The sequence below is a fragment of the Streptosporangium sp. NPDC087985 genome (assembly GCF_044741965.1).
Classification (GTDB): domain Bacteria; phylum Actinomycetota; class Actinomycetes; order Streptosporangiales; family Streptosporangiaceae; genus Streptosporangium.
The window spans coordinates 1-57671 of sequence record NZ_JBIUTQ010000023.1; the positions used below are offsets into that span (position 1 = coordinate 1).

Consider the following 57671-nt stretch of genomic DNA (forward strand, 5'->3'; position numbering starts at 1 on the left):
CACGGATTCCAGAGCGGCAGGCTGAGGAAGCACCTGCCGGTGGGTCTGCGATCTTGTGTTCAACGTGGCCATCAAAATGCACCTCCTTGAGCTGATGGCTAGGGCTGGTCAACGCGGGGCTTCAAGGCGCATTACCGCGCCTCAAGCCCCCTCCCTCAGGAGGGGGTCGTTGACCTTCAAGGACTTCTACGACAGCAACGAGGCCGCGTGGCGGCCGGCGGCGGCCGAGGTCAGGAAGTAGGCCAGATCCTCGTCCAGGCCCCTGCCCATCGTCGACAGCCGCACCGGGGAGCCCAGGAGCGCCTCATAGAGCCCCTCCACCGCCACCTCGACCAGCTCGTGCCGTACGGCCAGCGGCTCCGACTGCTCGGCCACCCGCCTGCCGAAGTCGCCTGGCAGTTCCGGCACGACGACCTGGGCCGGGGCCAGGGCGACCCGGCCGTAGGCCGTCAGCGAGTGGTGGGAGACGCCGACGTGGCGCTCGCGCCGGTCGCCCTCGCTGACCCGCAGCGCCGCGACCGGGCGTCCCTGGAGGACGGCGGCGGCGTTGATCGCCTCCCCCGCCGAGACACCCGAGAAGCCCCAGCGGGTGCCGGTGCCCAGGTTGCCCGGCCCCTGGGTGACGATCGTCACATCGGCGCCCAGAACGTGCCGGGCCGCGAGCAGACCCGTGTGCGGTGTCACGGCCTCCACATCGCCGCCGAAGGCCTGGCCGACCGTGACCACCCCGCACAGCCAGCCGGCCTCCTTGAGCTGGGCGCACGACATGGAGAACCAGGCGGGTAGCGCGCCGCCGTCGAGCATCACATAGGCGACCCGGGGAATCCCGGGCTCCCGGCTCTCCCGCTCGGTCTCTTCCGGTCGGCCTGGGGGGTGCGAGCCGTACAGGCCGCAGAGGATCGCCGGAAGCGCCGAGTGCAGGTCGGCGACGATCACCGGCATCCCGTCCAGGGAGTCGGCCTCGCGCAGCACCTCGTGGAAGGGGGAATCCTGCTCGTCGGCGCCGAGCACGGTCGTCTGCAGCGGGGTGTAACGTGCCTTCACCAGGTGTCCGGGGCCTTGCGGATCTTCCGGTAAACGGTCGGGGAGTGCCACCACCATGGCGTAACCTCCCGTACCGAGGCCCATCGCGAGCGCGGTCGTGTTGAGCAGCACCACGTCGCCGGGCTCCGGGCGTCCCACCAGGGCGGGATAGGCCAGTGCGCGCGCACTGCCATCCTCGGTGGTGACGTCGAGTTCCACCGCCCCCGGCCACTCGCGCCGGATCCGTACGACCTCGCCCCTGCGCCATCTGATCACGCGGGGAAGAGTAGCGTCACCTGAACGTAGCGTCATTCGAACGGGGAGGGAGGCCGGATGTCGCGCCGGAAGACCGAGCGGTTGCTGAACCTTGTGATCTGCCTGCTCGCCACGCGGCGGCCGCTCAGCGCCGAGCACATCCGCCAGGCGGTGCCCGGTTACGACGCCGCCAACGACGAGGCCTTCCAGCGGATGTTCGAGCGCGACAAGAACGAGCTGCGCGAGATCGGCATTCCGATCGAGGTCCACAAGGACCCGTGGGAGGAGGATCCGGGCTACCGGATCGTCCCACAGGCCTACGAGCTGCCAGAGATCACCCTGGAGCCCGACGAGGTGGCCGTGGTGGGTCTGGCGGCCCAGGTGTGGCAGCGGGCCAGCCTCGCCGAGGCGGCCAGCGGAGCGCTGCTGAAGCTGCGCGCCGGGGGAGTGGAGACCGACGAGGCGGGCGGGATGCTCGGCGGCGCGCTGGAGCTGCGGGTGGACACCAGGGACCCGGCCTTTCCCGCGCTCTGGGAGGCCGTGCGCGACCGGCGCGCGGTCCGCTTCGCCTACCGGGCGGCGGCCAGCGAGAGCGTGCTGACCCGCACGGTGGAGCCGTGGGGCGTGGTCAGCCGCCGTGGCCGGTGGTACGTGGTGGGCCACGACCGCGACCGCGACGCGGCCCGGGCGTTCCGGCTCAGCCGGATCAGCGGCCAGGTCACCCCGGTGGGCCGCCCCGGGACGGTGGTGGTGCCCGAGGGAGTCGACATAAAGTCGCTGGTCGGCTACCGCGACGACCTGACGGCCTCCGAACGTGTCGCGCTCATCCGGGTCCGCGAGGGCACCTGCCAGGGGCTGCGCCAGGTGGCGAAGGTCGTACGGCCCGGAACCGACGGGTGGGACGAGCTGGACGTCGACTTCGCCGACCCCGAGCGGCTGGCCGGGTGGGTCGTCGGCTTCGCCGCCGACGCCGAGGTGGTCGGACCGCCGGACGCCCGCGACGCCGTGGTCCGCCGCCTGAGGGGGGCTCTGGCATGACGGGCGTCCTCACACGGAGAAGTGGCCAGTGAACGATCGGGGCGTCGCCGACGCGGAGTGGAGCGGAACATGAGCACGGCCGACCGGTTGCCCAGGCTGCTGGCGCTGGTTCCCTACCTGATGTCGCACCCCGGAGCCCAGGTGCCCGAGGTGGCGAAGATCTTCGGTCTGAGCGAGAAGCAGCTCATCGACGATCTGCAGCTGGTGTGGATGTGCGGGCTGCCCGGCCACACCCCCGGCGACCTGATCGACGTGTCATGGGACGGCGGCGAGATCGTCATCGACAACGCCGACACCATCGCCCGCCCGCTGCGGCTGGGCGTCGACGAGGCCAGTGCGCTGCTGGTGGCCCTGCGGATGCTCGCCGAGATGCCCGAGTTCGGCGAACGCGACGCGCTGGCCCGGGTCATCGCCAAGTTCGAGCAGGCCTCCGTGGAGGGCGCGGCGGCGGTCAGCAGCCAGGTCGCGGTCGAGGTGGACGCCACGCCTGACGCGCTGCCCACCGTGAACGAGGCGCTGCGGCGCGGCAGACGGCTGTCGCTGCGCTACTACGTGCCGGGCCGCGACGAGATCACGCCGCGCGAGGTCGATCCGATGCGCCTGGTCGTGGTGGACGGCCGCTCCTACCTGTCCGGCTGGTGCTACCGGGCCGAGGCGGTGCGGCTGTTCAGGCTCGACCGGATGCTCACCGTGGAGATGCTCGAGGTGGCCGCCGCCCCGCCCGCCGACGCCGTGCCCGAGGAGGTCACCTCGGGGGTGTTCCGGCCCTCTCCGACCGACGAGCTGGTAGAGCTGGAGCTGACCCCGGCCGGCCGCTGGGTCGCCGAGTACTATCCGTGCGAGCAGGTGGAGGAGCTCGGTGAGGGCCGCCTGCGGGTGACGCTACGGGCGCGTGACCAGGGCTGGCTGGTACGGCTGGCGCTGCGCCTGGGCGACACCGGGCGGGTGCTCTCCCCGGACTCGCTGGCCACGAGCGTGCGGGAGGCCGCGACGTCGGCGTTGAATCGTTACGAGTCGGTGTCCTGACCGACGTCCTTGCGTGTCGGCTCTCCGGTGACCAGGTAAAATCTCACGCCATGGTCTGGATCTTCGCCGCCGTCGCGCTGGCTTTCGCGGGACTGGTCGTCCTCGGTTTCCTGGGGCTCCGGGTGCTGCTGGCGGCCCGGGACCTGGGCAGGGAGGTTGACAGGACGCGGCGGAGGCTGGAGCCCGCGCGGGTCCTGTCCGGCCAGGGGGCTGAGACGATATAGGGCTCGAAGGGATGAGTCTGTGTCCCGGGGAGCGTACGATCGGGATCAGAGATTACATGTCGCTCGGCTTAAGGATGTGTCATGCCCAATCTGGGACCTGGCGAGCTGATCATCATCGGGCTCATCTTGGTGCTGCTGTTCGGTGCCAAGAAGCTGCCGGAGACCGCTCGCGGACTGGGCCGGTCGCTCCGTATTTTCAAGGCGGAGACCGCCAAGCTCCGTGATGAGGACGAGGCCGACGCGCCGGCGGCCACGGTCGTCCAGCCCCAGCCCCAGCCCGCCCCGGCTCCGCAGCCGATCACCCCGGCGGCGCCCGCGCTGTCGGTGGAGGAGCAGGCCCGCGCCCTGGAGGAGCAGGCCGCCCGGCTACGCGCTCAGGCGGGCGGGCCGAAGCCCCAGTAGGCTTCAGCCGACCCCTGACCACCTCACCTCTCGGACCGGGATTCGCGAATGGCGCTGCTGAAATGGCCCAGGCCGGGCCGCAAAGGATCGGTACCGTCCGGGGACTTGGCCGAGGGCCGCATGCCCCTCATGGAGCATCTCCGGGAGCTGCGCAACCGGCTGATCATCGCCCTCCTCGGCGTGACCGTGGGCATCATCGTCGGATTCATCTACTTCGGTCCGATCTGGAGGTTCCTCGAAGAGCCCTACTGTGGCCTCCAGCAGGCTCAGCAGCTGCGTCCCGGGCAGTGCACGATGCTGATCCTTGGCGTCTTCGACTCCTTCTTCGTGAACCTGAAGGTCGCGGCGATGTTCGGCCTGGTCGTGTCGTCGCCGATCTGGCTCTGGCAGATCTGGAGGTTCGTCACCCCGGGCCTGTACCGCAACGAGAAGCGCTACTCGCTCCTGTTCATGGTGCTGGCCGTGCCGTTGTTCCTCGCGGGGGCGGCTCTGGCCTACTTCGTGATGGACACCGGCCTGTCGATCCTGCTGGGGTTCGCCCCGCCCGGCACGCTGACCAGCCTCACGATCGACGAGTATCTCAGCTACGCGCTGATCATGATCGTCATTTTCGGCATCTCCTTCGAGCTGCCGCTGCTGATGGTCTTCCTCAACATCATCGGGGTCCTGCCGCACGCGATGGTGGCCAAGCACCGGCGCATGGTCATCTTCCTGATGTTCGTCTTCAGCGCGGTCGCGACCCCGGGCGGCGACCCGTTCACGATGATCGCGCTGGCCCTGCCCATGGTCGGTCTCTTCGCACTCGCCGAGGGGTTCATGTACCTGCGGGAGAAGAGGGCATCGAAGGACGGGGACTTCTCTCACCTGTCCGACGACGAGGCCTCTGCTCTTGATGACGGCTCTCCTCTCGATTTGAACACGACGGATACTGATCCGATCAAATAGGCGATAAGTTCCGGTCTGTGCCAGGAGAGATCGCTGTCCTCGTCAACCCCGCCGCCCGTGGTGGCCGTTCACGCGGCCTGCTCGCCCCGGTGCTCAACCGGCTCGGGCAGGGAGGTGCCGAGGTCTCGGTGATCGTCGGGGAGTCCGCGGACGACGCCCTGGAACGAGCCTGTACGGCGGTCTCCGAGGGGCCGGACGCGCTGGTGGCCTTCGGCGGGGACGGTCTGGTCCATCTGGCGGTCCAGGCGGTCGCCGGTACCGACGTTCCGCTGGGCATCATCCCCGCCGGGACCGGTAACGACATCGCCGACGCGCTCGGCCTGCCGAAGAAGGACCCCCTCTCCGCCGCCGACACCGTGCTCAGGGCCGCGCCCCGCACGATCGACGCCGCGAAGGTCGGCAGGGACGAGTGGTTCGCCGGGGTGGTCTGCTGCGGCTTCGACTCCCGCGTCAACGAGCGGGCCAACCGGATGACCTGGCCACCCGGCATGGCGAAATACCTGGTCGCGCTGGCCGAGGAACTCCGGTCCTTCCAGCCGATCCCGTTCCGGCTGGACCTCGACGGAGAGGTGATCGAGCACGAGGCCATGCTGGTCGCGGTCGGCAACACCCGCTCCTACGGCGCCGGAATGCGGGTCTGCCCGGATGCCGTCCCCGACGACGGCCTGCTGGACGTGACGATCCTCGGCGCCATGCCCAGGGGAGAGTTCCTGCGCACGTTCCCCCGCGTCTACCGGGGCACCCATGTCACCCACCCTGCCGTCACGCTCCGGCGTGCCCGCCGGGTCACGCTGGAGGCGCCCGGCGTGGTCGCCTACGCCGACGGCGAGCGTGTCGGCCCGACCCCGCTGACCTGTGAGATCGTCCCCGGATCCCTGCGTGTGCTCACATAGGCGGCGGCGCGCGGGCCCGGGCCCGGGCCGCCGCGCACGCGCCGGACAGACCGGAATCCCGATATCGGTAGGGTGGAGGCTATGACGACCCCAGCGGAACGTTACGCTGCCTTCCGTCAGAGCCAGGCTGACAGCGGGCCGGCGCTGACCTCGTTCCGTGGTCTGTACGACTTCGAGCTGGACGAGTTCCAGCTCGACGCCTGCCGGGCGCTGGAGGCGGGCGACGGAGTTCTGGTGGCGGCCCCGACCGGGTCGGGCAAGACCGTGGTGGGTGAGTTCGCGGTGCACCTGGCTCTGGAAGAGGGCCGCAAGTGCTTCTACACCACCCCGATCAAGGCGCTGTCCAACCAGAAGTACAACGACCTGGTCAGAAGATACGGCGCGGCGAAAGTCGGCCTGCTCACCGGCGACAACAGCGTCAACGGCGACGCCCCGATCGTCGTCATGACGACCGAGGTGCTGCGCAACATGCTTTATGCCGGCTCCGGCACCCTGGCGGGGCTCGGTTTCGTCGTCATGGACGAAGTGCACTACCTGGCCGACCGGTTCCGCGGCGCGGTCTGGGAAGAAGTGATCATCCACCTGCCCGAGTCGGTGCGGCTGGTCGCCCTGTCCGCCACGGTCAGCAACGCCGAGGAGTTCGGCGAGTGGATGGGTGAGGTCCGCGGTGACACCAGCGTCATCGTCGACGAGCACCGCCCCGTCCCGCTCTGGCAGCACATGCTCGCCGGTAACCGCCTCTACGACCTGTTCGTGGCGGACGAGGACGGCCAGCGACCGCAGGTCAATCCCCACCTGATGCGGATCGCCAAGGAGGAGGAGCGCCAGTCATACAGCCGAGGCCGGCGTGGCTACTCCCGCCCGCGCAGGACCGCCCCGCCCGACAGGGCCATGACCATCGAGCGTCTCGACGCCGACGGCCTGCTGCCGGCGATCACCTTCATCTTCTCCCGTGCCGGGTGCGACGCCGCCGTCATGCAGTGCCTGCAGGCCGGCATCCGGCTCACCACCGACGCCGAACGCCACCAGATCCGGCAGATCGTCGACGAGCGCACCGCGCACCTGCCGGACGAGGATCTGGGCGTGCTCGGCTACCTCGAATGGCGCGACGCCCTGGAGCGTGGCCTGGCCGCCCACCACGCGGGCATGCTCCCGGCCTTCAAGGAGGTCGTCGAGGAGCTGTTCACCCGCAACCTGGTCAAGGCCGTTTTCGCCACCGAGACCCTCGCTCTGGGTATCAACATGCCCGCCCGCTCCGTGGTGATCGAGAAGCTCGACAAGTGGAACGGCGAGACCCACGCCGACCTCACGCCCGGCGAATACACCCAGCTCACCGGCCGTGCCGGTCGGCGGGGGATCGACGTGGAGGGCCACGCGGTGGTCCAGTGGCAGCCGGGCATGGACCCGCTGCAGGTCGCCGGTCTGGCCAGCACCCGCACCTACCCCCTGCGCTCCAGCTTCCGCCCCTCCTACAACATGGCGGTCAACCTGGTCGGCCAGGTGGGCAGGGAGCGTGCCAGGACCCTCCTGGAGTCCTCCTTCGCGCAGTTCCAGGCCGACCGTGCCGTGGTGGGCATCGCCAAACAGGTCCGCCGCGCGGAGGAGGCGCTGGAGGGCTACCGCGAGGCGATGACCTGCCATCTGGGCGACTTCGAGGAGTACGCCGCGATGCGCAGGGCACTGTCCGACCGGGAGGCCGAGCTGTCGCGCCAGCGCGGCGCGGCCCGCAGGGCGCAGGCGCTGCGCTCGCTGGAGGCGCTCAAGCCCGGTGACATCATCCGCGTGCCCGGAGGTCGCCGCGCGGGCCTGGCCGTCGTCCTTGATCCCGGGCTCAACTCCCGGGGCGAGGGTCCCTCACCGCTGGTGCTGACCATCGGCAAGCAGGTCAAGAAGCTGTCGTCGGCCGACTTTCCCGTCCCCGTGGAGCCGGTCGAGCGTCTGCGGATCCCGAAGAACTTCAACGCCCGCTCGCCGAAGGAGCGGGCCAATCTGATCGCCTCCGTCCACGCCAAGATCGGCGACCGTGACTTCGGCAAACCCGTCAGGGCGCGCGACCACGCGGCCGAGGACGAAGAGATCAACCGCCTGCGCAAGGGGATCCGGCAGCACCCCTGCCACGGCTGTGACGAGCGCGAGGACCACGCCCGCTGGGCCGAGCGCTACTACAAGCTGCTGCGCGAGACCGAGGGGTTGCGCCACCGGGTCGAGGGCCGCTCCCACGTCATCGCCCGCACCTTCGACAGGGTCTGCGGTGTTCTCGACCAGCTCGGCTATCTCGACGGCGAGAGCGTCACCGCCGAGGGCCGCCGCCTGGCCCAGATCTACACCGAGCTTGACCTGCTCACCTCCGAGTGCCTGCGTTCCGGGCTCTGGGAGGACCTGGACCCGGCCGAGCTGGCAGCCGTCGTGTCCTCGCTGGTCTTCGAGTCCAGGCAGGCCGACGACGCTCGCCAGCCGAGGATCCCCGCGGGCGGCGCGCAGAAGGCCCTGGGGGACATGGTCCGCCTCTGGGGCGAGCTGGAGTCGATCGAGAGCGACCACGGCCTGTCCTTCATCAGGGAGCCCGACCTCGGGTTCACCTGGCCGGCTTTCCGCTGGGCCAGGGGCAGCAGCCTGGACGCCGTGCTGATGGAAGGGGTCAACGGGTCGGAGCTGGCCGCCGGTGACTTCGTCCGCTGGGTCAAGCAGCTGCTCGACCTGCTCGGCCAGATCGCCGACGCCGCCCCCAGAAACAGCAAGGTCAAGCAGAACGCGGGCAAGGCGATGGAGGCGCTCCGGCGCGGGGTGGTCGCCTACTCCTCCCTCGCCTGAGGCCGGTGCCCCCGCCGATTCCCCGGCCCGGGGTCCGGTGCCCGGGGCCGGCGGGTTCATGGTGCAGGCCCAACTGACCGCCCGGTCAATACCTTGTGACGATTGGTGCGCGTAACGTCACCTTGTGGGGCGTTTCGGGGGTGTCGGCCATGGACATCCCCTGGGCAGAAGTTTATGGACCCCTGCCCAGGGAGGTAGGAATGCTCGCTCTCGTCGCTGCACTTCTGTTCGTACTCGCACTGATCTTCCAGCTCGCCGGCGTGGCCATCGGCAGCGTCGTGACCGTCACCACCCTCACTCTCGTCGGGCTGATCGCGGTCGCACTGCACCTGGCGGGTGTCGGCGCGGGCTGGAGCCTGAAGAAGTAGGCCCCGTCCGTCCCCGTGGCTGAGGTCGCGTCCGAGCCCCCCGGGCGCGGCCTCTGGGCGTTCTCCGGCGCCCCCGCGGGGTCAGCCCGTGGACAGCTGTGAGAACGCCTCCGACAGGCGGCCCAGGGGGCCGCCCAGACCGTAGCGCTCGGCCAGGGCCGCCAGTGCCTGCGGATCGCGTGCCCTGACAGGAAGGGTGCGATCCAGCTCCGGGACCGGCACGTCACGGGCGACCTGGACCACCGTGGGGGCGACCCGGAGGTAGTCGCGGGCCGCGCTCAGCTTGGCGCGCTGGCCCGCGGTCAGGTCACCGCCCTCGTCCACGGCCCTGAGCAAGGCCTCCAGCGAGCCGAACCGGGTGATCAGCGCGGCCGCGGTCTTGTCACCGACCCCGGGAACGCCCGGCAGTCCGTCACTGGGGTCGCCGCGCAGGGTGGCGAAGTCGGCGTAGGAACGGCCGGGGACGCCGTACTTGGCGGCCACGGCTCCCTCGTCGACGAGTTCGAGGTTCTTGACCCCCCTTGCCGTGTAGAGGACGCGGATGGGCTGGGTGTCGTCCACCATCTGGAACATGTCCCGATCGCCGGTGACGATGTCGACCTGCCCCTTGGCCCGGACGGCGAGCGTGCCCATCACGTCGTCGGCCTCGTAGCCGGGCACGCCGACGCGGGCGATGCCCGCCGCGTCGAGCACCTGCTCGATCACCGGCACCTGAGGGGCGAGCGTGTCGGGGATCTCCTCGGCGTCGCCTTCGGCGACCCGGTGCGCCTTGTAGGTCGGGATCGCCGCGACACGGAAGGCCGGGCGCCAGTCGGCGTCCATGCAGGCCACCAGTCCGTTGGGGGAATGCTGCCGGACCAGCATGGCGATCATGTCGATGAGACCGCGGATCGCGTTGACCGGCATCCCGTCGGGGGCGGTGACTGACTCCGGCACCCCGTAGAAGGCGCGGAAGTAGAGAGAGGGGGTGTCGAGAAGCATCAGCCCGGGCATGGCGACCATTTAACCAAGCACTTCGATCGCGAGCACGCAGGTATCGTCTTCGGGGTTCGGTCCGCCGACCGCCTGGATCAGCCGGTCCAGTCCCGCCTCCAGATCGTCTCCGCTGAGGTCCGCCGCCGCGGCCAGCGCCAGCGCGAGCCCCTCGTCGATGTCGCGGGATCGACGTTCGACCAGCCCGTCGGTGAACAGCAGCAGCAGATCGCCCGCCAGGAGTCTCACGCCGGCCGGTTCGTACGGCACGGTGAGAGTGGCGCCCAGCAGCACCCCGCTGGGCGGATCGAGCTGGGTGGCCACCCCGTCACGGATCAGAATCGGCGCGGGATGGCCGGCCTGGCTCCAGGTGAACATGCCGGTGGCGGGATCGAAGTGGCCGATCATCGCGGTCGCGGTGGTCTCCGCCAGCCGGTGCATCACCAGGGCGTTGAGCCAGGTCAGAAGCTTGTCGGCGGGCTCACCGGTCATCGCCAGGCCGACCAGCGCGTGCCGGAGCCGGGACATCCGCGCGATCGCGGGCAGACTGTGCCCGGACACGTCGCCGATGGCCAGCACCACCCGGCCGTCGGGCAGTGCGGTGGCGTCGTACCAGTCACCGCCGAGCCCGGTCTTCCTGCCCGCCGGAACGTAACGGACCTTGACCCGCACGCTGGGCAGGTCGACGGGGGCCCCGAGATCAGGCATGATCGCGTCGCGTAGCGCTCCGCTGAGGTGGCGCTCCTCGGCCGCCTGCTCGCGGACCTCCCTGAGCTGGCGCCGGGACTCGGACATGATCCGCTCGGCGCGGCGGCGGCCGGTGATGTCCTGAATCACTCCGTGCACGGCGCTGTGGCCGCCGGTCGTCACGAGGTTGAGGTCCGCGCGCAGGTTGCGGACCTCTCCATGCCGGCGGATGCGGAACTCGGTCTGCCCGGACGTGGCGCCGTGCACGACGGCTCGCAGCAGCCGGTCCAGTCCCGCCCGGTCGGCAGCCTCAACATGCCCGCCCAGGTCGGGCAGGTGAATGGGGCCCTCGCCGGGATCACGTCCGAAGATGGCATAGGTCTGGTCGGACCAGGTGGACTCTCCGGTCTGGAGGTTCCACTCGGCCCAGCCGAGGTTGCCGAGTCGCTCGGCGTGTGCCAGCCGCGCGGTGAGGAGTTGTTGTTCCACGGCCATGTGATCGTCCAGCTCTCCACGCAACCGCTGCACCATCTCTGCCGCGGTCAGCGGGGCGGAACCGGTCACGTGGTCGTTTCGTGGGTGGAGGGGGGGCTGGTGGCCGCCCACTACGCCGACCATGTAGCTCGCTCTCAAAATGTGGGGTCTTACGGACATCCTGTTGACAAAATGTGATCGTCCTTTAACAGAGTGTAGTGAAATCGTGGGCGCTCTGGCTACTTTTCCAGGACTTTCTCTCGGCCGCCGGGACCGTGCGTGATGGTGACGCGTCCGGGATTAGATTGGTTGACGTGACAATGGAGTCCTCTGATCTATATCCCGTTGCCCGTCTGGCCGCCGCCCGGGAGGCGACCGCCTCCGCCGGTCTCGACGCGCTGTTGCTGACGCCGAGCCCTGACCTCCGTTATGTGACCGGTTACGAGGCGTTGCCGCTGGAGCGGCTCACCTGCCTGGTGCTGCCGGCCAGGGGCGACGCCTTCCTTATGGTGCCTCGCCTGGAGCTGCCCGCCGCCGAACACTCACCGGCGTCGAGGCTTGGCATCGAGTTCGTGCCCTGGGACGAGACCGACGACCCCTACGCCGTCGTCGGGGCGCGCCTGGGCAAAGTCGGCAGGGTGGGGCTGGCCGACCGCATGTGGGCGATGCAGTCGCTGCGCTTCCGCGAGGCGATCCCCGGCGCGGAGCAGGTGCTCGCCGGGACCGTCCTGCGTGGGCTGCGCATGCGCAAGAGCCCGGCCGAGGTGGCCGCGCTGCGCGAGGCGGGCGCCGCGATCGACGCCGTGCACGCCCAGGTGCCCGGCTTCCTGCGGGCCGGCCGCACGGAGCGTGAGGTCGGCAGGGACATCGCCGAGGCGATCATCGCGGCCGGGCACTCGACCGTCGACTTCGTGATCGTCGCCTCCGGGCCCAACGGCGCCAGCCCGCACCACGAGCTGTCCGACCGGGTCATCCAGGCGGGTGAGCCGGTCGTGGTCGACATCGGTGGCCAGATGCCCAGCGGCTACTGCTCCGACTCCACCCGGGTCTACTCCGTCGGAGCGCCCCCCGCCGACTTCGTGAAGTACTACGAGGTGCTCCAGCGTGCCCAGGAGGCCGCCTGCGAGGCCGTACGGCCCGGCGTCTCGTGCGAGTCGATCGACGCCGCCGCGCGTGAGGTGATCGCCGCCGAGGGTTACGGGGAGCACTTCATCCACCGCACCGGCCACGGCATCGGCCTGGAGACCCACGAGGAGCCCTACATCGTCGCGGGCAACGCCGAGCCGCTCGCGCCGGGCTTCGCCTTCTCCGTCGAGCCCGGCATCTACCTGCGCGGGGCCCACGGCGCCCGCATCGAGGACATCCTCATCTGTACCGAGGAGGGGGGCGAGCGGGTCAACCACCGGCCTCGCGAACTCGTCATCGTGTAACAAGTGCCACAATCGGGGTGACCGGTGATCCCGGCCACCCCGTTTGTCGTCCACGTCCACGATCTGGAGTGTGCAGAGTTGACCGTTGAACGCGTTCTGCCGACCGCCGAAGCTCACGACCTGCTGGAGCTGGTCCGTGACCTGATCGCCAAGGAGGTGGCGCCCCGGGCGTCGGCCGACGAGTCCGCCGGGCGCTTCCCCCGCGAGGTCTTCACCACTCTGGGCCGGGCCGGGCTGCTCGGACTGCCCTACCCCGAGGAGCACGGCGGCGCGGCGCAGCCGTACGAGGTCTATCTCCAGGTGATCGAGGAGCTCGCCGCCGGTTGGCTGACGGTCGGCCTCGGCCTGTCGGTGCACACCCTGTCGTGCTTCCCCGTCACCGCCTACGGCACCCCCGAGCAGCGCGCCGCGCTGCTGCCGGAGATGCTCGGCGGCGAGTCGCTGGGCGCTTACTGCCTGTCGGAGCCCCAGTCGGGATCCGACGCCGCCGCCCTGACCACCCGCGCCGTGCCCGGCGCCGACGGCTACACCGTGGACGGGGTCAAGGCCTGGATCACCCACGGCGGTGCCGCCGACTTCTACACCCTGATGGCCCGTACCACTTCGGACGGGGCGCGCGGCATCTCCTGCTTCCACGTTCCCGCCGGGACCCCCGGCCTGTCGTTCGGTGAGCCCGAGCGGAAGATGGGGATGAGGTCCTCCCCGACCGCCCAGGTCCGCTTCGACTCGGTACGGCTCGCGCCGGACGCGCTGCTGGGCGCGGAGGGCGAGGGCTTCCGCATCGCCATGGCCGCCCTGGACGGCGGCAGGCTCGGCATCGCCGCCTGTGCCGTCGGCGTGGCCCAGGCCGCCTTCGACGCCGCCACGGCCTACGCCAGGGAGCGCCGCCAGTTCGGCTCGCGCATCGTCGACTTCCAGGGGGTCGGTTTCATGCTCGCCGACATGGCCACCCAGATCGCCGCCGCCCGTGCCCTGTACCTGGACGCCGCCCGCCTGCGCGACGCGGGCCGGCCGTACGGCACCCAGGCGGCGATGGCCAAGCTGTTCGCCACCGACATGTGCATGAAGGTCACCACCGACGCCGTGCAGGTGCTGGGCGGCTACGGCTACGTCGAGGACTTCCCGGTCGAGCGTTACATGCGGGAGGCCAAGGTCCTGCAGATCGTCGAGGGCACCAACCAGATCCAGCGCGTGGTGATCAGCCGCGCCCTCGCCAAGGGCTGAACGTTCTCGCCGCTCAACGGTCCGGTGAGCATCAGCGCTCACCGGGCGGCTGCCTGTGGGATCAAATCCGTCCGACCAGGCAGGTCCGGCCTAGATCACCGTCTGTTTGGCGGAGGATGGCGCCGTACGACACAGTGATCGCATGAAGCGGCGCCTTTCCCCCCTTGTGCTCATCGGGATGCTCGTGTCCGCCTGCGGCTCGGAAGCGTCGCTCAGCCAGAGCGCGCTGGACCAGGCGCGGGTGCAGGGCGTGGCCCCGGATCTGATCTATGTGGTCGATCTGCCGGGTTACAAGCTGGCCGAGCAGTCGATCGGCGGGGTCGGAGAGGAGGGATTCGGAGCCTTCTACGTCTCCCCCGAGGGCAGGCAGGTGGAGCTGAGGATCGACCGCGGCACGTTCAGCGACGCCCTCTGCGCCGACACACCGATCACGGATGCCGACCCGCCCACGGCGCCGGTCAGGTGCGAGCGCGACGAGGTGGGCTGGTACCGCTGGGGCGGGGGCCGCCACGAGTACACGGCGGTCCGGGCCGACCACTTCATCCGGTTGAAGGGCCGTGTCGGAGAGGTGGACCGTGCCGCGTTGAAGGCGGCCGTGTCCGGAGCACGGCACGCGACCGGGGACGGTTCCGCGACGCCCACGCCGCCACCCGGTCCGGTGGAGCGGGGTGACCTGCCGACCAGCGGCGACGGTGCGCCCAACAACGAGGTGGGCCCCGGAGGCTGAGCGGATTTCTGTCGGTGCCTTCCGACATGATCCCGTCATGTGCGAGACCACCGTGGACGAGGTGTTCGCAGCCGCCCCCACGGGCGCCCGCAGGATCACCCTCCGGCCGATCAAGGAACGATGACTCCATGCACCTCTCCCCGGCGGCACGGCTCCTGCTGTCGCTCATGACCGGATCGCAGGATCAGCCCCGGCCCTGGCCGTGGCCGGACTCCGCCCTGCTGAGCGCCTCCGACCTCGGAACCCTGCTCCCGGCCGCCTACCGCACCCCCGGCGACGGCAGCGCGGCCTGCTCGGCGAGGTTCACCGTGGAGGACGCGGCCAGGGAGCGTCAGCCGATCTTCACGCCTGAGGCATGCGCGGACCTGTTCGCCGCGCTGGTCCAGGGACTGCCGGGACGGAAATGGGCTGATCTGTGCCTGGGGGCCGGCTCCCTGCTGCGCTGCCCCGCGGGTCCTCCTCTGGACGAGCTGGCCGGGCACGCCCGTACGCTGACCGGCTTCCTCCTGCGCGAGAACCGGACCGGCCACCCCTACGCGCTGCTCGCGGTCGCGGGGCTCGCCGGAATGGACGACGAGGTGGCCGGACGGCTCACCGCGGATCTGGGGCCGATCGCCGTCGCCGAGATCTCGCTGCTGCTCGGCTGGGACGCCGAGCGCCGGGCCCTGCTGGCGGAGGCCCTCCAGGCCCGGTCGTATAACTCGCCGCCACCGCTGCCCGACCTCTGGGAGCGGCTGGCCGCGTTGCCCGACTACGTGACGTTCGCCCGCACGACCCTGGAGGCGGCCGACGCCCGGATCGCCGCCATCCACGCCGGTGAGATCCCCTACCGGGCCGACCGGGCCTTCGACAACGCGGAGAAGGAGACGATCGGCCGTGCCGTACGGCTGGCGCTGTTCCGTGACGAACCGTGGCTGCCGGCACTGCTGGACCGGTTGCTGCGCGGGGTCGCGGTCGCGCCCACCACGGCCAGGACCCTGCCATCCCAGGCGCTGCTGTACGAGGTGGGCCGCGCCGCCCAGGAGTTCCCCACCCCCGAGGTGATCGCCGCCCTGCGCGCCGCGAGCCGGGTGGCGCGGCACGCGGGGGTGCCCAAGCAGCTGGACCGGGTGCTCAAGCGGGTCGAACGCGCGCTGGCCGACCGTGTCGAAGTGGCCTTCCGGATGCCGGATCACGGCGTCGGCCCCGATGGCGGCTCCGCGTGCCGGTCGGCGGGCACGCGGCCGTGATCGTGGAGGTCAGAGTCCGTACTCCTCCAGTAGCCGCAGCCAGACCTCGCTCGCGGTGGGGAAGGACGGAACGGCGTGCCAGAGCCGGTCCAGGGGGACCTCGGCGGTGACCGCGACCGTCGCCGAGTGCAGCAGTTCGGCCATGCCGGGTCCGGCGAAGGTCACGCCGAGCAGGACGCGCCGGCGCTCGTCGACGACGGCCTTGGCCCGGCCCCGGTATCCCTCGCCGAGCAGGTAGGCCCCGGACACCGCGCCCAGATCGTACTCGACCACGCGCACGTCGAAGCCCTCCTTGCGGGCTCGGGCCTCGGTACGGCCGGCCGCGCAGATCTGCGGATCGGTGAAGACCACCTGGGGTGCGCCGTACCCGTCCGCCACGGCGCGCATCGCGGGCAGGTCGTCGCGCTTCCCGCTCGCCCGTGCCGCGATGACGTCTCCGCACACCCGGGCCTGGTACTTGCCCATGTGGGTCAGCAGGTTGCGGCCGTTGACGTCGCCCACGGCGTACAGCCAGCCGCCGGCGACCCCGGTCGCGCACATGCTGTCGTCGACCTCCACCGGACGGCCGTCGGGCAGGCCGACGGAGCCCAGGCCGAGATCGTCACTCGCGGCGCGCCTGCCGGTGGCCATCAGAAGCTCGTCCGCCTCGACAGACGGCCCCTCGGACAGGTGGACGGTCACCGTGCCGCCCGGCCGAGACCGTTCCACCTTCGTCACCTGCGCGCCGGTGCGCACCACGATGCCGGCCTCCGCGAAGGACCGCGCCACGAGTTCCCCGGCGAACGGTTCCATCCTGCCGAGCAGTCCGTCGCCGCGGACCAGCACCGTTGTCTCCTCGGCGCCGAGCCCGTGCAGGGCCTGGGCCATCTCGCAGGCCACCACGCCTCCGCCGACAACGGCCAGCCGTTTCGGGACGCTCCTGACGGCGGTCGCCTCGTGGCTCGTCCACGGCGACGCCTCCGCCAAGCCGGGTGTCGGCGGGAGGACCGGATGGCTGCCGGTGGCCAGCACGACGGCGTGCCGGGCGGTCAGCGGCCGGGTCGAGCCGTCGGGTGCGGTCACCAGGACCCGTTTCGGGCCGTCCAGCTGCCCCCGGCCGCGCACGAACCCCGCCGGCACGTTCTTGATCCACTCGACCTGGCCGCTGTCGTCCAGATGTGACACGGTCTCGTCACGCCGGGCGAGCACGGCGCCGACGTCCATCGGGCCCAGCGTCAGCCCGGGCACCCGGCCCACCTCCGCCGTGAGATCCACCGGGCGGAGCAGGGCCTTGCTGGGGATGCAGGCCCAGTAGGCGCACTCCCCGCCCGCCAGGTTCTCCTCCACGACCACGGCGCTCAGCCCCCCGCGGACCGCGCGGGCCGCGACGTTCTCCCCTGCGGGACCGGCGCCTATCACGATCACATCGAACTCGTCGGACATGACTATCTCCCAGAGCGAACGAGCCGGTCACCGTAGCTCGGTTTGACGGAGCCGGTCTGCACCAGCTTCGTACCCTCTCCGCGGGAGGCACACGGCCGGACGGCGCAGAACCGGATCCGCTGACGGCGGGGCGGCCCGCCGGGAGAGGATCGAGCGGGGTTGGGACCATGCCGTGACCCGGGGAGTGGCGCGGGTGGCCGCCGGTGCCGTTACCGTTGACCGGGTGGAGGAGATCGACCGCCGGATCGTGACGTTGCTGGCCAAGGACGGCCGGATGAGCTTCACCGACCTGGCCAGGGAGACCGGGCTGTCGGTGTCGGCGGTTCACCAGCGGGTGCGCCGGCTGGAGAAGCGCGGCGTGGTGCGGGGATACGGGGCGCTGGTGGACTACGACGCGATCGGGCTCTCGCTCACCGCCTTCGTCTCCATCAAGCCGATCGACCCGGCCGCCGCCGACGACGCCCCCGAGCGGCTGGCTCACCTGAGCGCGATCGAGGCCTGCCACAGCGTGGCCGGTGACGAGAGCTACATCCTCAAGGTGCGGGTGGCCTCCCCGATCGCGCTGGAGGAGCTGCTCAACCAGATCCGCACCTCGGCCAACGTCTCGACCCGGACGACGGTCGTGCTGAGCACGCCGTACGAACACCGTGCCCCCGAGCCGGCCGCCCCGGAGGCGGCCAAGCCCGACGAGCAGGCCTGATCTCTCCAGCAGGGTGGAAATGGGGGCCAGGGGACGGCCCCCGCAGCCGCGGCCCCATGTGACCGTCCGGTCCGCTCACCTCGCGCCGCGGCGTGGAAGTGGGCGCGCGGGCGGAACTCGCTCTCCGAGAGCGGGGTGGATTCCGTCAAGTACGGAGGGTATCGCGATCAACCTGTGATGGCTGGAGGAGGAGTGAACATCTCGACGGACCTGCTAGGGTGATGGTTTGTCACAGCAACAAGCAAGAAGCCCGGAGTATCCCATTACTATCAACGATAATGGAGCGACGGCAACCCGTCAACTCGAGCTCGCCAAGGAGCAGGAGTACGTCTCCGGCCTCTACGTACGGCTCGACCTGTTGCGCGAACGCACCCAGCGGCAGCTGGACGGGGTGCTGGCGCAGGGCGGAAGCGGCGGCACCCACCAGAACCGCTCCGAGCGCGACACCTTCGCCGGGATGTACGCCGAACGGCTGGGCAGGCTGTGGGCGGTCGAGAACGGTCTGTGCTTCGGGCGGCTCGACAACGCCGATCATACCTCCCTTTACATCGGCCGTATCGGCCTCGCCGACGACGAGCAGCGGCGGCTGCTGATCGACTGGCGGGCTCCGGTGGCCCAGCCGTTCTACGGGGCCACCCCCGCCGCCTCGATGGGCGTCACCCGCCGCCGCCACCTGCAGACCAGGGGGCGCAAGGTGATCGGGGTCGACGACGACCTGCTCGACCTCGACAACCTCACAGACGAGGACGTGGCCACCCTCAACGGTGAGGCCGCGCTGCTGGCCTCGATCGGGGCCAAGCGCACCGGGCGGATGCGCGACATCGTGGCCACCATCCAGTCCGAGCAGGACCGCATCATCCGCTCGGACCTGGGCGGCGTGCTGGTCGTGCAGGGCGGCCCCGGCACGGGCAAGACCGTGGTGGCCCTGCACCGGGCGGCCTACCTGCTCTACACCCACCGAGACAAGCTCGCCCGCCGGGGCGTGCTCATCCTCGGCCCCAACCTGACCTTCCTGCGCTACATCGAGCAGGTACTGCCCTCCCTGGGCGAGACCGACGTGCTGCTGTCCACGGTCTCCGAGCTCTATCCGGGTGTCACCCCCACGGTCAGGGAACGGCCCGAGGTCGCCGCACTCAAGGGGGACGCGCGGATGGCCGAGGTGGTGGCGCGGGCCGTACGGGAACGGCAGCGGGTGCCGCGCCAGCCGGTCGAGATCCGCCTTGACCGCTACACCCTCAAACTCGACGGCCGCCTGCTGGACGCCGCCCGCAACCGGGCGACCCGCTCCGGGAAGCCGCACAACGAGGCGCGCGGGATCTTCGTCCGTCATCTGCTCAACGCGCTCGCCCGGCAGGCCGCCCGGCAGCTCGGCAAGGGCATGATCGACGACGACGAGCTGGCCGACATCCGGGAGGACCTCCGTACGGAGCGGCCCGTCAAGGCCGCGCTGAACAGGCTGTGGCCCTACACCACCCCGCAGCAGCTCCTCATCGGGCTGTTCACCTCGCGCGAGCGGCTGGACTACGCCGCGGGCGGTCTCGGTACGGCCGAGCGCGAGCTGCTGCTGCGCGAGCCTCCCCGTCATGGGGAGAACTGGTGGGCCGAGTCCGATGTGGCGTTGCTGGACGAGGCCGCCGAACTCCTTGGCGACATCGACCCGGCGGTGCTGCGGGCCGGGGCGTGGATCGCCGAGGAGGAGCAGGCCGCCAGACGTGCCGCCGCACTGGACGAGCGTCAGCACCAGCTGACCTACGCCAAGGAGGTGCTGGAGCTGACCGGGCTGTCCGACATCATGGACGCCGAGAAGTTCGCCGCCCGGCACCTCAACGACGACGTGTACCTGACCACGGCCGAGCGCGCGGCGGCCGACCGGACCTGGGCCTTCGGCCACGTCATCGTGGACGAGGCGCAGGAGCTGTCGGCGATGGACTGGCGGATGGTGATGCGGCGGGTTCCGACCCGGTCGATGACGATCGTGGGCGACCTGGCGCAGACGGGTTCCTCGGCGGGTGCGCACTCCTGGGGCCGGGTGCTCGACCCGTACGTGGCCGGTCGCTGGCGTGAGGAGCACCTCAGCGTCAACTACCGCACCCCGGCCGAGCTGATGGCCGTGGCCGCCGACGTGCTGAAGCTGGTCGGCCCCGATCTCGTCGCACCCACCTCGGTCCGGGAGACGGGCGCCGCCCCCTGGGCGGCCTCCCCGGTGGAGGCGCTCGGCGGCCTCGTCAAGGCCGAGGTCGTCGAGGGCGGGCGTCTGGTCGTGATCGTGCCGGAGTCCAGGATGGGCGAGTTCGGCCAGATCGTGACGGAGGCGGTCGACGGCGCGGTCGCGGGGCCCGGTGCGGCCGCACTGGACGCGCCGGTGGCGGTCCTGACGGTCGCCCAGGCCAAGGGGCTGGAGTTCGACGCGGTCATCGTGGTGGAGCCGGAGCTGATCCTGCGGGAATCGCCTCGCGGGGCGAGCGACCTTTACGTCGCGATGACCCGCGCGACGCAGCGGCTTGGCGTCGTGCACGCCGGTTCGCTACCGGATGCGCTCGTTCGACTTGAGCGACATCCGATCACATGAGACCATTGACGGCTCTCGTCGATCATGCCCCAGCTGCGAAAACTTGATGTTTCCGCTGTTGGTGACATGGTTGACATCTGCGCTGGGGTCGGTAGTTTGCTGCCCAGTCCAGCACGGGACTGGCCGGTCGGCCGTCCCTGACATCGTCGGTTCCTGCGCCCGTGACGGGGGTAACCCCGTCCGTACAGCCAGGCGCAGGGCCGGCGTTCCGTCGGGGCGGGGCACCCCGACCGGGCGGGGGGTTGGACCCAGGAGGGGTCCGGACACCCAGTAGACAACGGCAATCCGCGCTCGCCGCCGACGGGACGGAACCGGTCCGAAGGGTCGTCCGGGCCCTCTTCCCGCTCCCGTGCCGAGCGTCGTACGCGTCGGGGTGATCCCCGGGGGCATCCGTCCGTCCCCGGGGGTCACCCCGTTGCCGCGTCCGCGGCCGGTAACCCTTCTTTTTGGGGGTGTGCCCCGCCGAGCGGTACCGTTCGGGCTAGAAAGCCGGGCGAGAGCCGGGCCGGAGAGGCCGGCAGACGGGCCGGGCTTGGAAGGAACCGGGCGTAAGCGTCCGCACGACAGCGCAAGGAGCCCGTCCGTGGTGCAGGAGAAGACGGCCGCCCCGGCGCCGGGAACGGCGGCGGGAGATCCGGCTGCCGGCTCACCGAGTGGACGGACGGCACGCACCGCCTCGCGCTGGGTGCTCCCGGGCCGGATCGCGGCCGCGTCGGCGGGCGGCCTGCTGCTCTTCCTCGCCTTCCCTCCGCTCGGGCTGTGGTTCCTCGCCCCGTTCGGCCTGGCGCTCGCCGTCCTTTCCGTGTACGGTTCGCGCCCGCGCCGCGCCCTGTGGCTGGGCCTCCTGACCGGGCTGACCTTCCTGCTGCCCGCGCTGCACTGGGTCAGCCCGATCGGTATCGACGCCTGGCTGGGCCTGGTGGCGATCGAGAGCCTCTTCTACGCGGCGTGGGCCGCCGGTACCGCCCTGGCCGTCCGGCTGCCTCTGTGGCCGTTGTGGAGCGCCGCGCTGTGGGTGGCGATGGAGTGGGCGCGGGGGATCTTCCCGTTCGGCGGGTTCCCCTGGGCCCGGGTGGCCTTCAGCCAGGGGGAGTCGGTCTTCACTCCCTACGCGGCTCTCGGCGGGGCACCACTGGTGACCTTCGCGGTGGCCCTGTGCGGCAGCCTGATCGCGCTGGTGGCGCTCCGGTTCGCCCCCGCTCTCCGATGGGAGCGGGCGATCGCGCTGCCGCTCGCCGGGGTGCTGGCCGTGCCGGCCGCGGCGTTCGCCGTCCCCCGGCCCGGTGACGAGGGCAGGAGCGTGACCGTGGGGGTCATCCAGGGCAACGTTCCCGGGCGCGGCATGCACCCCCTGGGGGACGAGCCGGCAGTGGTTCTCCGGAACCACACCCGCATGCTCCACGAGATGGCGCAGGCCGTCCGGGCGGGAAAGACGCCCAGGCCGGACCTTGTCGTGCTGCCGGAGAACTCCACTGACATCGACCCCTACCGCAGTGACTTCGCCTACCGGGAGATCGACGCGGCGGTGAAGGACATCGGGGTGCCCGTCCTGGTCGGCGCCGTGGTCGGCGTCGGGGAGGACAACCGCGCGACGCGCAGTCTGGTGTGGGACCCCGTCACCGGCCCCGGCGCCTATTACGACAAGCAGCAGCTCGTCCCGTTCGGCGAGTACACCCCGCTCAAGGATCTGGTGCTGGCCCTGTTCGAGAGGGCGGGTCTGGTAGGCAAGCAGTCGGTGCCGGGCACCCGCGACGGCGACCTGAGGCTGGGCCCGGTGACCGTCGGCGCGATCAACTGCTATGAGGTGGCCTTCGACGGCGTGGTACGCGGCACCGCCCGGACGGGCGCCAGCCCGCTGGTGGTGCAGACCAACAACGCCACCTACGCGCTGACCAACCTGCCGCCGCAGCAGCTCGCCATGTCCCAGCTCCGCGCCGTCGAGCACAACAGAGCGGTAGTAACGTCCGCTATTACGGGTATATCCGCATACGTGACTCCGGAGGGCAGGGTGGCCTGGCGCACCGGAGAGCTCGTCCCCGCGGCGAACGTGCTCAGAGTTCCGGTCAGGAGCGCCGAGACGGTCGCCACACGGGTGGGCGCGCTGCCCGAATGGGCCCTGATACTTGTGAGTGCGGGTGCGTTGGCCGCCGGATGGCGGCGCAGGCCCCGTAACCTGGTGCACTCCGTGAACCAGGAAGGCGACCAGCAGGTGGGAGACGTGTGATGGAGCGGATGCTTGGCCGGGTGCTCGTCATCGTCCCGACCTACAACGAGCGGGAGAACCTGCCGATGATCGCCGGGCGGCTGCGTGCCGCGCTGCCCGAGGCGCACCTGCTGATCGCCGACGACAACAGCCCCGACGGCACCGGCGCGATCGCCGACGAGCTGGCGGCCGGGGACGACCACGTCCACGTGCTGCACCGGCCGGGCAAGCAGGGACTGGGTGCCGCCTACATCGCCGGCTTCCGCTGGGGGCTGGAGGAGGGCTTCGACGTCCTGGTGGAGATGGACGCCGACGGCTCCCACCAGCCTGAGGAACTGCCCAAGCTGCTGGACGCGCTGGCCGACGGGGCCGACCTGGTGATCGGCTCCCGGTGGGTGCCCGGCGGCAAGGTGGTCAACTGGCCCGGCTCGCGGGAGTTCCTCTCCCGCGGGGCCAACGCCTACACCCGGTTGATGCTCGGCGTCCGGGTCCGCGACGCCACCGCCGGGTTCCGCGTCTACCGCGCCTCCACCCTGGAGAAGATCGGCCTGGACGACGTGGAGTCGCAGGGCTACTGCTTCCAGGTGGATCTGACCCTGCGCACGGTCCGTCAAGGCATGCATGTCACCGAGGTGCCGATCACGTTCGTGGACCGCACCGCCGGGGTCAGCAAGATGAGCCGGGCCGTCGTGGGGGAGGCGATGTGGCGGGTCACCCGGTGGGGTTTCTCCGGCCTTCCCCAGCGCCTGCGCCGTCCCCGCTGAGCCAACGCGGAACGCGGCGACATCCGGAGGCGTTGTCACTGTTGTACGGCTGTCGCGTGAGTTGAGGAAATGATGCGCCTTCTACTGGTCGTCGCCTTCCTGGTAGTTCCCGTCCTGGAGATCCTGGTGTTCGTCCAGGTCGGTCAGGCCATCGGCGTATGGCCCGCGGTCGCCCTGTTGGCCGCGGGCAGCCTCCTCGGTGCCCTGGTCGTCCGCAGGGAGGGCCGCAAGGCCTGGCGCAAGCTCCAGGACGCGATGCAGGCCGGCCGGATGCCCGAGCCGGGTGCTCCCGGCGGTGCCATGACCGTCGCGGGCGGGGTGCTGCTGGCGGTGCCGGGCTTTCTCACGGACATCGTCGGGCTGCTGTTCCTCCTGCCGTTCACCCAGCCGCTGGTGCGCGGGCTCGGCGCCCGGTTCCTCGCCCGCCGGATCGAGAACCTCACCCGGAAAACGGCCGGCTCCGGCCTCGGCTCGCCCTTCGGTGACGTGGGCTCACCCTTCGACGTCATGCGCGACCAGCGTCCCGGCTCGGGGCCGGTCATCCACGGCGAGGTCATCCGGGACGAGCCGGACCGGCCGGCCACCCGTGACTCCAGCCGCGACCTCACCGGCCGCTGATCTCACCGACGGCTGATCTCACCGACGGTTGATCTCACCGACGGTTGATCTCGTCGGCCGCCGAGCTCATCGGCCGCTGAGTTCGGCCAGGCGGCGGAGCGAGAGCCGGAACAGTGCCTCGTTCGCCGGCCTGACCAGCGGCCAGCCGAGCCGCCCGGCCGGACCGAACGGCAGGTCGAGCTCCTCCTCCCAGACGATCGTGCTGCCGCCCTCCTCACGGGGCAGCACGCGGAAGATCCCGGTGCCGCGCACCAGCCGCCCGGTGTGCCGTACCGCCACGGTCGTGGGCGGATCCCACTCGATGATCTCCATGGTGTCCAGGAACCCGAGGAGGCCCATCCCGGTGAAGGCCGCCAGGCGGCTTCCCGCGCTCCGGCCGTCCCCGGCGGTGACGCGCGCGCGGGTCAGGACCATCCACTCGTCGTGGCGCGGCCAGTCGGTCAGTACGGAGAACACCTGCTCCGGCTCCGCGGCCGCGTCCACCGAGACCCTGATGCGGGAATGAGTCATCCTCCGGTCCTTCCTCGGGGCCGGTACTCCCAAAACCACGGCCCGGTACTCTCCGCCCGCCGCCCGGGTGCCGCGCCTGCCAGTGGTTCACCAGTGACCTCCCAGATGCTCACAAGAGCGGGCTCCTAGTGTCCTCTCCGTAAGAGTGATCACCGGGTCGCCGCGATCAGACCAGAGGGGTGAATCTCATACGAGCAAGGGCTTTCCGACTCCGTCCAGCAAGATCGGAAAGCCCGCGATCAGGGTGAATTACGATCCGTGGAAATCGGCGTTAGAGGCGGAACCCGCCTTTCAGGTTCGGTGCTGCCAGAATTCTCCAATGGCCGTAACCGAGAACCGGAGGTTCCGCATGACCGCATCGGTGGATCGGACCGACATGATCGTCGTCAGGTCCGTCGGCTGGAACGACGCCGCGGCTGTCGCGCTGCGCGAGAAGATGGAGGAGGAGATGAGTGCCCGGTACGCCGACCGGTTCGCCGCGAAGCCGGACTACCTGCCCCGTGGCATGAACGTCGAGCCCGAGTCCGTCGCCTACACCGGGGTCGCTTACGCGGGCCCGGATCTGCCGGTCGGTCATGCCGCGCTGCGTAGGCTCGGCGTCGACCTGGAGCTCAAGCGGATGTTCGTGGCCCCGTCCCACCGAGGCGCGGGTGTGGCGCGCGTGCTGCTGGACGCGGTCGAGGACGCGGCCCGCGCGCTCGGCGGATCACGGATCATCCTGCACACCGGAGACCGCCAGCCGGACGCCGTGAGGGTGTACGAGCGGGAGGGGTACGTCCCCATACCGCTCTTCCCGCCCTACGAAAGGCTTGAGGGTTCGCACTGTTTCGAGAAATCGCTGCTCTGAGCCGCCTGCGGAAGGTCGGGCACGGGCCTGTCTCCGGGATCCTCGCGTACGGCTGCGCCGCGGGATAGGGGTGCGTCCGGCCTCATGGATCGAGCCCCTCCCGGAGGGGCCGCGTGCGGACCTTCCGAAAGGGGCTCGATGCCGGAGGTTACTGCTGGGAGGGGCGGGGGGACCCTTCCGGTCGGCTCTCCTCGGCCGTTGGGGGGTGCCCGTCCTGACGGGCCGGTGACTCGTCAGGACGGGGCGGTGAGGAGAGCGATCAGCCGGTCGTCAGGGTCAGCCCGTAGGCGGACAGGATCGGGTTGACCGGCTGGTGGTACGTCGTGCCGCCCGAGCTGCAGTTGCCGGAACCGCCCGAGGTCACGCCCTGGGCCTGGCTGCCGGAGATGAACGAGCCGCCGGAGTCGCCCGGCTCGGCGCAGGCGCTGGTGCGGGTGAGCCCGGTCACTGTGCCCTGCGAGTAGGTCACGCTGGCGTTGTGCTGCTGGATGAGGCCGCAGCGCCAGCCGGTGGTGGAGCCGGAGCGGCAGATCGAGGCGCCGACCACGGCCTGGGTGGAGCCCTTCACGACGACGTTGGTGCCGCCGGAACCCTTGACCCAGGGCCTGACGGTGTTTCCGGACGCGGCGGCGACCCACGCGTAGTCGTGACCGGGGAAGGAGTAGGCCTGGAAGGTGCCGGTCGGGTTGGTGGTGTTGGCGGCGACGCGGCAGTGGCCGGCGGTGACGAATCCGATGGTGCTTCCCTTGGTGATGGAGAAGCCGACGCTGCAGCGGGAGCTGCCGATGTAGTAGGGGTTGCCGCCGATGATGTCGATGAGGGGCTGGGGCTGCTCGTTGGAGGCCACCACGCGGACCGCGTTCCTGTCCGCGCCGGCGGCGGCGACGAGGGCGGCGGTCGCGGCCGGCTGGGCGGCCAGGATCACGACGGTGTTGGTCGGGGCGTCGACGTACCAGAGGGACGCGCCGGTCTTCGCCTCGGCCGGCGCCTGGTCGAGCCTGTCCTTGATCGCGTTGAGCTGGTCCAGGGTCCGGCTGACGATCACGGGCTGGGCGCCCTTGGCCCTGATGGCGTCGGCTGTGGCGGCGTCGCTGGTGGCGACCATGAGCTGGGAGGCGTCGCCGTTGAGCCAGGCGCCGGCGTACGTGCTGCCGAGTTTGGCGCTCAGGGCGGATTCGGTGGTCATCGCGCGTTCCTCGTTGGCCAGCCGGGTGATGGCCTGCTGTGAGGTGAGACCGAGGTCGCGCTGCATGGCTTCGAGGACGGCGGGGGATGGGGAGCTGATCTCGAAGGGAGCGGGCGCGGCGCCTGCGGGCGTCGCGCTGGCGGCCAGGAACAGCGCCACGGTGGCGGCGCCGGCCAGGAGGGAACCTCGACTGAACATGAACACTCCTTGTGGGGGGTTGCTGTCAAGGTATTGGCCGGACGGCTCCAAGGGATGTGGCAAAAAACCCCTATCGCGGTGTTATGGGTCATTAGTGCTGCGTTCCTTAATGGAGGTCGCGAACACGCGGTCAAAACCCGAGGTGGTGGGGGCGGTCTTCCACGCCCTCGGCGTCCCGGGCCAGTGGGGATCTGTGCTTCCGAAGAGGAACGTCGCGCTAGGGCGTTCACGTGGAGGCTTCACGACGAAGATTCACCGTTTCCCGGTTTTCGGGTGGTCGCTGCGGTCCCGGGACGTGAGCTGGTCCTCGAGGGGTGGCATCGTTTCTCGTCCTACGCCCTGATCTTTCGCCTCGAACACGTCAGTCCGGGTCGATCACGGTTACGCGCCGAAAGTCGAGCCGCCTTTCCCGGCCTGGCCGGCGGTCTCTATCGACGGCTCGTGATCGGGACGGGCGGGCACGTGGTTGGCATGCGGCGTCTACTCAGCAGTCCGCCGCAGATCGGAGTAGCGACACAATCCAGCAGCAGCTCGCGGTCATGCGGGGGGAGGTAAGGGCACCTGAAGCAAACCGTAAGCGCGGATTGGCAGAGTTCAGGCCGTAACCAGCGAGCACACGCCCCAGGAGGAAGCCATGCGCAAGGTCATCGCCTCGACCTACATCACCCTCGACGGTGTCATCGAGAACCCGGAGTGGACCACGCCGTTCTTCGACGACGAGGCCGCCGCGTACGCCGGCGAGCAGATGCGGGCCGCGGACGCTCTACTGATGGGGCGCCGCACCTACGAGGGTTTCGCCACCGCGTGGCCGCAGGTGGAGGAGACCGAGGACAGCGGCGCCGCTGAGATGAACAGCATCCGCAAGTACGTCGCCTCGACCACCCTGACCGACCCGGAGTGGAACAACACCACGGTTCTGAAGGGCGATCTGGTCGAGGAGGTCACGAAGCTCAAGGCCCAGGACGGCAAGGACATCCTGATGTACGGGTACGGCCCGGTCGCGCACACCCTGCTCAAGGCCGGCCTGCTGGACGAGGCCCGGTTCTGGATCCACCCGGTGTTCGTCGGTGGGGACACGGTGACCACGCCGCTGGCCGACGTGAAGGCGACGCTGGCGCTGGCCGACACCAAGGTGATGAAGAGCGGCGTGATCATCGCGTCATACCGCCGGGCGCAGTAGACCCCGATCAGACCAGAGCCCGGCCCTCGCCCGGGCTCAGGTCGCGTCCGGCGGCGACCAGCGCGTCGAACCGCTCCCGGCCGAGCGCGGCGATCAGGCGGCCGGTGATCCGGTCCAGTTCGTCCCGCTCGGCGGGCGCGGCGGCGAACTCGGCGGCCCGCCGGGCGGCGGCCGCGGCGCCGAGCAACCGGGCGGCGACCTCCGGCACGGAGTAGGCGGCGGCCGATGCGATGCCTTCGAGCGCGCCGATCGCGTCCCGCGGGGCACCCATCGCCTGCGCCACGTCGAACGCCTCGACGTGCCGGGCCAGCCCGGTCGCCGGGTCGCCGCCCTGTTCTGCCGCGTACCCCAGCTCGACCAGCACCATCGGCAGGAACAGCGCCGGCGGCGCGTCCCGGCGGGCCAGCTCCGCCAAGTGCTCGAGGTGAGTGGTGGCGACGTCCAGTTTGCCGTCACGGCGGGCGGCGAAGCCAAGGCTCAGCTCGGCGAACACCACGGCGCCCACCGAGTCCTGCTCGCCCGCCAGCTTGTATGCCCGCTCCGCCAGCTTCCGGGCCTGCACGTAGTCGCGGGTCTGCACCGCGAGCCAGGCCAGCCAGGACAGTTTGCTGCTCACCTCGGGCCACAGCGACAACTCCTCGGCCCAGCCCAGGCCTTCGCGGTGCAGTGCGGCGGCCCGGTCGTACTCCCCGGTCAGCTCGGCCAGGCCACCCACCCAGTCGCTGGCCCGCAGCCTGCCCCAGCGGTCACCCAGCTCGGCGAAGATCTCCGCGCAGCGGGTGCCGTCCCGCCCGAGGGCGGCCAGGTCACCGTCGGCGTGCGCCAGTTTGGCCCGGCTGCTCAGCACGGCCGCCTCGGTCCACCGGTCGGCGGATTCTCCAGCGGCGGACAGCAGCTCGGCCGCCAGGGCCAGTTTGCTGCGGTCGATCAGCGCGGCGGCCACGAACCAGGTGCCGCGGCTGTCGTCGTACGCGGAGATGTCCGCGGTTTCCATCTGGTCGCCCTGCAGCAGCGCGAACCCTACCCGCCAGGCCGCGGCCCGGGCCTGTGCGGACATGTCGCCATCGAGCGTCAGAGCATGGCGGGCCTCGGTGAATCGGCCGCGCAGGAACCAGTACCAGGTCAGCGCGTTGGCAAGGCGCAGCCCGCCGCCGTGCGCGAGCGCCGACCGCAGGTTGGCGTTCTCGGTGTCCAGTCTGAACAACCACTCGGCCTGGGCGGGGCCGCGCAGCTCGGGGTCGGCGCGTTCGGCCAGGCCGGTGAAGTACGCGGCGTGCCGGGCGCGGACCGCGGCCGCATCTCCTGGACGGTCGGTCTCAAGACGGTCGAGGCAGAACGCGGCGACCGACTCGAGCAGCCGGTAGCGCGGGCCGGCCCCGGTGTCGTCCATGACCACCAGGGACCGGTCGACCAGCCGGGCCAGCACATCGAAATCGGCGTCGCAGACCGCCTCGGCCGCGTTCATAGTGCAGCCGTCGCTGAACACCGCGAGCCGGGCCAGGATCTCGCGGTCCGCGTCGTCGAGCAGGTCCCAGCTCCAGCCGATCACCGCAGCCAGGGTGCGCTGCCGGGCCGGCATGTCCCGCTGCTGGGTGGCGAGCAGCTTGAACCGGTCGTCGAGGCGCTCCACCACGCCGGCGACGCCGAGCGCGCGGACCCGGGTCGCGGCCAGTTCCAGGGCCAGCGGCAGGCCGTCCAGGCGGCGGCAGAGCTGCGCGACGGCCGGCGCGGTGCGGTCGTCCAGCCGGAAGCCGCGCTGCTGGGCGGCGGCGCGGGCGGCGAACAGCCGGGCCGCGGCGGACCGGCGGACCGCGTCCGGGTCGCGGTCGTCATCCGGCACGGCCAGCGGCGGCACCTCCCACACCAGTTCGCCGGTGAGGCCGAGTGGTTCCCGGCTGGTCGCCAGCACGGTGACGCCGGGAGTGTCCCGCAGCAGCCGGGCCACCAGGCCGGCGGCCGGCTCGATGACATGTTCACAGTTGTCCAGCACGAGGAGCAGCCGCCGTTGCCGGACCGCGGCGAGCAGCCGGTCGGTGGCCGGGACGCTGGCGCCGGCCGCCTCGTGGATGTCCAGGGTGGCGAGGATCCGGTCGGCGACGCCGGGATCGCCGGGCGGGAGCGCGGCGAGTTCGACCAGGTGGACGCCGTCCGGGTACGCCTGTTCGCGGGCCGCCTCGGTGGCCAGCCGGGTCTTGCCGACGCCGCCGGGGCCGGTGAGCGTGACCAGTCGCTGCTCCGGGATCAGCGTGCGCAGTTCGGTGAGCGCCTCGGCCCGGCCGACCAGCTCGTTCAGGCGGGCCGGGATGCTGTTGCGGATCCGGGCCGCCCGGGGTGGTCCGGTCAGGCCGGCGTCCTGCGCCAGGATCCGCCGGTGCAGGGCGACCAGTTCCGGGCCGGGGTCAAGGCCGAGTTCGTCGGCGAGGCGGTCGCGCAGGTCGGCGTAACTCTCCAGGGCCTCGGTCTGGCGGCCGGCCGCGTACAGGGCGCGCAGGTGCAGGGCGCGCAGGCCCTCGCGGAGCGGGTGCCGGGCGACCAGGTCGGCCAGGTCGGCGGCGACCAGGTCGTGTTCGCCGCGGGCCAGGCGGGCGTCGGCGAGGCGTTCGAGCACGACGAGGCGCTGCTCGGCCAGCCGGATGGCCTCGGCTCGGACGTACTCCTCGTCGGCGAAGTCCGCGTACGGCTCGCCGCGCCACAGCCCGAGCGCCTCAGTCATGTGGACCAGGTCCCCGGCCGCAGCCAGTTCGGTGAAGCGGTCCGCGTCGGCGGTCGCTCGCAGGAGGTAACCGGGCGGGCGGGACTCGACCAGGTCGCGGGCGCCGGATTCGGCGTCGTTGAGCGCCTTGCGGAGCTGGGAGACCCGGACCTGCAGGGCGCCGGCTGCGTTCGCCGGCGGGTCGTCACCCCAGAGGTCGTCGATCAGCCGGTCTGCCGAGACCACCCGGTTGCGATTGGCGAGCAGGTCGGCGAGGAGCGCGCGGACCTTGACGCCGGGCACGGTTACCGGCTCGCCGGTGTCGGTGGTGACGGCGAGCGGACCCAGGACGCCGAACCGCATGCGGGCCACCCTACAAGCCGTAAGCCGGCCGGAAGCCGACCGTAAGCGGGGCGGCGCACGGTGTGGGTGTCAGCGAGTTCGAGAAGGGATCACGGTCATGAGCTACGCACCCGTCAACGGCCTGGACATGTACTACGAGGAGCACGGCACCGGCGCCGGCCGGCCGGTCGTCCTGGTCCACGGGGCGCTGTCCGGGATCGGCACGTCGTTCGGCACGATCCTGCCGTGCCTGGCGAAGACCCGCCGAGTGCTCGCGGTGGAACTGCAGGCGCACGGGCACACCGCGGACATCGACCGCAATCTGACCGTGGAGGACCTCGCCGCCGACGTGGTGGCGCTGCTCGACCACCTCGGTATCGAGCGGGCGGACGTGTTCGGCTGGAGTATGGGCGCGGCGGTCGGGCTGCGGCTCGGCACCGACCACGCCGACCGGGTCGGCCGGCTCGTCCTGGCGTCGGTGAGCTTCGACGAGGGCGGCCTGTACCCAGGCCTGCTGGACGGCATCCAGGACCTTCGGCCGGAGCACCTGCACGGCTCGGAGTTCCACGAGGAGTACGTGCGCACCGCCCCGGACCCGGCAGGTTTCGCCACCCTGGTGGCCAGGGTGAAACAGCTCGACGGCGACCTGCCGCAGTGGTCCGCCGACCGGATCCGGGCAGTCGCCGCGCCCGTGATGATCGTGCTGGGCGATTCGGACATCGTCCGGCCGGAGCACGCGGTGGAGATGTTCAAGCTGCTCGGCGGCGGGGTGCCGGGCGACCTGACCGGGCTGCCACAGTGCCAGCTGGCGATCCTGCCGGGCACCACGCACACCTCGATCCCGCAGCGGGCCGAGTGGCTGGCCCCGATGATCGACGAGTTCCTGGACGCCTAGTGCTGCGTTCCTTAATGGAGGTCGCGAACACGCGGTCAAAACCCGAGGTGGTGGGGGCGGTCTTCCCCGCCCTCGGCGTCCCGGGCCAGTGGGGATCTGTGCTTCCAATGAGGAACGTCGCATTAGTCGTCATGAAGTGGGGTGGCCACGGCGGCGGACGGGTGATCGCAGTCCGAGGTTTCCGGGATCGGGCGGAGAAAAGCTCCCCAGGCAGACCGCTTACCTCGCATTCAGGACATAATGTCGATCTCTGACAGGTGCCAGCCTGGACAGCGTCAAATCATTGGTTCTGGGCAGTCGGAACTCGCGAGGATAGATTGCTGCATCGCATGGACGGCCGATCGTCGATCAGTCCCGCCGTCACACCCGCCCCGACCCCCCCGGGCTGGAGCGTTCCGCCGCGGATGCCGCACGTCACCGTCCACACGTCACAGGAGGACACGCGCCCATGACCGACAACCCCGATGAGGTTGGCCCCGAGGGCGAGGAGCAGGAGCTACCGCGCCGCAGCGACGCGCCCCGGTGCCCGCACACGGAGCTCGACCGCCGCTGCGTTCTGCCGCCCGGTCACGAGCTGGAGCACGTCTACCCGTACCAGAAGCCCGCCGCCGGATGATCGGCGGCGGCTGTGGCGCGTGGTTCAGGCGGACTCGCGGACGATGAGGGTCGTCGGCAGTGTCACCGGCTCCACGCGGTCGGCGCCGTCGATCAGGTCGAGCAGCAGCCGGACCGTCTCCTCGGCGACCCGCTCCAGTGGCTGCCGGATGGTGGTGAGCGGAGGGTGGGTGGACAGCGCCACTGCCGAGTCGTCGAAGCCGCCGACCGCGACGGCGCCGGGCACCGTCCGCCCGGCCGCGCGCAGGGTGGCCAGTGCGCCGGCGGCCATCAGATCCGACGCCACGAAGACCGCGTCGAGGTCCGGGACGCGCTCCAGCAGGCGGGCCATCGCGTTCGCCCCGCCGAGCTGGGTGTAGTCGCCGTGCTCGATGAGCTTCCTGGAGGCCTTCCTGCCGAGCACGTCGGTGAAGCCCTCCAGCCGCCGCACGCCGCCCGGCGTGTCGAGCGGGCCGGTGATGGTGGCGATCCGCCTGCGGCCCTGCTCGACCAGGTAGCGCGTCATCTGCCTGGCCCCCTCGCGGTCGTCGGCGCCGGCGTAGGGGATCACGTTCTCCCTGCCGAGGATCGCGCCGCAGGCCACGGCGGCCACGGGGATGCCCTCCAGCGCGTCGACCAGGGGGTCGTCGGCATGCGTGGAGGCGAACAGCACCCCGTCGGCATGGCCACCGCGCAGATAGCGCACCACCCGTTCCCGGTCGCCCGCGTTCCCGGCGGTCATCATCACCAGTGACACGTCCCGTTCGGCGAGTCTGCGGGTGGCGGTCCGCAGCAGGACGCTGTAGTTGGGGTCCTCGAACAGCTTCTCCTGGGGTTCGGACAGGACCATCACCACCGAGCCGGTCCGCTGGGTGACCAGGCTGCGAGCCGTACGGTTGACCACGTATCCGGTCTCGGCGATGGCCCGTCTGACGGCGGCGTGCGCCGCGGGACTGACGTAGCGGTCGTCGTTGAGCACGCGGGACACCGTCCCCCTGGAGACCCCCGCCACGGCCGCGACGTCGTGAATGGTCGGACGCTTCGCCATGCTCGCACTGTCCTCTCGCTCCGCGGGCCGCCGACCGCCGGTCCGTCCCCTCGCTAGTTTTTCACGGCTCCGCTGGAGAGGTCGGTCCGCCAGTAGCGCTGCATCGTCAGGAAGAGCGCGACCAGGGGGACGATCGAGACCAGAGCGCCGGTGATGATCAGGTTGTACAGCGACGGCTGGTTGGCCCCGGCCGCGAGCAGCGTGTACAGGCCGACCGTGAGGGGGAACTTGCCGTCGTCGCCCAGCATGATGAACGGCAGCAGAAAATTGTTCCAGATCGCGACGAACTGGAACAGGAAGATGGTCACCAGCCCCGGCAGCATCAGCGGCAGCGCGACCCGGCGCAGCAACGTCCCATCTTCCGCGCCGTCGATCCTTCCGGCCTCCAGCAGGGAGTCGGGGATGGCGGCGTCGGCGTAGATGCGGGCCAGGTAGATGCTGTACGGGTGGAGGATCTGCGGAAGCAGGACCGCCCAGTAGGTGTCGGCCAGCCCGATCTTTGACATCAGGAGGTACTGCGGGATCGCCAGTACCACCGAGGGCACCAGGATGCCGCCGATGAGCAGGTTGAAGATCAGATTTCTGCCGCGGAAGCGATACTTGGCCAGGGTGTAGCCGGACACCGCGGCGACCGCCGTGGACAGCAGCGCACCGCCGCCCGCGTAGAGCAGCGTGTTCAGCAGCCAGAGCCAGAACACCCCGTCCCGGTAGGCGGCCAGCTCGGCGAGGTTCTCGAAGAGGCCGATGCCGACCGCGAGGGTGGAGGTGGAGAACAGCTCGCCTCGGGACTTGGTGGCGGCGATCAGCACCCAGCTCACGGGGAACAGGCAGTACAGCGCGCCGCCCAGCAGGATCGTGGTCGAGACGATCCCGGAAGGCCGGCGTCCGCGCCGCCCGGTGCGGTGGCCGGTCCGTGCGGCCGGGACGGAGGCGGTCATCGGCTCTCTCCGAAGGCGTGGTTCTTGACCACCCGCAGGAATCCGAACGACAGCACCAGGGAGACGGCCGCGATGACGATCGAGGTGGCCGCCGCCGAGTAGAGGTCGCCGGTGACGAACGCGTCCCGATACACCTTCATCAGCGGGCTCCAGGTCGAGCTGATCGTGTTGGTCAGCGGGCGGAGGGTGGTGGGCTCGGTGAACACCTGGACCGTCGCGATGATCGAGAAGACCGTGGTCAGGACGAGGGCGGGACGGAGGATCGGAATCTTGATCCACAGGGCGAGCCGCAGCTCGGTCGCGCCGTCCATCCTGGCGGCCTCGTAGTACTCGCGGGGGACCGCGCGCAGCGTGGTGTAGAGCACCAGCATGTTGAATCCCACCCCGCCCCACACGGCGATGTTGGCCATGGAGAACGTCACGGTGCCCGCGCCGAGCAGGTTCACCTCGGCGCCGAGGGCCGACAGGAGGTCGTTGACCGGACTCAGGCTCGGCACGTAGAGGAATCCCCACACCAGCGTGGCGGCCACGCCGGGCACCGCGTACGGCAGGAAGATGGCGATCCGGGAGAATCGTGCCAGCCGCACCCGCGCCGAGTCCAGCAGCAGTGCGAACAGCAGGGCCAGGCCGAGCATGACGCCCAGCACCAGTGCGCCGTACCCGAGGACGCGCAGCCACCCGGCCCACAGCTCGCCGTCGGCCAGCGCCGCGGCGTAGTTGTCCAGGCCGACGAAGATCTCCCGCCGGGCACCCTTGCCGAGACCGAGGCCCGAGACCTTCGTGCGGAGCAGCGACAGGTAGATCGTGTATCCGATGGGCAGGGCCGTGAACAGCGCGAACAGCAGCAGGGCCGGTGCGAGGAAGAGGTACGGGACGCCGCTGCGGGCGTCCCTGGAAGGGGTGCGCATCACGGGATCAGCGTGAATCCGGACTTCCGCATGTCGGCCACCGTGGTGTCATGCATGGACTGGACCGCCGCGGAGAACGGTGTCCCGTTCTGCAGCGCCTTGTCGAAGGCGTCCTTGAACGCGTTGTAGGTCACGCTCACGTTGGGGCCGAAGGCGAAGCCGCGGGCACCGGCCGCGATGGCCGAGGCCTGCTGCCAGAAGTCGGGCTGGCCGGCGAAGTACTCGGGGGCGGTGGTGAGCTGGGCCTGGCCCTTGATGGACGCCGGATAGACGAAAGCCTCCTTGATCAGCAGATCGAGGGCCTGTGGATCGGTGTTCAGCCAGGTGGAGAACTGCGTCGCGGCGGCCTTGTGCTTGGAGCCGGCCGCGATCGCGGTGGACGAGCCACCCCAGAAGCCGCTGTAGTTCTCCCCCTCGTTCCACTGCGGCAGCGGGGCGATGGCCCATCTGCCCTTGGCCTTGGGCGAGTTGCTCGACAGCACGCCGGGGGCCCAGATGGCGGATGGCCAGGTCAGCAGCTTGCCGTCGTTGAGGGCCTTGTTCCACTCGGGAGTGAAGTACGGCTGGTCGTCGATGACGCCCTCCTTGACCAGCCCGCCCCAGTAGTCGGCGACCTTCTTGGTCGCGTCGTCGGCGATGCCGACCTTCCACGCCTCGCCGTCGATGGACCACCACTGGGCGCCGGCCTGCTGGGCGAGGCCGGTGAAGGAGCCGGGGTCCTTGCTGGAGAAGGTGCCGAGATGGACCTTGGGATCCTTCTCGTGCACCGTCCGGGCGGCCTTGGCGTAGTCGTCCCAGGTCCTGGGGACCTCGATGCCGTACTTCTTGAACAGGTCGGTCCGGTAGTAGAGCATCATCGGGCCGCTGTCCTGCGGGATGCCGTAGACGGCGTCGGTGCCGAGGGTGACGAGTGTCCAGACGCCCTCGCCGAACTCGCCCTTGATGGAGGCGGTCTCGGCCGAGATGTCGGCCACGGCGTCGGCGGCGATGAAGGACGGCAGGTGCTGGTACTCGGCCTGCACCACGTCCGGCGGGTTTCCGGCCTTGGCGGCGGTCAGGAACTTGGCCGCGGCGTCGTCGCCGCCGGCCTGTTTGCTGACGGTGACCTGGATGTCCGGGTGCGCTTGGTTCCACACGGCGGCGATCTTGTCCATGCCGGGAGCCCAGGTCCAGAAGGTGAGCTTGACCTGTTCCGCAGGGGCCGCGCTCTGCGCGGCCGGGGCGGCCGGCGCCGGGGAACCGCCGGAGCATCCGGCGGCCAGGGTGGCGGCGAGGACTGTGGCCGCTGCCACTGCGAGCCGGTTTGTGCGCATACGTTCCTCCGTGCGGGGGGTGGGAGAGAGTATCCGGGTCTGGCGCTGTGCATTTCTGGATTTCTGGGAACGTTCACAGACTGAAATCCCGCCCACCTTGCTGTCAATGCCCGTTACTTTCTCGTTAGCGGCGGCCTTGAGCTGCTGCTCAAATGGCGGCTTCTTCCCACGGAGGCGGCGTTGGATTACTGTGCACGTTCACAGAGACAATTCGAGGGGGAGCTGTTGCCTGGATATCCCGTCCTGCCCGAGGGCATCGCGTACGGCGGGGACTACAACCCCGAGCAGTGGCCGGAGGAGGTCTGGCACGACGACGTCCGGCTCATGCGTGAAGCGGGTGTGAACCTGGTCAGCCTCGGTATCTTCAACTGGTCCCTGCTCGAACCCGCCGAGGGCGTGTACGACTTCGGCGGGCTGGACCGCGTCCTGGACCTGCTGCACGCCTCGGGCATCAGGGCCGACCTGGCGACTCCGACCTCCTCGCCGCCGGTGTGGTTCAGGAGGCGCCACCCCGGCAGCCGCCTTGTCGACCGGGAGGGGCATGTGATCGCGGGCGGCTCCCGGCACAGCTTCTGCCCCAGCTCCCCCGAGTACGCCGCGGCCTCCGCGCGGATCGCCGAGCGGCTGGCCGCCCGGTACGCCGGGCATCCGGCGGTCGCCATGTGGCACGTGCACAACGAGTACGGCTGGGCCAACCCGCACTGCTACTGCGAGACCTCGGCCGGGGCGTTCCGCGACTGGCTGAGGGAGCGCCACGGTGACGTGGCCGCTCTGAACGCGGCGTGGGGGACGATCTTCTGGGGGTTGACGTACGGCTCCTTCGACGAGGTGGAGCCTCCCCGGATCGCACCCGCCGGTCAGCTCACGGGCCTCCAGCTCGACTTCATGCGGTTCTCGGTCGACGCCCACCTCGCCAACTTCCGCCGCGAGCGTGACGTCATCCGCCGCTTCAGCGACCTGCCGGTCACCACCAACTTCATGATCCCCAACTGCAAGCCGATGGACTACTGGCGGTGGGCGGGCGAGGTGGACGTCGTCTCCAACGACCACTACCTCGACGCCGGACGGGCCGACAGTCACATCGAACTGGCGATGGCGGCCGATCTCACCCGCTCGGTGGCGGGCGGCGCGCCGTGGATGCTCATGGAGCATTCGACCGGCGCCGTCAACTGGCAGCCGCGCAACCTCGCCAAGCGGCCGGGGGAGATGCGGCGCAACAGCCTCGCCCACGTCGCCCGGGGGTCGGACTCGGTGCTGTTCTTCCAGTGGCGCGCCTCCCGCTACGGTGCCGAGAAGTTCCACTCGGCGATGCTGCCGCACGCGGGGACCGACTCCGATCTCTGGCGCGACGTGGTGGACCTCGGCGCGGACCTCGGCAGGCTGGCGGGAGTCCGGGGTTCCCGCGTCGAGGCCGAGGTCGCCCTCGTCTGGGACTGGGAGTCCTACTGGGCGCTGGAGCTGGAGTGGCGGCCGTCGGTGGACCTGAGATTCCGCGAGCGGATGGAAGCCTTCTACGAGGCGCTCTGGCGGGAGCACGTCACCGTCGACTTCGTCCATCCCTCAGCCGACATCTCGCGGTACAGGCTGGTCGTTGTGCCGAGCTCCTACCTGCTCACCGAGGAGTCGGCCAAGAACCTGCACCGGTACGTCGAGACCGGGGGTCACCTGGTCGTCTCCTACTTCTCCGGCATCGTCGACGCCGACGACACCATCCACCCCGGCCCCTATCCGGGAGTGCTGCGTGAGGTGCTGGGCCTGTCGGTGGAGGAGTTCCACCCGCTGCGCGAGAACGAGAGCGTCCCGCTGGACGGCGAGGGCCTGACCGGCCGGATCTGGTCGGAACGCGTCCGCCTCGCGGGCGCGCGCGCCGTACGGAACTTCGCCGGGGGCCCCGACGCGGCCCATCCCGCCGTGACCTGCCACGGCCTGGGCGCGGGCACGGCGTGGTATGTGGCGACGGCCCTGGACCCGGACCGTGACACGGACGCGGATGCCGGCCGCGGCCTGCGCGGGATCCTTGGCCCGGTCCTGGACCGGGCGGGCGTGTCCCGCCCCCGCGACCTGCCCGACACCCTCGAACTGGTACGGCGCGGCGACTACGTCTTCCTCATCAACCACGGCGATCAACCGGTCACGGTCCCCGGCATGAGCGGAACCGGGGTGTTCGACGGCGCCGAGTACGCCGGGTCGGCGACCGTCCCGCCCGGCGGCGTCACGGTCGTCAGGTCCGCCGGGCGCGCGTAGCCCTCCGCGACACCGCGCCCTGTCGAGGGCCCACGTGGGGAGGGCGGCTCCGGCTCACCGGGTGAGCCGGAGCCGCCCTCGGGACGGGGGGTCAGGACTTGGTGATCTTCACGTCGTCGACCCCGGCCTCGATGAGGCTCGCTGTCGAGGCGTCGGCGGCCTCGATCAGCAGGCGGATGGTCTGCCCGGCGTAGGAGGACAGGTTGACCGTCGCGGTCTGCCAGGCTCCGGCTCGGTTGGAGGCGGCGCCGAGCTGCTGGAACACCACGGTGCTCGTCGTGCCGGACACCACGCGGACCCGGAAGTAGTCGCTGCTGCTGGCGTTGTTCAGATGGGCGAGATACCAGGAGAACGTCAGCGTCAGCGTGCCGGAGGGAAGCGCGATCTCAGGTGAGCGGATGCTCGTCACGCCGTCGTCGACGTCGTAGTCGCCCGCGGCGGCGCCCGCCAGGCGGCCGGTGACCAGGTCGTTGGTCCCGCTGACGGTGGTGCCGAGCTGGAGGGGGACCCCCGAGGAACTGGTCGCCTGGGGGACGCCTCGCTCCCAGAATCCAGAGGTGGCGGTGTCGGTGCCGCTCGGGTTCGTGGTCCAGCCGAGGTTGGTCTCGAAGGTGTCGCTGAAGACGACGTTGCTCGCGGAGCCGACCGTGAGCGTGAACGTGGCCGTCCTGCCGACGCTGGTGCCGGTGCCGGTGACGATCACGCTGTACGAGCCGGACGCGGTGTTCGCCGGGACTGAGATCGTCATGGTGGAGGAGGCGCCGGAGGTCACCGAGGCCGGGCTGAAGGAGGCGGTCGCGCCCGAGGGCAGGCCGGATGCCGAGAACGTCACGCTCTGCGCGCTGCCCGAGGTGGTCTGCGTGGCGACGGTGGCGGTCGCCTGCTGGCCGGGCTGCACGCTCGCCGATGCGGGGTTGAGCGTCAGTGAGAAGTCGTTGCCCGCCGTGCACGTGGTGGGCTCGCCCGACGCCGCCGGGACGTTGACCGCGTTCCAGGCGGCCTTGGTCGTGTTGAATTCGGCGCAGGAGCCGGGGAACAGCTGGATCGCCGCCTCCAGCGAGGCCTTGCGGACGAGCTGGTGGGTCCAGGTCGAGGTCTTGCGCTGCAGCGCGCCCATGAAGATCTGTCCGGCCTTCTGGATGCCGACCCCGGTGAGGGTGGAGCTGTCGCAGGTCGGGCTGACCGGCTGGCCGTCGGTCGGGTTCGTGCCCTCGGCCAGCAGGTAGAACCAGTGGTTCTGGACGCCGGCCCCCGCGTGCACCTCCAGGTTCGGTACCGAGGAGGAGTAGCAGTCGGGGTGGCCCGAGATCAGCGACGGCTTGTGCATGTAGCGGATCGGTCCCTTGCCGACGAGGTTGACCCCCTCGCCCACGCTGAAGTCCGGAGAGTCGTACTGGGCCGGCTCGTTGGCGTAGAACTCGGTCAGCGCGCCGAAGATGTCACCGGTGGACTCGTTGAGCCCGCCCTTCTCGTTGCTGCCGGTCGAGCCGCCGGGCGTGTTCTGGAAGATGGCATGGCCGAACTCGTGGGCCACCACGTCGATCGGGGTCGCCTGGCGCAGGTTGTCCTGCGAGTGGCCGAAGTTGGTGTAGCTGCCGTTCCAGTAGGCGTTGACGTCGGCAAGGCCGACCCGGGCGGGGAAGCCGCCGCCGGTGCCGTTGATGCCGTTGCGGCCGAGCCACGCGCTCAGCATGTCCCATTCCTTGCCCACCGCGTGGAGCACGTCGACGCAGGCGGTCTCCAGGTTGGTGCCCGTGCCGTTGCCCCAGGAGTCGGTCGCCTTGGTGTAGGCGGTGCCGCCCTGGCCGCCGCAGCGGATGCCCGGCCGGCCCGGGTCCGTCATGGAGTAGGTCGAGCCGGACAGGGTGGTGCCGATGGTGACCGGGCCGTGGTAGTAGCTGGAGCCCTGGCCCTCCTTGACCTCGTCGGACTTCTCGGCGATCTCGCCGGTCTGGGCGTCGACGAAGACGTGGAGCTTGCTCTCGTGCCCGTTGTCCGTGCCGCTCACGACGACCTCGTAGGCGAGCTGCCCGGAGCCTTCGGCCATCACCGACAGCTTCGGTTCGGACACCTCGGCGACATCGGTGATCTCGGCCTTGGCGATCTCCGCGGCCCGTTGCGCCTCGATCTTCGGGGTGGTGGCGACGCTCAGGGGTTCGGTCTGGGCGATCGACGTGCTCAGCACGCCGCCGCTGGCATTGGTGACGACGACGAAGTCGCCGCCGTAGACCGGCAGACCGGCGTAGGTGCGGGCGTAGGAGACGTAGTTGAGTCCCCCCTTGCCTGCGACGGAGCCGTGGCGCAGGAAACGATCCTTGGCCGAAGCTCGGAGGGGGGCCGGTCTGGCTTCGACGAGGCGGTCCGCGGACTGCGCGGGGGAGTCGGGGGGTGCCGTCGGCGGGGCGAGGACGGTCAGTCCTGCGGCTCCCGCCGATGCGGTGGACAGTGCCACGACCATGCTTGTCACCGTGGTCACTAGCGCAAACGCGACAGAGCGTTTCACGCGGTGCTCCTTCTGCTGAGCGACGGCCATGAGTTCTTCGGGGGGGTGATCATGGTCCGTCGAATTGCCTGGATGCGAGCCTCGTCAGCACGTTCACGCACGCCGCGCGCAGGCGATGGTGAAGGGGCTGGGCGGAGAGACTCGCCGGTAATGGTGGGGCTGAGAGGAATTTGACGCCTTCCAGGCGAAGCCGTCAATATATTGGTCAAATGTGAAATTCACAGTTTGCGGTGAATTACGGGATTTATCGCACAATGCCTGTTCAGTGCGGCGGTGGCCTCCGGGCCTGGTTGACGAACCCGATCCGGGGCGCTGGGATGGCTGCGGCCAGACCAACCAGAACGGACCCCCCTCTCAGCAGAGCGGTGCCCGGTCCGCGACCAGCCGGGGAGTAGGCATGACCAGACACGCGCTCATCGTCCGGGGAGGCTGGGAGGGACACGTCCCCGCCGAGGCGACGGACCTGTTCATCCCCGGGCTCGCCGACGCGGGATTCGACGTCACCGTCGCCCGCGACCTCGACGTCTACACCGACGCGGACCTGCTGGCCGCGACCGACCTCGTCGTGCAGTGCTGGACGGGTGGCACGCTCACCGAGCGGCAGTGTGCCGGACTGGTGTCCGCCGTCGAGGCGGGCACCGGATTCGCGGGATGGCACGGGGGAGTGGTCTCCGCCTTCAACAACCGCGACTACCACCGGATGGTCGGCGGCCTGTTCCTGTGTCACCCCGACGATTTCGTCGAATACGACGTGGTGATCGACCCGGCCCGGGCCGGCCACCCGATCGTCGCCGGCCTGGACGGCTTCACCGTCCGCACCGAGCAGTACTGGATGCTCACCGACTCTCTCAACGACACCCTGGCCACCACCACCTTCGCCCCGGGCGGCGGCCGCCCGCACGCCGTGCCCGTCCCCATGCCCGTCGTGTGGACCCGCCGCTGGGGCGCGGGCAGGGTCTTCTTCTCCGCGCTCGGCCACAACCTCGCCGATCTGACCCATCCCACCGTGCACACCCTGACCCTGCGCGGCCTGCTCTGGGCGAGCCGCGCAGGGTGAGGGTGAGCGTGGAGGCGCGGGGCAGGCGGGGCCGTACGGACGCCTTACCTGGCCGCGGCGGCGAGCCTCTCCACCTCGGCGTGCAGGTTCTCCACCCAGGCCTCGCTCTCCGGCTTCATCAGGACGCTGCGCAGGATCCGCCCGGTCGGGACGTCGGCCTCGATGTCGTGTCCCCGGGCGGTGAGCGCCGGTGCGCTGACACCGTAGGTGGCCAGGAACACCGCCTGCGACGGAGCGGCGGACATGCCGGCCTCCATGATCCGGGCGGTCAGCGCGTCGACCTCGGACAGCCGCCGGGCGCGGGGAAGGTACGAGATGATGTCCAGCTCGGGGGACTGGTAGGGCTGGAGCACCTCGGAGCCGGCCAGCAGTTCGGCCCAGCGCAGAGCGGCCCGGCGGCCCGGCCGGAGGACCGCGCCGAGCCCGTCGGGCTTGAGCGGCAACATGCGGAAGGTAAGCCAGAGAGCTGCCGCGGAGGCCCCGGCCCGGGAACACTCCAACGAGATCTCTCCGAGGTGTAGCTGATCGGAGGTGAAGTAGGTGTAGGGCGAGTCGTGCTTGTAGAAGCGCCCGACCGCAGGGTCCTTGAACAGGACAGCGCCGCACCCGTAGGGCTGCAGACCGTGTTTGTGCGGGTCGATGACGACCGAGTCGCAGGAGGCGATGGCCCGGAACGGCGCGGCGGCGACACCGTCGGCGGAGTCGTCGGCGACCAGGGCGAAGAACCCGCCATAGGCGGCGTCCACGTGGATACGCACGCCATGGCGCTCGCGGAGCTCAAGGGCCTGATCGATGGGGTCGAGGGCTCCCAGCCCCGTGGTGCCCGCGGTCATCACCACGGTGCCCACGCGCCCGGTGCGCAGCAGAACCTCCAGGGCGTCGAGGTCCATCCTCCCCGCGCTGTCGGTGGATACAGGGAAGGAGGGCATCCCGAGCAGGTGGCACATCCGGCCGTGGGTGTAATGGGCGTCCTCGCTGTAGGCGACGCCCTGGCCGGGGTGCGTCTCGCGGGCGACGAACAGAGCCTCGAGATTGGCTATGGTGCCGCTGGTCGTCAGGTGTCCCAGGTGCTCGGTATACCCGAACATCGACGCCAGGTCGGCGACCACCTCGCGTTCCATCCGCGCGGTGGCCGGGCCCCCGTCGAGGGCGTGGTTGTTGGGGTTGACCAGCATGGCCGTCAGGTATCCGACGACGGCGGCGGGGTGCGGGGGCTTGAGCATCTGAGCCGCGTAGCGCGGGTGGAAGAAGGGATAGTTGTCGCGCAGCCGGTCGGCCAGCTCCGCGAACGCCTCCGCGAAGTCCTCGTCGGTTACGGCCAGCGCGGGGTGTTGTTCGAAGGCGCCGAACTCGTGCTGCCACTTGCCGATCTCGTCGGCCGCCGTGCCCAGCCAGTGATGAAGATCCATGTGCTGCTCTCTTCGGGGTGGAGACAGGGCGCCGTCCCGGACGTGGGGAGCCGGACAGGCGCGCGGGCGTGGGCGGATGCCGTTGGCGGGGTGAGCCCTGAGCCGAGCCTCAGGAGTCACGTGAGGGATTCCGCCGGAAACTCATTTGACCCCAAACAACATAGGCTCATGGCCGATCCCCGGTCAAGGATTCCTCCCCCGGCCCTGGGCGAGGGCGTAGGGCCGGCCGCGCCTCCCGCCATGCCCCAGGCCCAGGTCGATGGGGCCGACCTGAGCCTGGGGGATGTGCGGCTCCGGGCTGTTCACGCGGCGGCGGCCCCGGTTCTCACCGTCGCGCTCCGCGGAACACGCTCTAGCTGCCGCAGTGTCCGAAGGGGCTGTCGTAGCTGGAGGAGCCGGCCTTGCCGCCCCACTTGACGCACTTGCCGGCCCCGGCGGCGCGCACCGGGCCGGCGTAGTAGGCGAAGTTACCGGAGTCGGTGATGCGACTCTGTCCCTGAACTTCCAGGTAGGCGGTGGTGGCCGTCGCCGTGCCGATGGAGGAGCGCTTGATGGTGGCCACGCAGTTGTAGCCGTTGGAGCTGTTGTAGAGCAGGTAGACGGTGCCGGCCGTGCCCAGGGCCGCGGAGTCGATCACGTTGTAGCCGCTGCCGCAGACCGACTGCGGGGTGTGCGGGTTGCCGTCGCCGCCACCGTCGCCGCTGCCGGTGACCAGCTGCATGTACCTGGCCCAGTCCCAGTACCGGCCGGGGTCGGTGTGGTCGGCGCCCGGGACTTCGACGTGCCCGACGATGTGGGTGCGGTCCTTGGGGATGCCGTACCGGTCGGCGATGTTGCGGGTCAGCGCGGCCGAGGCGCGGTACATCGCGTCGGTGAACCAGGAGGCGTTGTCGACGTAGCCCTCGTGCTCGATACCGACCGACCTGCTGTTGTAGTTCCCGGCGTGCCAGGCCCGGTCCTTCTCGCGGACCATCTGGGTGATGTCGCCGTCGGAGGAACGGACGACGTAGTGCGCCGAGACCTGGGCGGCGGGGTTCTGGAACCAGGAGATCGTGCCGGCGTAGGACCCCTGGGTCACGTGGATGACGATGCGGTCGATCGCGTCGCCGGCCGGGCGGTTGGAAACGGCGTAGTTGGACGGGCTGGCCGGCACCCACTTGGCTCCGGGGTAGTCCACGGCCGCCGCCGCCAGGCGGGGTGAGTTCAGGTCGGGGGCCTGGGCGTAGGGGCCGCGGTCGGGCTGCACGGCCTGCGGCGCGACGGTCACGGTGCCGCTCGGCGTAGCCGCGGCGACACCCTGGGCGAGCAGCTCGTAGACGGTGTCGGCGTACAGCCGGGCCACCTCGGGGGAGGAGGCGTTGCCGTACCTGGCCACCGCCCGGTACCACTTCCCGGCGTCCTTGCGGGCGGCCGCGTCCAGCCCGGCCTCGTCGGCGTAGGCGCGCAGCACCGCGGCACCACCGCGGATGTTGGCCGCGTCGTCGGCCTGCAGCGCCGGGACCGGCTGTCCGGTCAGCGTGGCCGCGCGCTCCAGGGTGTGGACGGTCGGGTTGCTGACGAGGTGCATCACCCCATAGCCGCCGCTCGCGCTCGGCGCGCCGGCGTGGCCGTCGAGATGCGTCTCGGCGTAGCCGAGGGCGACGAGCAGGTCGCGGGGCACCTCGTAGGTCGCGGCCGCGCGGGTGAAGGCATCGGCCAGAGGGTCCGTGGGAGCGGCGCTCGCGGGTTGCCCCACCAGGCACACGAGGGGGATGAGTGAGCCGGCCAGCAGCGCGGCTGAACGGCGGAGTCGGGCCTTCACGGGTTCTCCTCAAGATGTGGGGGGTCATGGAAGGGCCGCCTCCCTTGCCGGAGGCGGCCCTTCTCCGTCAGCTGCCGCAGTGTCCGAAGGGGCTGTCGTAGCTGGAGGAGCCGGCCTTGCCGCCCCACTTGACGCACTTGTTGGCCCCGGCGGCGCGTACCGGTCCCGCGTAGTAGGCGAAGTTGCCGGAGTCGGTGATGCGGCTGCTGCCCTGCACCTCCAGGTAGGCGGTGGTGGCGGTGGCCGTGCCGATGGAGGAGCGCTTCATGGTGGCCACGCAGTTGTAGCCGTTGGAGCTGTTGTAGAGCAGGTAGACGGTGCCGGCCGTGCCCAGGGCCGCGCTGTCGATCACGTTGTAGCCGCTGCCGCAGACCTCCTGCGGGGTGTACGGGTTGCTGGTGCCGCCGCAGTTGGCCGAGGTCACCGTCTGGGCCGGGTAGCCGAACGTGACCCCGTTGAAGACGGCTTTCTGGATGTTGGACGGGTAGCTGTCGCCGAGCCGTACCTCATAGTGCAGGTGGGCCGAGATGTTGTTGCCCGGCTTGCTGGTCTTGCCGACCGTGCCGATCTTCTGGCCCTGGGAGACCTGGGCGCCCACGCTCACCGAACGCTCGTTCAGGTGCGCGTAGTAGGTGGCCCAGCCTCCGCCGTGGTCGATCTTGACCAGGTTCCCGAAGCCGTTGGTCGACCCCTGGTGGGCCGAGATGACCACCTTGCCCGCCGCGGCGGCGATGACGGTGTCTCCCAGGTCGGCGTCCGCGGTGCTGCCCCGGTTGAAGTCGATCTCCCACGAAAGGTGTGCGCTGCTCGCGCTGGAGTTCCCCGACCATTTCTGGCCGCAGGGGAAGGGCAGCTGGAAGTTTGTCGCCAGGATCGTCGGCTGGTCGTCGGACAGGCTGTTCATCGAGTCCGTCGCCTGGTCGGTCACCGGGTCCCCGTCCGCGACGGTCACCGGGTCCCCGGCCGCCACGGTCATCGGGATCGCCGCCGCGATGGCGCCCGGCGCCATCGCGACCGCGCCGCCCGCGAGGCCGAGCACCAGGGCGAACCCCGCCGTGAGCACTCCTCTGATTCTCATGCGGATCCTTTCCCGCAGGTCCGGTGGGCGAAGCCCTGACCGGCACCGTGCACTGTCTGTTGGATCTCTCCGAAAAGTTCTTGCCGGAGTCAAGAATCTGGACTCGCCGCACAGAAATCATCCAAAATCGGTATAACGGCCTGTCTGGCCTGTATGGCACAACCCGACGAATGGTTGCAGTGCCTCCTCAGAGGAGTAAGTGCGGTCATGGTGGTTGATCAGCCCACATTCAGCGTGCTCGGCGCTTTGGACGTCCGGATCTCGGGACGTCCTCTCCCCATCGCGGGCACGAAACCCCGAGTGCTCCTGGCGTCGCTGTTGCTCGACGCGAACCACGTGGTCGGCGCGGATCTCCTCGTTGAGGTGGTGTGGCCCCGGAACCGGCCGCGCTCCGCCCACGCGAACCTCCGCACCTACGTGAGCTCGCTACGTGGTGTGCTCGACACGGCCGGCGCGCGGATCCGGGCCCGCCCGCCCGGCTACGTGATCGAGCTGCCGGCCGAGCAACTCGACGCGCTGCTCTTCGAGGACCTGATCGCCAGGGCGCGGGCGGCGGGCCGTACGGAGGAGGCGTTCGACCTGCTCTGCCGGGCGCTGGCGCTGTGGCGCGGCACCCCACTGGCCGACCTGCCGGGAAGCCCGCTCTGGGACGGCCGGCTGCGGTCGTTGGCGGAGGTACGGCTCGCCGCCGCCGAGGAACTGATCGCTCTGAAGATGGCCCGGGGCCGCTACACCGACGCGATCGGCGAGCTGCGCGGGCTGCTGAGGGAGCACCCCTTCCGCGAGGACCTCTGGCAGCAGCTCATGCTCGCCCTGCACGGGAGCGGCCGGCAGGCCGAGGCGCTGCGCGCCTATGCCACGGTCAGGCGGCAGCTCGTCACCGAGCTCGGGATCGAACCCGGCGCGGACCTGCGCCGGGTGCACGCTGCGGTCCTGGCGGGGGAGCCCCCGCTCACCGCGGCCGTGCCCCACCATCTCCCGCCCGTCACCGCGCCCCTCTCCACACCCGTCTCCGCGTCCGGTTCCGCGCCCCGCCAGCTCCCTTCGGACATACCGGACTTCACCGGCCGGGCCCAGGACGTCGCCGTCCTCACCCGGGCACTGTCGCCCGCGGAGCGACCGCCGGGCGGGCCGCCTTCGATCGTCGTGGTGGTGGGGGCACCGGGCGTGGGCAAGTCGGCGCTGGCCGTGCACTGCGCGCACGCCGTACGGGCCGACTATCCGGGCGGGCAGCTCTACCTGGATCTCGGCGGGACCGAGCACGTGCCGGCCGACCCGGGTGAGCTGCTGGCCGAGGCGTTACGGGCCCTGGGGGTCGACGCGGCCGGCCTGCCGGGCACCGTACGCGGACGCTCCGCGCTGTACCGGTCCCTGCTGGCCGAGCGCCCGATGCTCGTCTTGCTCGACGACGCCGCCGGCGCCGCACAGGTCCGGCCGTTGCTGCCCGGTAACGGCTGCGCGGTACTCGTGACGGGCCGGCGGCGGATCACGGAACTGCCCGGGGCACTCCAGCTGGAGCTGGACGTTCTGCCGCCCGCGGAGGCCGAGGAGCTCCTGGGCAGGATCGTGGGCCCGGCACGGGTGGAAGGGGAGCGGGAGGCCGCTTCGGCGATCCTGCGCGCCTGCGGGTATCTGCCGCTGGCGGTGAGGATCGCCGGGGCGCGGCTGGCAGGACGGACGGGGTGGTCGCTGGGGGTGCTACGGCAGAGGCTGGACGACGAGTCGAACCGGCTCGGCGAGCTGCGGGCAGGCGATCTGGACGTGCGGGGCAGCGTCGACCGGAGCTACCGGCTGCTGCCCGACGACGCGGCCCTGGCCTTCCGGACGTTCGGCCTCCTGGGCCCGCAGTCCCTGCCCGGCTGGGTGGTCGACGCCGCGCTGGACCGGCACCGGGCCGACGACGTGACGGACGCTCTGGTCGACGTGAACCTGCTCCAGCAGGCGGGGACCGACCCGATCGGCCAGCCGCGCTACCGGCTGCACGACCTGCTCCGCTGCAACGCCAGGGAGAAGGCCGGCGTCCCGGAGCGACACGCTCTCACCAGAGTTCTCGGAGCGTGGATGGCCGTCACCGAGAACGCCACCGCGCGGCTGCCGACCACGCTCTTCAGCCTGACCTCGGCCGGGGCCGCCCGCTGGAACCTGACCGAGGACACCCTCGGCCGTCTCACCGCCGACCCGCTGTCGTGGTTCGACGCCGAGCAGGACGCGCTCGTGGGGGCGGTGCGTCTCGCCGCCGACGCCGGGCTGGCCGAATCCGCCTGGGGACTCGCCGCGGCTCTCGTCCCCTACTTCGACCTGCGGTGCCACTTCGACGAGTGGCGCTCCACCCACCGCATCGCGCTGGACGCCGCGCGCCTGGCGGAGGACCGCCAGGGCGAGGCGGCCATGCTCCGCGGCCTGGCCCAGGTGGGCCTCTACCAGGACCGCTACGCCGAGGCGGGGGAGATGTTCCGGCGATCCCGCGTGATCTTCCGCGAGCTGGGCGACATGCGCGGAGAGGCGGCCTCGATCTGCGGGCTGGGAGCGGTGAACCACTTCTGCGGCGGGCACCTCAAGGCGCTCGGCTACTTCCGGCAGGCACTGACGATGTTCCTCGCCATGGACGACCGGAGCGGTGAGGCCTACGCGCGGCAGGCGATCGGGCGGGTCTTCCTGGATCTGCGCGATCTGGACCGGGCCTCGACGTGGCTGGGCAGGGCGCTGCGGCTGGCGAGGGAGCTCGGCGACTCCCACCGCGAGGGGTGCGTGTCGATGCAGTTCGGGCGGCTGCACGGTCTGGTGGCAGACGCCGACCAGGCGATGCGCTTCCAGGGACACGCGCTGGACATCTTCGAAAGGCTCGGCGACCGCCACTGCTGGGCCTACGCCATGCAGAGTCTGGGCGGGCTCCAGATGGGCCGCGGCGACCGGTCGCACGCCTCCGTCCAGCTGGAGCGGTCTCTGGTGATCTTCCAGCAGCTCGGCGACCGTCGCGGGGAGGCCGCCGCCGTCCAGACACTCGGCGAGCTGCACCGGTCGGCGGGCCGTACCAGTCTGGCCCAGGACTACCTGCACCACGCCCTCGCGCTCCGGCGCGAGCTGCGCGGAGGCGCGGGCCTCATCGGCAGATCCCCGAGCGGCCTCCTGTCGCCGGCGCCCGGTGCCTGAGGCGGGCTTCCCCGCGGGCATCCCGGCCGCCGGCAGGGGCTCACGGGTAGGCGATGACCGGGCCCGTCACGGCCAGGCGGACATGCGCGCCCGGCTGGGGCGTCCGCGTGCCGCTGACACGGGCCGTGACGTGGGGGCCGTCCGGCTGGAGGGCCAGCGTGACGGTCGCGTCGTGGCCGAAGTAGGTGACCGCGTCGATGACGGCCGGTACGCCGGTGCCGTCGGACAGGATCTCGATCTGCTCGGGACGGATCAGCACCTGCGCCCGGCCCTGTACGGCGCCCGGGCGGGTGGTGAGCGTGCCGAGTGCGCACTCGGCCGTCTCTCCGCTGACGACGGCGGGGACGAGCACCGCGGCGCCGACGAAGTGGGCCACCGCGGGGTCGGCGGGTGTGGTGTAGACGGCGTCGGGGGTGCCGACCTGCACCAGGCGCCCCTGGCGCATGACCGCCACCTGGCCGGCGAGGGACAGGGCCTCGTTCTGGTCGTGCGTGACCAGGATCGCCGTGGCCTTGGCCGCGTCCAGCGCCTGGGCCACGGCCTGGCCCGTGGACAGCCGCAGGATCGCGTCGAGAGAGGAGAAGGGCTCGTCGAGCAGGACGATCGAGGGTCGCGGAGCCAGCGCCCGGGCCAGGGCGACACGTTGCTGCTGGCCGCCCGAGAGCTCGTGCGGCTGCCGTCTGGCGACCGCGGTGTCGAGTTCGACCAGGTCGAGCAGTTCGTCGAGCCGGCGGCGGGAGCGGCGCTCCGCGCGGGGAAGACCGAAGGTGATGTTGTCGGCGACGCTGAGGTGCGGGAAGAGGGCGCCTTCCTGCGGGACGTACCCCACATTGCGCTGCTGCGGCGGGACCGCCGTACCCGGCCCGGACACCACGGAATCACCGAAGGCGATGGTGCCCCCGTCGGGCGTGGCGAAGCCGGCGATCAGGCGCAGCAGGGTGGTCTTTCCGCAGCCGGACGGGCCGAGGACCGCGGTGATGCCGTGCGCGGGCACATCGAGGTCGACACCGGCCAGTGCCTTTACGGCGCCGAAGCCTTTGGTGAGCCCCCGGATGGTCAGGGCGGTCACGCGGATCTCCTAGAGGTGATGGTGAGCAGGTAGGTGGCCGGTGCGGAGATCAGCACCATCAGTGCCGCGTACGGAGCCGCCGCCCCGTAGTCGACGTCACGGACCGAGCTCCAGAACTGGGTGGCGAGAGTGTGGGTGCCGGTGGGGGAGAGCAGCAGCGTCGCGGTCAGCTCGGTCACGACGGCGAGGAACACCAGCGCCGCACCGGTGCCGATCCCCGGGGCGATCAGCGGCAGGATCACCCGGCGCAGCGTCGCCATGCCGCGCGCGCCCAGTGAGTGGGCGACATCGTCCAGGACGGGAGGGACCTGGGCGATCGCCGCGCGGACGCTGACCATCGCGCGCGGGAGGAACATGATCGTGTACGCCGCGAGCAGCAGACCGGTCGTCTGGTACGCGGGCGGGACGAACCGGATCGACACGGTGACCAGCGCCAGGGCGATCACGATGCCCGGAAGGGCGTTTCCGACGTAGGTGCTCCGCTCGGCCAGGACGCTCACCCGGCCTCGATGACGCACCGACAGCCAGGCGACCGGCAGCGCGCACGCGGTCGTGACCAGCGCGGCCAGCATCGCCAGCCCGATCGTGGTACCCGCGGTCAGCGCCAGTGTTTCCAGCGGGAACGCCGTCGAGGCGCCCACCACGAGCCAGTACACGAGGCTGCCCAGGGGCACCCCCAGCGCGAGGACGACGACGCCGAGCACGGCCACGGTGGCCGGGGCGGCGAGGAGGCCGAGGCGTACGGGCTGGGCGACCCGGGCGGTACCGGAGCCGACGCGCGCGTAGCGGCGATGTCCCCGAAGGCGGTGCTCGGCGGTCAGCAACACGGCGCAGAACACCACGAGCACGCTCGCCAGCATGTTGGCGGAACTGCCGTCGTACGCGGACCGGTACTGGTCGTAGATCGCGGTCGTGAACGTCGAGAAGCGCAGCATCTGCAGGGCGCCGAACTCGGCGAGCAGGTGCAGCCCGACGAGCAGCGACCCGCCCAGCACGGCCGGGCGGAGCTGGGGGATGACGACCCGGGTGAGGGTGCGCCACGGCCCCAGGCCGAGCGAGCGGGCGGTCTCCTCCAGTGCGGGATCGAGCCCGCGCAGGGCCGCGGACACCGGCAGGTACACCAGCGGGTAGTAGGCCAGGGTCACGATGAGCAGGGCCCCGCCCAGACCTTCGACGGCCCCGGAGACCGAGACCCAGCCGAAGCTGGTGACGAACGCGGGGATCGCGAGGGGCGCCGCCAGCAGCACGTGCCAGATTCTGCGGCCCGGCAGGTCCGTACGCTCCACCAGCCACGCCGCGGCGGTGCCGACGACGGCGCTCGCGGCCATGCAGCCCACCATCAGTTCGGTGGTGTTCAGCAGCAGTTCGCCGACGCGCGGCCGTACGAGCAGCCGCCACGCCTGGTCCCAGCCGATGCTGACGGTGTAGGCGATGACGAAGACGAGCGGGATCGCGGCGACAAGGGCCACGACCCCGCACAGGACGAGCAGCACGGGAGGGTACGCCCCGCTGGGGCGCACCCTCCCGTTCGCGTTTCGGGAGAGCGGGACGCTGCTCAGAGCAGGCCTGCCTGCTGCATGAGCTCGATCACCTTCGGCCCGTTGAGCGAGGAGAGCTCGACGTCGGGCGGGTCCAGCTCGCTGAGCGGCTTGAGCTGGGGATTGGTCGGCACGTCAGCCGAGATCGAGTACTCCATGGCGGGGCTGTCCGCCAGCACCTGCTGGCCGTTCTTGCCGGTGAGGTACTTCACCAGTTCCTGTGCCTCGGCCTGGTGCTTGCTGGCCTTGAGCACCCCCGCCCCCGAGACACCCAGGAACGCGCCGGGGTCCTTGGCGCTAAAGAAGTGGAGCTCGACGTTCTTGCTGTTGGTGCCCGCCTCGGCGCGGTCCTTGTACCAGTAGTAGTGGTAGATCACGGCCGCCTTGATCTCACCGGCGTTGACCGCCCGCATCGCGGCGCCGTTGCCCTGGTAGATCTTCGCGTTCGCCTTGAGCCCCTTGAGCCACTCGGCGGTGGCGGCCTCGCCCTTCACCGCCAGGACCGCGCTGACAATGGCCTGGAAGTCGGCGCCGCCGGCCGCGATGCCGAACGTGTCCTTCCACTGCGGCTGGGCCAGGTCCATGATCGACGCCGGCAGTTCCGCGGGCTTGAGCTGCTGGGAGTTGTACGCCAGGACCGTCGAGCGTGCGGCGAACCCGACCCAGTTCCCCGTGGCCGGTGCGTACTGCCTGCCCATCTGGGCCAGCGTGGCCGGGTCGAGCTTGGCGAATCCGCCCTGGCCGTCCACCAGTGTCATCGCGGGGGAGTTCTCGGTCACGAAGACGTCCCCGGGGGAGGCGGAGCCCTCCTGGATGATCTGGTTGGCCATGTCGGGGTCCTCGCCCGACCGGATGTCCACCTTGATGCCGGTCTCCTGGGTGAACGCCGCGACCATCACCTTCATCAGGTCTTCGTGCTGCGCGTTGTAGAGCGTGATCGTCGGCTTCTCCGCGGAAGCAGACGGACCCGTTGAAACCGGGGCTGCCGTACTTCCACACCCTGCCGTGGCCATGGCGATGGCGAGTGAACCCACCACCGCCAACGCTCTACCAAAATTCCGCATCGTACTGTCTTCCTTAAGTAAGGCTCAGCTAACTTAGGTGAGCCTAAGGCGATATGCGGATTCTGTCCACTTGGACCGTTGTCGCACGTCTCGGGCCCCGCGCACGGGGCCGGGCCTCCTCCGGACGCCCGCGGGAGAGGTGCCCGCGCCGGGGCCCCGGGCCGGCCGGGACCGCTGCCGGCGAGAGCCGGCGCCCGGCGATCCGGGAGGTCGCCAGGCGCCCGGCTCGGGGGTGAGTTCATGCGGGGGTGGCAAGCACAAAAAAAGTAAGCATTCCTCTGAGGAATGCTTACTCTGGTACTTCTCTGGCCACGGTGAATCGGTGAGTGGCCGCTGTGGATCGGCGAGGCCGGAAAAACTCAGGCCCGTGTGCCCGCCATGGCCCGGCACGCCTCGGCGCATGTCCGGCACATCTCGGCGCAGCGCTTCATTATCGGGTCGCCGTTCATGGTCATGCACGCCTCGGCGCACCTGGTGGACACCCGGGCGCACATTTCGGCCATCTCCATCGCCATCGGCGACTGACGCATCATCATGTCCGCACCCATGCGGGTTATGTCGGCGCAGTCCATGAGCGCGCCCATCATTGTCATGTCGACGTACCGGCCACCCTGCTGCAGGCAGTGCGTCATGGTCTGCTCACAGTGGCCGTGAGTCTCCATGCACGCGTTGAGGGCTTTTTGCATATCAGGGCTCATCTTTCCCCCTTGATGCATCGTTCCTCCCATGATGATGATCGTCCCCCATTCCTGGATCGCGGTCGAATAACTACGGCCCCGTCAAAATACCCTCAGCCGGGCAGGGAACCCATACGCCCGGCACGTTTTAATAACCGTTTACGGCAGTATGCCGAGAGCGGGCACGGGCGGGCCGGCGCGCCGTCTCGCCCAGGGAAAAAGCATCCGCAATTAACGATAAAAGGCGTTTCGTTATCCGAGTCGCCCACCTCGCGGGCAGGCCGGCCGGCGCGGCGAGGGTGTGCGGCCTCGCCGCCCGTCACGTCTCGGCCCTGCCGAGGGCCTTGCCCTGGACAGGTCATTGAAACTTTCCATTTTTATATGAAACATTCGGACCATCCATGCGAGGAGGGTCGCTGCCATGAACAATCCGATTCTGCCCGGCTCCTACCCGGATCCCTCGGTCTGCCGGGTAGGCGATGACTACTACCTGGTGACCTCGACCTTCGAGTGGTTCCCCGGCGTGCCGATCTTCCACAGCAGGGACCTGGTCAACTGGCGGCAGCTCGGTCACGTGCTGGACCGGCCCTCCCAGCTGGAGCTCGACGGGATCAGACCGTCGGGCGGGATCTACGCCCCCACGATCCGCCACCACGACGGCGTGTTCTACATGATCACAACGCTGGTGGACGGCCAGGTCACCGAGGGGAACTTCGTCGTCACGGCCACCGACCCCGCCGGTCCCTGGTCCGATCCGCACTGGCTCCCCGAAGCCGAGGGGTTCGACCCCTCCCTGTTCTTCGACGACGACGGCAGGGTGTGGGTGACCGGGACGCGGCCCGCCAAGCCGCTGGAGTACGAGGGCCAGACCGAGATCTGGCTGCGGGAGCTGGACCTGGCGACCATGGCGCTGACAGGGCCGGAACACGTCATCTGGGGTGGTGCGCTACGGGGGGCGATCTGGAGCGAGGGCCCGCACCTCTACAAGGTCGACGGGCTCTACTACCTGCTGACGGCGGAGGGCGGCACCGCCCACGACCACGCCGTGGTCGTCGCGCGATCCGACCGGATCGCCGGGCCGTACACCGGAAACCCGCGCAACCCGGTGCTCACCCACCGCCACCTCGGGCGCGACCACCCCATCGTCGGGACCGGCCACGCGGACCTGGTACGGACACCGCCGGGCGAATGGTGGATGGTGCTCCTGGCCATGCGCCCCCACGACGGCTACACCCTCAACCTGGGCAGGGAGACGTTCCTGGCCCCCGTGCGCTGGGAGGACGGCTGGCCGGTCGTGCCGGCGGTGCCGCCCGCCCTCACACCCCCCGCCCTGCCCGAGCACCGCTGGCCCGCCGAGCCCGCGTGTGACCACTTCGACTCCGTACGGCTGGCGCACTGCTGGAACCACCTGCGCACGCCGCGGGAGCCGTACTGGTCACTGACCGACAGGCCGGGGCACCTCAGGCTCCGCCTGCGCCCGGAGAGCCTCACCGACCTCGCCTCTCCGAGCTTCGTCGCCCGCCGCCTGCGCCACCGCGACTTCGCGGCCTTCACCGTGGTGGACTTCACCCCCGACGGCCCCGGCCAGTGTGCCGGGCTGGCGCTCGTCCAGAACCACGACCACCTCATCCTGCTCGTCACGGCCGGCGACGAGGTGCGGGTGGTCAGGAGGGAGGGCGGCGTCGAGGAGGTGCTCGCCGCGGAACCGGCCCGCCCCGGCCGGCTGTACCTGGGGGTGGAGGCGCACGGCCAGGAGTACCGGATGCGCTGTGCCGCCGAGGCGGGAGAGTGGCGGCCGCTCGGCGACGTCGTGGACGGCCGCGTCCTCTGCATGGCCGCGACCGGCGGCTTCACCGGTGCCTACGTCGGCATGTACGCCAGCTCCAACGGCACCGCCAGCGCTGCCGTGGCCGACTTCGACTGGTTCGAGTACGCCGGCCTGAGCCCCTCCGCTCCGGCCTTCAGCGGTCGACGACTTGGAGGGTCTGCGAGCCTCCGCTGAGCCGTTCCGCCCCGGCCGGGGTGCACACCGCGACGTCGGCCACCCGCGCGCCGAACAGCTCGGGCAGGTAGATCGCCGGTTCGACGCACACCGTCATGCCGGCAGCGAGCACGGTCGGGTCACCGGGGACGAGCCACGGGCCCTCCTCGGGGCCGAGCCCGACCCCCCGCCCCGGCCGCTCCGCGGCGTAGGGGCCGTAACCGCTGCACTCGATCACCTCCAGGGCGGCCCGCCCGGCCGCCGCCGCCGCCGCCCCGGGCCGCAGCGCGTCGAGGGCGGCGCGCTGCGCGGCGAGGACGACCGAGTACATCGCCTCGAAGTCCTCGGGCGGTTCAGCCACCGCGAAGACGCGGGCGACCTCCGAGCAGTGGTCTCCCCACCTCCCGCACACCGAGACCAGGAGCGCGTCGCCCGGATTGATCACGCGCTCGCACGGCACGTGCCGGGGGACGGAGCTGTGCTCGCCGGCCGCGACCAGCACCGACAGCACCTCCTCACACCCCGTCTCGACCATCACGGCCCGCAGCCGCCGGGCCATCGCGCGTTCGGTGGTGCCGAACCACGCCAGCTCCGGGACCAGGAGCAGGACCGCGTCCGCCGCCGAGGCCGCGCGTCCGGCCGCCGCGACCTCCGCGGGCCCCCGGTTCAGCCGGAGCGGGGCGAGCACGGCCGACGCCAGCACGAGCTCGGCCTCCACCCGCAGCGAGAACAGCTCCCCGGCCCGCATCTCGGGGTCCACCCCGATCCGCCGGGCGGAGTCGGGGACGAGTGCCGCCGCCTCCAGCGGGCCGGCCGCCGAGGCGGGCGGCCCGTCGGCGGTCACGACGAGATAGCCGTCTCCCACGCCACCGAGGTAGCGGAAGTCGGGGGAGGGGCGCAGCACCAGGGCGTCGATCCCCTCCTCGGCCATCCGTCGCCGCACCTCGTCGATCATGCAGGCCCGTGCAGCCAGCACGCGACCGGGCCGGACGCGGGCTCGCGCTCCCGGCAGACGTCCATCGCCACCGGGCAGCGCGGATGGAACCGGCAGCCGGACGGCGGGTCGGCCGGGTCGGGCACGTCTCCGGACAGCTCCGCCGGCAACACCCCGGCACCGTCGGGGGCCGGGATCGCGCCCAGCAGAGCCCGGGTGTACGGATGACGGGGATCGGCCCACACCTCGGCGGTACGGCCCACCTCCACGATCTTCCCGAGATACATCACCGCGATCCGGTCGGCGATCAGCCGCACCACCGACAGGTCGTGGCTGATGAACAGCAGGCCGGCACCCGAGGAGACCGCCAGGTCCCGCATCAGCCTGGCCACCTGCGCCTGGGCCGAGGCGTCGAGCGCGGAGATGGGCTCGTCGCCGATCAGCAGGGCCGGCCGGGCGGCGAGCGCCCGGGCGATCGCGATCCGCTGCCGCTGCCCGCCGGAGAACTCGT

46 protein-coding genes (1 of these 46 running past the window's edge) are annotated in these 57671 nt (G+C 70.7%); 25 read left to right on the forward strand and 21 right to left on the reverse strand.

The features are described from left to right. Positions 1–186: 186 nt before the first annotated feature. The gene (locus ACIN94_RS28605) at positions 187–1299 is read right to left on the reverse strand and encodes a DUF3866 family protein (protein WP_400712524.1); all 1113 of its coding nucleotides are present in this window, start codon (positions 1297–1299) and stop codon (positions 187–189) included. A gap of 57 nt (positions 1300–1356) precedes the next feature. Between ACIN94_RS28605 and ACIN94_RS28610 the strand changes: the two genes are divergently transcribed. The 8 genes from ACIN94_RS28610 (at position 1357) to ACIN94_RS28645 (ending at position 8985) form a co-directional block, all read left to right on the forward strand. Continuing rightward, on the forward strand, positions 1357–2316 hold the full coding sequence (locus ACIN94_RS28610) for a helix-turn-helix transcriptional regulator (RefSeq protein WP_400712527.1): 960 nt from the start codon (positions 1357–1359) through the stop codon (positions 2314–2316). Between the two features lie 69 nt (positions 2317–2385). After that, the gene (locus ACIN94_RS28615; protein WP_400712529.1) at positions 2386–3342 is read left to right on the forward strand and encodes a helix-turn-helix transcriptional regulator; all 957 of its coding nucleotides are present in this window, start codon (positions 2386–2388) and stop codon (positions 3340–3342) included. A 50-nt stretch (positions 3343–3392) separates the two neighbouring features. Then, positions 3393–3566 carry a hypothetical protein gene (locus ACIN94_RS28620; RefSeq protein WP_400712532.1) on the forward strand — a complete coding sequence of 58 codons (174 nt, stop codon included), beginning with the start codon at positions 3393–3395 and terminating at the stop codon, positions 3564–3566. 81 nt (positions 3567–3647) lie between these two features. Beyond that, positions 3648–3968 (forward strand): Sec-independent protein translocase subunit TatA, encoded by a 321-nt coding sequence (gene tatA / locus ACIN94_RS28625; protein WP_400712535.1) that lies wholly within the window; start codon positions 3648–3650, stop codon positions 3966–3968. Between the two features lie 129 nt (positions 3969–4097). Continuing rightward, positions 4098–4913: a twin-arginine translocase subunit TatC gene (gene tatC / locus ACIN94_RS28630; RefSeq protein ID WP_400712538.1), complete on the forward strand. Its 816-nt coding sequence runs from the start codon at positions 4098–4100 to the stop codon at positions 4911–4913. A gap of 17 nt (positions 4914–4930) precedes the next feature. Continuing rightward, positions 4931–5806, forward strand: coding sequence for a diacylglycerol kinase (locus tag ACIN94_RS28635; RefSeq protein ID WP_400712541.1), 876 nt, complete (start codon positions 4931–4933; stop codon positions 5804–5806). A gap of 81 nt (positions 5807–5887) precedes the next feature. After that, positions 5888–8617, forward strand: a complete 2730-nt coding sequence (locus tag ACIN94_RS28640) for a DEAD/DEAH box helicase (protein WP_400712544.1) — start codon at positions 5888–5890, stop codon at positions 8615–8617. A 200-nt stretch (positions 8618–8817) separates the two neighbouring features. Then, positions 8818–8985, forward strand: coding sequence for a hypothetical protein (locus ACIN94_RS28645; protein ID WP_400712547.1), 168 nt, complete (start codon positions 8818–8820; stop codon positions 8983–8985). Positions 8986–9066: 81 nt separating this feature from the next. Here the strand turns inward: ACIN94_RS28645 and ACIN94_RS28650 are convergent, their stop codons facing one another. Further along, positions 9067–9978, reverse strand: coding sequence for a 5'-3' exonuclease H3TH domain-containing protein (locus ACIN94_RS28650; RefSeq protein WP_400712550.1), 912 nt, complete (start codon positions 9976–9978; stop codon positions 9067–9069). A gap of 9 nt (positions 9979–9987) precedes the next feature. Beyond that, the gene (locus tag ACIN94_RS28655) at positions 9988–11208 is read right to left on the reverse strand and encodes a PP2C family protein-serine/threonine phosphatase (protein ID WP_400712553.1); all 1221 of its coding nucleotides are present in this window, start codon (positions 11206–11208) and stop codon (positions 9988–9990) included. Between the two features lie 230 nt (positions 11209–11438). On the opposite strand from ACIN94_RS28655, the gene ACIN94_RS28660 reads away from it, so the two are divergent. From ACIN94_RS28660 to ACIN94_RS28675, 4 genes are all read left to right on the forward strand, one after another. Beyond that, entirely contained in the window at positions 11439–12548 is a 1110-nt protein-coding gene (locus ACIN94_RS28660; RefSeq protein ID WP_400712727.1) for a M24 family metallopeptidase, read from the forward strand. Positions 12549–12626: 78 nt separating this feature from the next. Continuing rightward, positions 12627–13772 (forward strand): acyl-CoA dehydrogenase family protein, encoded by a 1146-nt coding sequence (locus tag ACIN94_RS28665; RefSeq protein WP_400712556.1) that lies wholly within the window; start codon positions 12627–12629, stop codon positions 13770–13772. Between the two features lie 142 nt (positions 13773–13914). After that, positions 13915–14499 carry a hypothetical protein gene (locus ACIN94_RS28670; protein ID WP_400712559.1) on the forward strand — a complete coding sequence of 195 codons (585 nt, stop codon included), beginning with the start codon at positions 13915–13917 and terminating at the stop codon, positions 14497–14499. A gap of 128 nt (positions 14500–14627) precedes the next feature. Continuing rightward, entirely contained in the window at positions 14628–15728 is a 1101-nt protein-coding gene (locus ACIN94_RS28675; protein WP_400712562.1) for a hypothetical protein, read from the forward strand. A 9-nt stretch (positions 15729–15737) separates the two neighbouring features. On the opposite strand, the gene ACIN94_RS28680 is transcribed toward ACIN94_RS28675, so the two are convergent. Continuing rightward, complete coding sequence (locus ACIN94_RS28680; protein ID WP_400712565.1) at positions 15738–17150, reverse strand: dihydrolipoyl dehydrogenase family protein; 1413 nt, start codon at positions 17148–17150, stop codon at positions 15738–15740. Between the two features lie 223 nt (positions 17151–17373). Between ACIN94_RS28680 and ACIN94_RS28685 the strand changes: the two genes are divergently transcribed. From ACIN94_RS28685 to ACIN94_RS28705, 5 genes are all read left to right on the forward strand, one after another. Further along, a complete protein-coding gene (locus ACIN94_RS28685; RefSeq protein WP_400712730.1) occupies positions 17374–17850 on the forward strand; it encodes an Lrp/AsnC family transcriptional regulator in 477 nt (158 codons plus the stop codon). 268 nt (positions 17851–18118) lie between these two features. Then, complete coding sequence (locus ACIN94_RS28690) at positions 18119–20419, forward strand: HelD family protein (protein WP_400712733.1); 2301 nt, start codon at positions 18119–18121, stop codon at positions 20417–20419. Between the two features lie 583 nt (positions 20420–21002). Next, positions 21003–22643, forward strand: coding sequence for an apolipoprotein N-acyltransferase (gene lnt, locus ACIN94_RS28695; protein ID WP_400712568.1), 1641 nt, complete (start codon positions 21003–21005; stop codon positions 22641–22643). Beyond that, on the forward strand, positions 22643–23386 hold the full coding sequence (locus ACIN94_RS28700) for a polyprenol monophosphomannose synthase (protein WP_400712570.1): 744 nt from the start codon (positions 22643–22645) through the stop codon (positions 23384–23386). Before lnt ends, ACIN94_RS28700 begins: the two co-directional genes overlap by 1 nt. A gap of 69 nt (positions 23387–23455) precedes the next feature. Then, positions 23456–24004, forward strand: coding sequence for an FxsA family protein (locus ACIN94_RS28705; RefSeq protein ID WP_400712572.1), 549 nt, complete (start codon positions 23456–23458; stop codon positions 24002–24004). 66 nt (positions 24005–24070) lie between these two features. On the opposite strand, the gene ACIN94_RS28710 is transcribed toward ACIN94_RS28705, so the two are convergent. Beyond that, positions 24071–24514 carry an SRPBCC family protein gene (locus tag ACIN94_RS28710; RefSeq protein WP_400712575.1) on the reverse strand — a complete coding sequence of 148 codons (444 nt, stop codon included), beginning with the start codon at positions 24512–24514 and terminating at the stop codon, positions 24071–24073. A gap of 349 nt (positions 24515–24863) precedes the next feature. Here ACIN94_RS28710 and ACIN94_RS28715 point away from each other — a divergent pair, with 349 nt between their 5' ends. After that, a complete protein-coding gene (locus ACIN94_RS28715; RefSeq protein ID WP_400712577.1) occupies positions 24864–25361 on the forward strand; it encodes a GNAT family N-acetyltransferase in 498 nt (165 codons plus the stop codon). Positions 25362–25620: 259 nt separating this feature from the next. Here ACIN94_RS28715 and ACIN94_RS28720 read toward each other — a convergent pair whose 3' ends face one another. Then, positions 25621–26745 (reverse strand): S1 family peptidase, encoded by a 1125-nt coding sequence (locus tag ACIN94_RS28720; protein WP_400712579.1) that lies wholly within the window; start codon positions 26743–26745, stop codon positions 25621–25623. 634 nt (positions 26746–27379) lie between these two features. Here ACIN94_RS28720 and ACIN94_RS28725 point away from each other — a divergent pair. Next, positions 27380–27925 (forward strand): dihydrofolate reductase family protein, encoded by a 546-nt coding sequence (locus ACIN94_RS28725; protein WP_400712581.1) that lies wholly within the window; start codon positions 27380–27382, stop codon positions 27923–27925. A 7-nt stretch (positions 27926–27932) separates the two neighbouring features. Here ACIN94_RS28725 and ACIN94_RS28730 read toward each other — a convergent pair whose 3' ends face one another. Then, positions 27933–30980, reverse strand: coding sequence for a BTAD domain-containing putative transcriptional regulator (locus ACIN94_RS28730; protein WP_400712584.1), 3048 nt, complete (start codon positions 30978–30980; stop codon positions 27933–27935). Between the two features lie 97 nt (positions 30981–31077). Between ACIN94_RS28730 and ACIN94_RS28735 the strand changes: the two genes are divergently transcribed. Together ACIN94_RS28735 and ACIN94_RS28740 are read left to right on the forward strand one after the other, a co-directional pair. Further along, a complete protein-coding gene (locus tag ACIN94_RS28735) occupies positions 31078–31854 on the forward strand; it encodes an alpha/beta fold hydrolase (RefSeq protein WP_400712587.1) in 777 nt (258 codons plus the stop codon). Between the two features lie 448 nt (positions 31855–32302). Continuing rightward, on the forward strand, positions 32303–32470 hold the full coding sequence (locus ACIN94_RS28740) for a hypothetical protein (RefSeq protein WP_400712590.1): 168 nt from the start codon (positions 32303–32305) through the stop codon (positions 32468–32470). 24 nt (positions 32471–32494) lie between these two features. On the opposite strand, the gene ACIN94_RS28745 is transcribed toward ACIN94_RS28740, so the two are convergent. From ACIN94_RS28745 to ACIN94_RS28760, 4 genes are read right to left on the reverse strand one after another with little or no spacing between them, the layout of a single operon-like run. Further along, the gene (locus ACIN94_RS28745; RefSeq protein WP_400712593.1) at positions 32495–33496 is read right to left on the reverse strand and encodes a LacI family DNA-binding transcriptional regulator; all 1002 of its coding nucleotides are present in this window, start codon (positions 33494–33496) and stop codon (positions 32495–32497) included. 53 nt (positions 33497–33549) lie between these two features. Beyond that, positions 33550–34434 (reverse strand): carbohydrate ABC transporter permease, encoded by an 885-nt coding sequence (locus tag ACIN94_RS28750; RefSeq protein ID WP_400712596.1) that lies wholly within the window; start codon positions 34432–34434, stop codon positions 33550–33552. After that, on the reverse strand, positions 34431–35342 hold the full coding sequence (locus ACIN94_RS28755) for a carbohydrate ABC transporter permease (protein WP_400712736.1): 912 nt from the start codon (positions 35340–35342) through the stop codon (positions 34431–34433). Before ACIN94_RS28755 ends, ACIN94_RS28750 begins: the two co-directional genes overlap by 4 nt. Further along, positions 35342–36655 (reverse strand): ABC transporter substrate-binding protein, encoded by a 1314-nt coding sequence (locus ACIN94_RS28760; RefSeq protein ID WP_400712599.1) that lies wholly within the window; start codon positions 36653–36655, stop codon positions 35342–35344. The genes ACIN94_RS28755 and ACIN94_RS28760 overlap by 1 nt, the downstream gene beginning before the upstream one ends. 225 nt (positions 36656–36880) lie before the next feature. On the opposite strand from ACIN94_RS28760, the gene ACIN94_RS28765 reads away from it, so the two are divergent. After that, a complete protein-coding gene (locus tag ACIN94_RS28765) occupies positions 36881–38899 on the forward strand; it encodes a beta-galactosidase (RefSeq protein ID WP_400712602.1) in 2019 nt (672 codons plus the stop codon). A 91-nt stretch (positions 38900–38990) separates the two neighbouring features. Here ACIN94_RS28765 and ACIN94_RS28770 read toward each other — a convergent pair whose 3' ends face one another. Beyond that, positions 38991–41402 (reverse strand): M4 family metallopeptidase, encoded by a 2412-nt coding sequence (locus ACIN94_RS28770; RefSeq protein WP_400712605.1) that lies wholly within the window; start codon positions 41400–41402, stop codon positions 38991–38993. A 397-nt stretch (positions 41403–41799) separates the two neighbouring features. Here ACIN94_RS28770 and ACIN94_RS28775 point away from each other — a divergent pair, with 397 nt between their 5' ends. Then, positions 41800–42459: a ThuA domain-containing protein gene (locus ACIN94_RS28775; protein ID WP_400712608.1), complete on the forward strand. Its 660-nt coding sequence runs from the start codon at positions 41800–41802 to the stop codon at positions 42457–42459. 44 nt (positions 42460–42503) lie between these two features. On the opposite strand, the gene ACIN94_RS28780 is transcribed toward ACIN94_RS28775, so the two are convergent. The 3 genes from ACIN94_RS28780 to ACIN94_RS28790 all read right to left on the reverse strand — a co-directional run bounded on the left by ACIN94_RS28780 (position 42504) and on the right by ACIN94_RS28790 (position 46747). Then, positions 42504–43868, reverse strand: coding sequence for a pyridoxal phosphate-dependent decarboxylase family protein (locus ACIN94_RS28780; protein ID WP_400712611.1), 1365 nt, complete (start codon positions 43866–43868; stop codon positions 42504–42506). Between the two features lie 352 nt (positions 43869–44220). After that, positions 44221–45669, reverse strand: coding sequence for an N-acetylmuramoyl-L-alanine amidase (locus ACIN94_RS28785; protein WP_400712614.1), 1449 nt, complete (start codon positions 45667–45669; stop codon positions 44221–44223). Between the two features lie 67 nt (positions 45670–45736). After that, positions 45737–46747 carry a M23 family metallopeptidase gene (locus ACIN94_RS28790; protein WP_400712617.1) on the reverse strand — a complete coding sequence of 337 codons (1011 nt, stop codon included), beginning with the start codon at positions 46745–46747 and terminating at the stop codon, positions 45737–45739. Between the two features lie 207 nt (positions 46748–46954). On the opposite strand from ACIN94_RS28790, the gene ACIN94_RS28795 reads away from it, so the two are divergent. Next, positions 46955–49897: an AfsR/SARP family transcriptional regulator gene (locus ACIN94_RS28795; protein WP_400712620.1), complete on the forward strand. Its 2943-nt coding sequence runs from the start codon at positions 46955–46957 to the stop codon at positions 49895–49897. Between the two features lie 40 nt (positions 49898–49937). Here ACIN94_RS28795 and ACIN94_RS28800 read toward each other — a convergent pair whose 3' ends face one another. The 4 genes from ACIN94_RS28800 to ACIN94_RS28815 form a co-directional block, all read right to left on the reverse strand. Then, positions 49938–50966: an ABC transporter ATP-binding protein gene (locus ACIN94_RS28800; RefSeq protein ID WP_400712623.1), complete on the reverse strand. Its 1029-nt coding sequence runs from the start codon at positions 50964–50966 to the stop codon at positions 49938–49940. Next, entirely contained in the window at positions 50963–52459 is a 1497-nt protein-coding gene (locus ACIN94_RS28805) for an ABC transporter permease (protein ID WP_400712626.1), read from the reverse strand. The genes ACIN94_RS28800 and ACIN94_RS28805 overlap by 4 nt, the downstream gene beginning before the upstream one ends. A 62-nt stretch (positions 52460–52521) precedes the next feature. Beyond that, positions 52522–53568 carry an iron ABC transporter substrate-binding protein gene (locus tag ACIN94_RS28810; protein ID WP_400712629.1) on the reverse strand — a complete coding sequence of 349 codons (1047 nt, stop codon included), beginning with the start codon at positions 53566–53568 and terminating at the stop codon, positions 52522–52524. 359 nt (positions 53569–53927) lie between these two features. Further along, positions 53928–54266, reverse strand: a complete 339-nt coding sequence (locus ACIN94_RS28815; RefSeq protein ID WP_400712632.1) for a four-helix bundle copper-binding protein — start codon at positions 54264–54266, stop codon at positions 53928–53930. A gap of 400 nt (positions 54267–54666) precedes the next feature. Between ACIN94_RS28815 and ACIN94_RS28820 the strand changes: the two genes are divergently transcribed. Further along, positions 54667–56247 carry a glycoside hydrolase family 43 protein gene (locus ACIN94_RS28820; protein ID WP_400712635.1) on the forward strand — a complete coding sequence of 527 codons (1581 nt, stop codon included), beginning with the start codon at positions 54667–54669 and terminating at the stop codon, positions 56245–56247. Here the strand turns inward: ACIN94_RS28820 and ACIN94_RS28825 are convergent. Together ACIN94_RS28825 and ACIN94_RS28830 are read right to left on the reverse strand one after the other, a co-directional pair. After that, positions 56207–57169 carry a M24 family metallopeptidase gene (locus ACIN94_RS28825; RefSeq protein WP_400712638.1) on the reverse strand — a complete coding sequence of 321 codons (963 nt, stop codon included), beginning with the start codon at positions 57167–57169 and terminating at the stop codon, positions 56207–56209. The genes ACIN94_RS28820 and ACIN94_RS28825 overlap by 41 nt on opposite strands. An 8-nt stretch (positions 57170–57177) precedes the next feature. After that, positions 57178–57671: the 3' portion of an ABC transporter ATP-binding protein gene (locus ACIN94_RS28830; RefSeq protein ID WP_400712641.1), read on the reverse strand. It continues 421 nt past the right edge of the window; only the last 494 of its 915 coding nucleotides appear in the window; the start codon falls outside the window, past its right edge; the stop codon is at positions 57178–57180.

Coding starts and splice junctions, on each gene's coding strand:
- ACIN94_RS28610 (WP_400712527.1), top strand. CDS start 1,357: ATGTCGCGCCGGAAGACCGAGCGGTTGCTGAACCTTGTGATCTGCCTG.
- ACIN94_RS28615 (WP_400712529.1), top strand. CDS start 2,386: ATGAGCACGGCCGACCGGTTGCCCAGGCTGCTGGCGCTGGTTCCCTAC.
- ACIN94_RS28620 (WP_400712532.1), top strand. CDS start 3,393: ATGGTCTGGATCTTCGCCGCCGTCGCGCTGGCTTTCGCGGGACTGGTC.
- tatA (WP_400712535.1), top strand. CDS start 3,648: ATGCCCAATCTGGGACCTGGCGAGCTGATCATCATCGGGCTCATCTTG.
- tatC (WP_400712538.1), top strand. CDS start 4,098: ATGGAGCATCTCCGGGAGCTGCGCAACCGGCTGATCATCGCCCTCCTC.
- ACIN94_RS28640 (WP_400712544.1), top strand. CDS start 5,888: ATGACGACCCCAGCGGAACGTTACGCTGCCTTCCGTCAGAGCCAGGCT.
- ACIN94_RS28645 (WP_400712547.1), top strand. CDS start 8,818: ATGCTCGCTCTCGTCGCTGCACTTCTGTTCGTACTCGCACTGATCTTC.
- ACIN94_RS28650 (WP_400712550.1), bottom strand. CDS start 9,978: ATGCCCGGGCTGATGCTTCTCGACACCCCCTCTCTCTACTTCCGCGCC.
- ACIN94_RS28660 (WP_400712727.1), top strand. CDS start 11,439: ATGGAGTCCTCTGATCTATATCCCGTTGCCCGTCTGGCCGCCGCCCGG.
- ACIN94_RS28670 (WP_400712559.1), top strand. CDS start 13,915: ATGAAGCGGCGCCTTTCCCCCCTTGTGCTCATCGGGATGCTCGTGTCC.
- ACIN94_RS28675 (WP_400712562.1), top strand. CDS start 14,628: ATGCACCTCTCCCCGGCGGCACGGCTCCTGCTGTCGCTCATGACCGGA.
- ACIN94_RS28680 (WP_400712565.1), bottom strand. CDS start 17,150: ATGTCCGACGAGTTCGATGTGATCGTGATAGGCGCCGGTCCCGCAGGG.
- ACIN94_RS28700 (WP_400712570.1), top strand. CDS start 22,643: ATGGAGCGGATGCTTGGCCGGGTGCTCGTCATCGTCCCGACCTACAAC.
- ACIN94_RS28705 (WP_400712572.1), top strand. CDS start 23,456: ATGATGCGCCTTCTACTGGTCGTCGCCTTCCTGGTAGTTCCCGTCCTG.
- ACIN94_RS28710 (WP_400712575.1), bottom strand. CDS start 24,514: ATGACTCATTCCCGCATCAGGGTCTCGGTGGACGCGGCCGCGGAGCCG.
- ACIN94_RS28715 (WP_400712577.1), top strand. CDS start 24,864: ATGACCGCATCGGTGGATCGGACCGACATGATCGTCGTCAGGTCCGTC.
- ACIN94_RS28720 (WP_400712579.1), bottom strand. CDS start 26,745: ATGTTCAGTCGAGGTTCCCTCCTGGCCGGCGCCGCCACCGTGGCGCTG.
- ACIN94_RS28725 (WP_400712581.1), top strand. CDS start 27,380: ATGCGCAAGGTCATCGCCTCGACCTACATCACCCTCGACGGTGTCATC.
- ACIN94_RS28730 (WP_400712584.1), bottom strand. CDS start 30,980: ATGCGGTTCGGCGTCCTGGGTCCGCTCGCCGTCACCACCGACACCGGC.
- ACIN94_RS28735 (WP_400712587.1), top strand. CDS start 31,078: ATGAGCTACGCACCCGTCAACGGCCTGGACATGTACTACGAGGAGCAC.
- ACIN94_RS28740 (WP_400712590.1), top strand. CDS start 32,303: ATGACCGACAACCCCGATGAGGTTGGCCCCGAGGGCGAGGAGCAGGAG.
- ACIN94_RS28745 (WP_400712593.1), bottom strand. CDS start 33,496: ATGGCGAAGCGTCCGACCATTCACGACGTCGCGGCCGTGGCGGGGGTC.
- ACIN94_RS28750 (WP_400712596.1), bottom strand. CDS start 34,434: ATGACCGCCTCCGTCCCGGCCGCACGGACCGGCCACCGCACCGGGCGG.
- ACIN94_RS28755 (WP_400712736.1), bottom strand. CDS start 35,342: ATGCGCACCCCTTCCAGGGACGCCCGCAGCGGCGTCCCGTACCTCTTC.
- ACIN94_RS28760 (WP_400712599.1), bottom strand. CDS start 36,655: ATGCGCACAAACCGGCTCGCAGTGGCAGCGGCCACAGTCCTCGCCGCC.
- ACIN94_RS28775 (WP_400712608.1), top strand. CDS start 41,800: ATGACCAGACACGCGCTCATCGTCCGGGGAGGCTGGGAGGGACACGTC.
- ACIN94_RS28780 (WP_400712611.1), bottom strand. CDS start 43,868: ATGGATCTTCATCACTGGCTGGGCACGGCGGCCGACGAGATCGGCAAG.
- ACIN94_RS28790 (WP_400712617.1), bottom strand. CDS start 46,747: ATGAGAATCAGAGGAGTGCTCACGGCGGGGTTCGCCCTGGTGCTCGGC.
- ACIN94_RS28795 (WP_400712620.1), top strand. CDS start 46,955: ATGGTGGTTGATCAGCCCACATTCAGCGTGCTCGGCGCTTTGGACGTC.
- ACIN94_RS28810 (WP_400712629.1), bottom strand. CDS start 53,568: ATGCGGAATTTTGGTAGAGCGTTGGCGGTGGTGGGTTCACTCGCCATC.
- ACIN94_RS28815 (WP_400712632.1), bottom strand. CDS start 54,266: ATGAGCCCTGATATGCAAAAAGCCCTCAACGCGTGCATGGAGACTCAC.
- ACIN94_RS28820 (WP_400712635.1), top strand. CDS start 54,667: ATGAACAATCCGATTCTGCCCGGCTCCTACCCGGATCCCTCGGTCTGC.